This window comes from Leifsonia sp. 10L418 (assembly GCF_056395445.1).
Genome location: NZ_JBFTJN010000004.1, coordinates 226,281 through 283,720, shown reverse-complemented (window position 1 = coordinate 283,720; position 57,440 = coordinate 226,281). Strand labels below are relative to the sequence as shown.

The 57,440-nt window shown below is 65.3% G+C and carries 49 protein-coding genes and 1 pseudogene (2 of these 50 cut by a window edge); 12 read left to right on the top strand and 38 right to left on the bottom strand.

The window, feature by feature from the left end:
• The 3 genes from hisB to AC1DCF_RS11525 all read right to left on the bottom strand — a co-directional run.
• Positions 1-472: the 5' portion of an imidazoleglycerol-phosphate dehydratase HisB gene (hisB, locus tag AC1DCF_RS11535; RefSeq protein ID WP_441789952.1), read on the bottom strand. It extends 152 nt beyond the left edge of the window; the window shows 472 of its 624 coding nt (coding positions 1-472); its start codon is at positions 470-472; the stop codon falls past the left edge of the window.
• A 9-nt stretch (positions 473-481) separates the two neighbouring features.
• On the bottom strand, positions 482-1,576 hold the full coding sequence (locus tag AC1DCF_RS11530; protein WP_477211139.1) for a histidinol-phosphate transaminase: 1,095 nt from the start codon (positions 1,574-1,576) through the stop codon (positions 482-484).
• Positions 1,577-1,682: 106 nt separating this feature from the next.
• Positions 1,683-2,036, bottom strand: a complete 354-nt coding sequence (locus tag AC1DCF_RS11525) for a LysM peptidoglycan-binding domain-containing protein (RefSeq protein WP_477211138.1) — start codon at positions 2,034-2,036, stop codon at positions 1,683-1,685.
• 313 nt (positions 2,037-2,349) lie between these two features.
• On the opposite strand from AC1DCF_RS11525, the gene lexA reads away from it, so the two are divergent.
• Positions 2,350-3,054, top strand: a complete 705-nt coding sequence (lexA, locus tag AC1DCF_RS11520) for a transcriptional repressor LexA (protein WP_441789955.1) — start codon at positions 2,350-2,352, stop codon at positions 3,052-3,054.
• Between the two features lie 83 nt (positions 3,055-3,137).
• On the opposite strand, the gene metE is transcribed toward lexA, so the two are convergent.
• The 3 genes from metE to hflX form a co-directional block, all read right to left on the bottom strand.
• Positions 3,138-5,468, bottom strand: a complete 2,331-nt coding sequence (metE, locus tag AC1DCF_RS11515; RefSeq protein WP_477211137.1) for a 5-methyltetrahydropteroyltriglutamate--homocysteine S-methyltransferase — start codon at positions 5,466-5,468, stop codon at positions 3,138-3,140.
• Positions 5,465-6,475, bottom strand: coding sequence for a methylenetetrahydrofolate reductase (locus AC1DCF_RS11510; protein WP_477211136.1), 1,011 nt, complete (start codon positions 6,473-6,475; stop codon positions 5,465-5,467). The genes metE and AC1DCF_RS11510 overlap by 4 nt, the downstream gene beginning before the upstream one ends.
• 445 nt (positions 6,476-6,920) lie before the next feature.
• A complete protein-coding gene (gene hflX / locus AC1DCF_RS11505) occupies positions 6,921-8,447 on the bottom strand; it encodes a GTPase HflX (RefSeq protein WP_441789958.1) in 1,527 nt (508 codons plus the stop codon).
• A 41-nt stretch (positions 8,448-8,488) separates the two neighbouring features.
• On the opposite strand from hflX, the gene AC1DCF_RS11500 reads away from it, so the two are divergent.
• Positions 8,489-9,100, top strand: a complete 612-nt coding sequence (locus AC1DCF_RS11500; protein ID WP_477211135.1) for a class I SAM-dependent methyltransferase — start codon at positions 8,489-8,491, stop codon at positions 9,098-9,100.
• 221 nt (positions 9,101-9,321) lie between these two features.
• A complete protein-coding gene (locus tag AC1DCF_RS11495) occupies positions 9,322-9,456 on the top strand; it encodes a hypothetical protein (RefSeq protein ID WP_477211134.1) in 135 nt (44 codons plus the stop codon).
• A gap of 209 nt (positions 9,457-9,665) precedes the next feature.
• Here the strand turns inward: AC1DCF_RS11495 and dapF are convergent, their stop codons facing one another.
• The 15 genes from dapF to dapA form a co-directional block, all read right to left on the bottom strand.
• Positions 9,666-10,547 carry a diaminopimelate epimerase gene (dapF, locus tag AC1DCF_RS11490; RefSeq protein ID WP_441789961.1) on the bottom strand — a complete coding sequence of 294 codons (882 nt, stop codon included), beginning with the start codon at positions 10,545-10,547 and terminating at the stop codon, positions 9,666-9,668.
• A 9-nt stretch (positions 10,548-10,556) separates the two neighbouring features.
• Positions 10,557-11,507: a tRNA (adenosine(37)-N6)-dimethylallyltransferase MiaA gene (gene miaA, locus AC1DCF_RS11485; protein ID WP_477211133.1), complete on the bottom strand. Its 951-nt coding sequence runs from the start codon at positions 11,505-11,507 to the stop codon at positions 10,557-10,559.
• 1 nt (position 11,508) lies between these two features.
• Positions 11,509-13,113 carry a tRNA (N6-isopentenyl adenosine(37)-C2)-methylthiotransferase MiaB gene (gene miaB / locus AC1DCF_RS11480; RefSeq protein WP_477211132.1) on the bottom strand — a complete coding sequence of 535 codons (1,605 nt, stop codon included), beginning with the start codon at positions 13,111-13,113 and terminating at the stop codon, positions 11,509-11,511.
• A gap of 22 nt (positions 13,114-13,135) precedes the next feature.
• Positions 13,136-13,900: a regulatory protein RecX gene (locus AC1DCF_RS11475; RefSeq protein ID WP_477211131.1), complete on the bottom strand. Its 765-nt coding sequence runs from the start codon at positions 13,898-13,900 to the stop codon at positions 13,136-13,138.
• A gap of 51 nt (positions 13,901-13,951) precedes the next feature.
• The gene (gene recA / locus AC1DCF_RS11470) at positions 13,952-15,067 is read right to left on the bottom strand and encodes a recombinase RecA (protein ID WP_345069140.1); all 1,116 of its coding nucleotides are present in this window, start codon (positions 15,065-15,067) and stop codon (positions 13,952-13,954) included.
• A 336-nt stretch (positions 15,068-15,403) separates the two neighbouring features.
• Entirely contained in the window at positions 15,404-15,628 is a 225-nt protein-coding gene (locus AC1DCF_RS11465; protein ID WP_441789964.1) for a DUF3046 domain-containing protein, read from the bottom strand.
• A gap of 15 nt (positions 15,629-15,643) precedes the next feature.
• Positions 15,644-15,952, bottom strand: a complete 309-nt coding sequence (locus AC1DCF_RS11460; RefSeq protein WP_345069144.1) for a helix-turn-helix domain-containing protein — start codon at positions 15,950-15,952, stop codon at positions 15,644-15,646.
• A 146-nt stretch (positions 15,953-16,098) separates the two neighbouring features.
• Complete coding sequence (locus tag AC1DCF_RS11455; protein WP_477211130.1) at positions 16,099-16,701, bottom strand: CinA family protein; 603 nt, start codon at positions 16,699-16,701, stop codon at positions 16,099-16,101.
• Complete coding sequence (gene pgsA, locus AC1DCF_RS11450) at positions 16,694-17,290, bottom strand: CDP-diacylglycerol--glycerol-3-phosphate 3-phosphatidyltransferase (RefSeq protein WP_441789966.1); 597 nt, start codon at positions 17,288-17,290, stop codon at positions 16,694-16,696. Before pgsA ends, AC1DCF_RS11455 begins: the two co-directional genes overlap by 8 nt.
• A 5-nt stretch (positions 17,291-17,295) precedes the next feature.
• Positions 17,296-20,163, bottom strand: coding sequence for an FtsK/SpoIIIE family DNA translocase (locus AC1DCF_RS11445; RefSeq protein WP_477211129.1), 2,868 nt, complete (start codon positions 20,161-20,163; stop codon positions 17,296-17,298).
• 302 nt (positions 20,164-20,465) lie between these two features.
• Entirely contained in the window at positions 20,466-21,746 is a 1,281-nt protein-coding gene (locus AC1DCF_RS11440; protein WP_477211128.1) for an ABC transporter permease, read from the bottom strand.
• Positions 21,743-22,462, bottom strand: a complete 720-nt coding sequence (locus tag AC1DCF_RS11435) for an ABC transporter ATP-binding protein (protein ID WP_477211127.1) — start codon at positions 22,460-22,462, stop codon at positions 21,743-21,745. The genes AC1DCF_RS11440 and AC1DCF_RS11435 overlap by 4 nt, the downstream gene beginning before the upstream one ends.
• Positions 22,459-23,526, bottom strand: a complete 1,068-nt coding sequence (locus tag AC1DCF_RS11430; RefSeq protein WP_477211126.1) for an efflux RND transporter periplasmic adaptor subunit — start codon at positions 23,524-23,526, stop codon at positions 22,459-22,461. The genes AC1DCF_RS11435 and AC1DCF_RS11430 overlap by 4 nt, the downstream gene beginning before the upstream one ends.
• Positions 23,527-23,703: 177 nt before the next feature.
• A complete protein-coding gene (locus tag AC1DCF_RS11425) occupies positions 23,704-25,380 on the bottom strand; it encodes a ribonuclease J (RefSeq protein ID WP_441789971.1) in 1,677 nt (558 codons plus the stop codon).
• A 29-nt stretch (positions 25,381-25,409) separates the two neighbouring features.
• Complete coding sequence (dapA, locus tag AC1DCF_RS11420) at positions 25,410-26,387, bottom strand: 4-hydroxy-tetrahydrodipicolinate synthase (RefSeq protein WP_441789972.1); 978 nt, start codon at positions 26,385-26,387, stop codon at positions 25,410-25,412.
• 142 nt (positions 26,388-26,529) lie between these two features.
• On the opposite strand from dapA, the gene AC1DCF_RS11415 reads away from it, so the two are divergent.
• A complete protein-coding gene (locus AC1DCF_RS11415; protein ID WP_441789973.1) occupies positions 26,530-26,946 on the top strand; it encodes a four-helix bundle copper-binding protein in 417 nt (138 codons plus the stop codon).
• 68 nt (positions 26,947-27,014) lie between these two features.
• Here the strand turns inward: AC1DCF_RS11415 and AC1DCF_RS11410 are convergent, their stop codons facing one another.
• Positions 27,015-27,368, bottom strand: coding sequence for a hypothetical protein (locus tag AC1DCF_RS11410; protein ID WP_477211125.1), 354 nt, complete (start codon positions 27,366-27,368; stop codon positions 27,015-27,017).
• A 230-nt stretch (positions 27,369-27,598) separates the two neighbouring features.
• Between AC1DCF_RS11410 and AC1DCF_RS11405 the strand changes: the two genes are divergently transcribed.
• Entirely contained in the window at positions 27,599-29,818 is a 2,220-nt protein-coding gene (locus tag AC1DCF_RS11405; RefSeq protein ID WP_477211124.1) for a S9 family peptidase, read from the top strand.
• Between the two features lie 503 nt (positions 29,819-30,321).
• Here AC1DCF_RS11405 and AC1DCF_RS11400 read toward each other — a convergent pair.
• Genes AC1DCF_RS11400 through AC1DCF_RS11370 form a run of 7 tightly spaced genes read right to left on the bottom strand, consistent with a single transcriptional unit; the run spans position 30,322 to position 37,212 of the window.
• Entirely contained in the window at positions 30,322-31,503 is a 1,182-nt protein-coding gene (locus AC1DCF_RS11400) for a M20 metallopeptidase family protein (RefSeq protein WP_477211123.1), read from the bottom strand.
• Between the two features lie 35 nt (positions 31,504-31,538).
• A complete protein-coding gene (locus tag AC1DCF_RS11395; RefSeq protein ID WP_477211122.1) occupies positions 31,539-32,885 on the bottom strand; it encodes a glutamine synthetase family protein in 1,347 nt (448 codons plus the stop codon).
• 15 nt (positions 32,886-32,900) lie between these two features.
• Complete coding sequence (locus tag AC1DCF_RS11390) at positions 32,901-33,797, bottom strand: MurR/RpiR family transcriptional regulator (protein WP_477211121.1); 897 nt, start codon at positions 33,795-33,797, stop codon at positions 32,901-32,903.
• Positions 33,794-34,831 (bottom strand): branched-chain amino acid ABC transporter permease, encoded by a 1,038-nt coding sequence (locus tag AC1DCF_RS11385; protein WP_477211120.1) that lies wholly within the window; start codon positions 34,829-34,831, stop codon positions 33,794-33,796. Before AC1DCF_RS11385 ends, AC1DCF_RS11390 begins: the two co-directional genes overlap by 4 nt.
• Positions 34,828-35,703, bottom strand: a complete 876-nt coding sequence (locus AC1DCF_RS11380; RefSeq protein ID WP_477211119.1) for a branched-chain amino acid ABC transporter permease — start codon at positions 35,701-35,703, stop codon at positions 34,828-34,830. The genes AC1DCF_RS11385 and AC1DCF_RS11380 overlap by 4 nt, the downstream gene beginning before the upstream one ends.
• Entirely contained in the window at positions 35,700-36,452 is a 753-nt protein-coding gene (locus AC1DCF_RS11375) for an ABC transporter ATP-binding protein (protein WP_477211118.1), read from the bottom strand. The genes AC1DCF_RS11380 and AC1DCF_RS11375 overlap by 4 nt, the downstream gene beginning before the upstream one ends.
• Before the next feature lies 1 nt (position 36,453).
• Complete coding sequence (locus tag AC1DCF_RS11370) at positions 36,454-37,212, bottom strand: ABC transporter ATP-binding protein (protein WP_477211117.1); 759 nt, start codon at positions 37,210-37,212, stop codon at positions 36,454-36,456.
• Positions 37,213-37,588: 376 nt separating this feature from the next.
• Between AC1DCF_RS11370 and AC1DCF_RS11365 the strand changes: the two genes are divergently transcribed.
• Complete coding sequence (locus AC1DCF_RS11365; protein ID WP_477211116.1) at positions 37,589-38,746, top strand: amidohydrolase family protein; 1,158 nt, start codon at positions 37,589-37,591, stop codon at positions 38,744-38,746.
• Between the two features lie 4 nt (positions 38,747-38,750).
• Here the strand turns inward: AC1DCF_RS11365 and AC1DCF_RS11360 are convergent, their stop codons facing one another.
• Positions 38,751-39,053, bottom strand: a complete 303-nt coding sequence (locus AC1DCF_RS11360) for a helix-turn-helix domain-containing protein (protein WP_477211115.1) — start codon at positions 39,051-39,053, stop codon at positions 38,751-38,753.
• A gap of 66 nt (positions 39,054-39,119) precedes the next feature.
• Here AC1DCF_RS11360 and map point away from each other — a divergent pair, with 66 nt between their 5' ends.
• Entirely contained in the window at positions 39,120-39,890 is a 771-nt protein-coding gene (gene map, locus AC1DCF_RS11355) for a type I methionyl aminopeptidase (RefSeq protein WP_477211114.1), read from the top strand.
• A gap of 72 nt (positions 39,891-39,962) precedes the next feature.
• On the opposite strand, the gene AC1DCF_RS11350 is transcribed toward map, so the two are convergent.
• The 5 genes from AC1DCF_RS11350 to AC1DCF_RS11330 all read right to left on the bottom strand — a co-directional run bounded on the left by AC1DCF_RS11350 (position 39,963) and on the right by AC1DCF_RS11330 (position 46,565).
• A complete protein-coding gene (locus AC1DCF_RS11350) occupies positions 39,963-41,228 on the bottom strand; it encodes an ABC transporter substrate-binding protein (protein ID WP_477211113.1) in 1,266 nt (421 codons plus the stop codon).
• Between the two features lie 61 nt (positions 41,229-41,289).
• On the bottom strand, positions 41,290-42,600 hold the full coding sequence (locus AC1DCF_RS11345; protein ID WP_477211112.1) for an aspartate aminotransferase family protein: 1,311 nt from the start codon (positions 42,598-42,600) through the stop codon (positions 41,290-41,292).
• A 63-nt stretch (positions 42,601-42,663) separates the two neighbouring features.
• Positions 42,664-44,166: a GMC family oxidoreductase gene (locus AC1DCF_RS11340; RefSeq protein WP_477211111.1), complete on the bottom strand. Its 1,503-nt coding sequence runs from the start codon at positions 44,164-44,166 to the stop codon at positions 42,664-42,666.
• A 235-nt stretch (positions 44,167-44,401) separates the two neighbouring features.
• A complete protein-coding gene (gene mftD / locus AC1DCF_RS11335) occupies positions 44,402-45,583 on the bottom strand; it encodes a pre-mycofactocin synthase MftD (protein WP_477211110.1) in 1,182 nt (393 codons plus the stop codon).
• Positions 45,584-45,833: 250 nt separating this feature from the next.
• Positions 45,834-46,565 (bottom strand): TetR/AcrR family transcriptional regulator, encoded by a 732-nt coding sequence (locus tag AC1DCF_RS11330; RefSeq protein WP_477211109.1) that lies wholly within the window; start codon positions 46,563-46,565, stop codon positions 45,834-45,836.
• A gap of 175 nt (positions 46,566-46,740) precedes the next feature.
• On the opposite strand from AC1DCF_RS11330, the gene AC1DCF_RS11325 reads away from it, so the two are divergent.
• Positions 46,741-47,538 carry a carbon-nitrogen hydrolase family protein gene (locus AC1DCF_RS11325; protein ID WP_477211108.1) on the top strand — a complete coding sequence of 266 codons (798 nt, stop codon included), beginning with the start codon at positions 46,741-46,743 and terminating at the stop codon, positions 47,536-47,538.
• A 35-nt stretch (positions 47,539-47,573) separates the two neighbouring features.
• Positions 47,574-48,797, top strand: a pseudogene (locus AC1DCF_RS11320) (APC family permease); the annotation flags it as partial.
• Positions 48,798-48,845: 48 nt separating this feature from the next.
• Here the strand turns inward: AC1DCF_RS11320 and mgrA are convergent.
• Positions 48,846-49,874 (bottom strand): L-glyceraldehyde 3-phosphate reductase, encoded by a 1,029-nt coding sequence (mgrA, locus tag AC1DCF_RS11315; protein WP_477211160.1) that lies wholly within the window; start codon positions 49,872-49,874, stop codon positions 48,846-48,848.
• A 123-nt stretch (positions 49,875-49,997) separates the two neighbouring features.
• Here mgrA and AC1DCF_RS11310 point away from each other — a divergent pair, with 123 nt between their 5' ends.
• The 3 genes from AC1DCF_RS11310 (at position 49,998) to AC1DCF_RS11300 (ending at position 55,119) form a co-directional block, all read left to right on the top strand.
• Entirely contained in the window at positions 49,998-53,189 is a 3,192-nt protein-coding gene (locus tag AC1DCF_RS11310) for a DEAD/DEAH box helicase (protein WP_477211107.1), read from the top strand.
• A 118-nt stretch (positions 53,190-53,307) separates the two neighbouring features.
• Positions 53,308-54,444, top strand: a complete 1,137-nt coding sequence (locus AC1DCF_RS11305; protein WP_477211106.1) for a baeRF11 domain-containing protein — start codon at positions 53,308-53,310, stop codon at positions 54,442-54,444.
• A gap of 84 nt (positions 54,445-54,528) precedes the next feature.
• Positions 54,529-55,119, top strand: coding sequence for an NADPH-dependent FMN reductase (locus AC1DCF_RS11300; protein WP_477211105.1), 591 nt, complete (start codon positions 54,529-54,531; stop codon positions 55,117-55,119).
• Between the two features lie 156 nt (positions 55,120-55,275).
• Here AC1DCF_RS11300 and AC1DCF_RS11295 read toward each other — a convergent pair whose 3' ends face one another.
• On the bottom strand, positions 55,276-56,082 hold the full coding sequence (locus AC1DCF_RS11295) for a DUF4433 domain-containing protein (RefSeq protein WP_477211104.1): 807 nt from the start codon (positions 56,080-56,082) through the stop codon (positions 55,276-55,278).
• A gap of 389 nt (positions 56,083-56,471) precedes the next feature.
• Positions 56,472-57,440, bottom strand: partial view of a TM0106 family RecB-like putative nuclease gene (locus AC1DCF_RS11290; protein ID WP_477211103.1) — the final stretch only. 2,637 nt of this gene lie beyond the right edge of the window; the window shows 969 of its 3,606 coding nt (coding positions 2,638-3,606); its start codon lies beyond the right edge, outside the window; its stop codon occupies positions 56,472-56,474.

Genomic DNA, 57,440 nt, shown 5'->3' with positions numbered 1-57,440 from the left:
CGTTGTAGCTGATGGCCTCGAAGACGTGGCGCACCATCGAACCGGTGAAGTGGCCGCCGATGAGGTGGAATTCGAACCCGGCCGGCTCCCCCGTGTGCACGAGGTAGGGGCGACCGGAGATGTCGACGACGGCCTGCACGAGCGCCTCGTCGAGCGGAACGAGGGCGTCGCCGTATCGTGAGATGCCCGACTTGTCGCCGAGCGCCTGCTTGATCGCCTGACCGAGCGCGATGCCGATGTCTTCGACGGTGTGGTGCACGTCGATCTCGACGTCACCGGTGGCCCGCACGGTGAGGTCGGTCAACGAGTGCTTGGCGAACGCCGTGAGCAGGTGGTCGTAGAACGGAACCGACGTCTGAATGTCGCTGACCCCCGTGCCGTCGAGGTTGATGCTGAGCTCGATGCTCGACTCGCTCGTCGCGCGGGTGATCTGCGCGACGCGGGGGGCGGTGGACACGGCGGAAGAAGTCATACCGCTAGCCTATTCGGCTGCGCCGGGCGCGACACGCAGGCCCGCCAGCGCGCTCAGGAAGGCTGTCGTCTCCGCTTCGGTTCCCGCACTCACGCGCAGGTGGTTCGGGATGCCGATGTCGCGGATCAGCACGCCCTGGTCGAGGAGCGCCTGGAACGTGGCTTTCGGGTCGTCGACCCCACCGAACAGCACGAAGTTGCTGCCGCTGCGGTGCGGTGAGTAACCGAGGTTCCGAAGCTCAGTCACGATGCGATCCCGCTGCACCCGGATGTCGTCGACCATCGAAAGCATCTCCGGCGTGTGCGCGAGCGCCGCGTTCGCCGCGGCCTGCGTCAGCGCCGACAGGTGGTACGGCAGTCGAACCAGGCGCATCGCATCCGTCACCGCCGGGTCGGCCGCCAGGTAGCCGACGCGGGCGCCGGCGAAAGCGAAAGCCTTGCTCATGGTCCGCGAGACAAGCAGGCGCGGGCGCCCCTCGAGCAGTGTCAGAGCGGATGCCTCCCCGTCGGCCGCGAACTCGGCATAGGCCTCGTCGACGAGAACGATGCCGTCGGTGGCGTCGTAGACGGCGGCAATGGTCTCCAGCGAGAGCGGCGTGCCGGTGGGGTTATTCGGTGAGCACAGGAAGACCAGCGAGGGGTTGGTCTTCGTGACCCACTCGACGGCGGTCTCCGGGGACAGCTCGTAGTCGGCATCCCGCTCTCCGGCAATCCAGTCGGTGCCGGTGCCGGAGGCAAGAATCTGGTACATCGAATAGGTCGGCGAGAATCCCAGCACGCTGCGGCCGGGGCCGCCGAACGCCTGCAGTACCTGCTGGATCACTTCGTTCGAGCCGTTCGCCGCCCAGATGTTCTCGGGGGTGAGGCCGTGACCGAGGTAGACGGCGAGGTTCTCGCGGAGCTCGGTGAATTCGCGGTCGGGGTACCGGTTGACGGTCAGGATCGCGCGAGCGAGAGAGGCGACGATGTCGTGAGCAACAGCCTCGGGAATCAGATGCGTGTTCTCGTTCACGTTGAGGGCCACCGGAACGTGAAGTTGCGGGGCACCATAGGGAACGAGTCCGCGCAGATTGTCGCGCAGGGGAAGGTCATTGAGGCTGGTCACCCGAGCAATATTACCGGGCCGCCGTGGGCGTCAAAGGCGAGATGCCGACACCAGAACACGGGGCAGGGGCCGGGCGGGTCCGGCAGCGCAGCCGGGGTGGTGCTGACTAGTCGGTGGCCGGAAGAGCGAGGCGCTGGCCGGGCTCGACGGAGGCTGAGTCAAGCTGGTTGAGGGCGACGATGTCAGCGATGACATCGCGCGGGTCCGCTTCGGGGGCGATGGTCTCGGCGAGCTGCCAGAGGGACTGACCGGCCGAGACGGTGACGTAGTCGAACGTGGCCGTACCGCCGGTGCCGTTGGAAGCGATTGCCGCTCCCCCGTTGATGGTGACGACGAAGGCGCCGACAACGAGCGGGAGTGCCGCCATCGTGCTGAAAACAATACGACCACGTCGGGTCAGACGCAGACGGGTGGTGCCAATGGAGCCGTGCGGAGCTGCCGTGCTGACTGCTGTGCTCATGTTGAACCTCCTGGTAAGTACGGGTCCGGCTCCCGGGGAAGGGAGTCGCATCCGAATCTATGTTCCGAATATATATTCGATTGTTCGAAGAATCAAGCCTCTTTACGGTTGTTCTTCGAAACAATCGGGCAACACACTCGAAGAAGTGTTTGTTTTCCCGGGGTGCGGGGATACAGTTTTTCTTGACGGATCGAACACAACCAGACACCTCTGACATTCGAACGGAACGGCCGTCGCTGCCGCAGGAGTAGCGGCGCGGTCTGAGCAGTGGCGCAGTTTGAGACGCACAACATCGGCACGAGGAGCGAGTGACATGACGAAAGAGACAAGCGGCCCCCGCGAACGCGGCGGCACCCGTCGCCGAAAGAGCCTGAGCGAGAAGCAACTGGCAATTCTCGACGTGATCTCGCGTTCGGTCAGCAGCCGCGGTTATCCGCCGAGCATGCGCGAGATCGGCGATGCCGTCGGGCTCGCCTCGCTCTCGAGCGTGACTCACCAGCTCAACCAATTGGAGTTGAGCGGCTACCTGCGTCGCGACCCCAACCGTCCGCGTGCACTCGAAATCCTCATCGAGCTGCCGCAGTCCACCGACGACAACTCGGTCGGCGATGCCGATTCGTCGGCGTCGAACGCGCAGATCGGTGACGCAGCGATGGTTCCGCTTGTCGGTCGCATCGCCGCCGGCATCCCGATCACCGCGGACCAGCAGATCGATGAGATCTTCCCGCTTCCTCGCCAGCTCGTGGGCAAGGGCGACCTCTTCATGCTCAAGGTCGTCGGTGAGTCAATGATTGACGCCGCCATCTGCGATGGCGACTGGGTGGTCGTACGACAGCAGAAGACGGCGGAGAACGGCGAGATCGTCGCGGCCATGCTCGACAACGAAGCGACAGTCAAGGTGTTCCGTCAGCGTGACGGCCACACCTGGTTGCTCCCCCGCAACACCAACTTCGAGCCCATCATGGGCGATCACGCCGAAATCCTCGGCAAAATTGTGGCGGTACTCCGCTCGGTCTAGCCCTGCCATCCCCGCGAAACAGCAATTGTCGGAGCCTCAACTCGTACCAGGCTCCGACAATTGCAGTTTCGCGAGAGAACTAGCTAGCGAACAGGGGCCTCCACGCGCGCCCGCACGATCTGCGTGGCCTCCACGATATTGGCCAGGGATTCGATCGTCTCGTCGTACCCACGGGTCTTGAGACCGCAGTCCGGGTTGATCCAGACCTGACGCCCCGGAATCGACTCCAGGGCCCGCTCGATCAACTCGGTCACCTCGGTGACGCTCGGCACACGCGGCGAGTGGATGTCGTAGACGCCCGGGCCGATTCCGTGATCGAAGCCGCTGGACTGGATGTCGCTGACGACCTCCATGCGCGAGCGGGCCGCTTCGATGCTCGTCACGTCGGCATCGAGATTGCGAATCGCCTCGATCACAACGCCGAACTCCGAGTAGCAGAGGTGGGTGTGGATCTGGGTGACCTCCGCGACGCCGGCGGTGGCCAGCTTGAACGACCCGACCGACCAGTCCAGGTAGTCGGCCTGATCCTTCTTCTTGAGCGGAAGCAGCTCGCGCAGCGCCGGCTCATCGACCTGAACGATCGTGATGCCCGCCGACTCCAGGTCGCCGATCTCGTCGCGCAGGGCCAGCGCCACCTGGCGAGCTGTCTCACCGAGCGGCTGGTCGTCACGCACGAAGGACCAGGCCAGGATCGTGACCGGACCGGTCAACATCCCCTTGACGGGCTTCTCGGTCAGCGACTGCGTGTAGACCGACCAATCGACGGTGATCGGCTTCGGTCGGGACACGTCTCCCCAGAGGATCGACGGGCGCGTGCACCGGCTGCCGTAGGACTGCACCCATCCGTTCTCGGTGACGGCGAAGCCGTCGAGGTTCTCGGCGAAGTACTGCACCATGTCGTTGCGCTCTGGCTCGCCGTGAACGAGGACGTCGAGTCCGAGTTCGTGCTGCAGGTCGACGACGCGAGCGATCTCGGCGCGCATCAGCGCGGTGTACTCGTCGGCCGTCAGCTCGCCCTTGCCCAGCTGGGCGCGGGCGCGTCGGATCTCACCGGTCTGCGGGAACGAACCGATGGTCGTCGTCGGCAAGAACGGCAGGCCCAGTGCCTCCTCCTGGGCGGCCGCGCGAGCGGCGTAGTCACCCCGGTTGAAGTCGGCCTCGGTCAGACCGGCAGTGCGGGCGCGTACGGCGCCGTCGCGAACACCCGGTGCAGCCAGCCGGGCGGCCAGTGCAGCGGATGCCGCCTCGAGTTCGGCCTGGATGGCCGATTTGCCTTCGGTCAGGCCGTGGGCCAGGGTTGCCACCTGATTCACCTTCTGGTCAGCGAAGGCGAGCCAGCTGGTCAGATCGTCGCCGAGTGAGGATTCGTCCTGCACGTCGTGGGGCACGTGCAGCAGCGACGTCGACGTCGACACGGCCACGCGCGGGCTGAGCTTCGCCACGGCGCCGACGGTGTCGAAGGCCGCGGCGAGGTCGCCACGCCAGATGTTGTGACCGTCGATCACGCCGGCGACGAGCACCTTGTCGGCCAGGCCGGGAACGGCATTCGGCACTGATCCGCGCACGAGGTCGAGGCCGATGGCTTCGACGGGCGACGCGGCCAGCACCGGCAGAGCGTCGTCGAGGCTGCCATAGGGCGCGGCGAGGAAGATCGCGGGGCGCGGCTCGAGCGTTCCGAGAACGGCATAGGCACGCTCGGCGGCGGCGAGAAGCTCGGCGCGCGGCACCTCGATGCTCTCGCTGACGAGGGCAGGCTCGTCGAGCTGCACCCATTCGGCGCCGGCCTCGGCGAGACGCTGCAGCAGGGTGGCGTAGACCGGCAGCACGTCGTCGAGGCGTGACAGCGGCACGAAGCCCGCCGGCGCCTCATCGCTGGGCTTGCTGAGTGCGAGGAGCGTGACCGGGCCGACGATGACGGGCCTCGTGAGGTAGCCGGCGGCCTTGGCCTCCGTGAATTCCCGCACGATTCGGTCGCTGGCGAGAACGAAGTTCGTCTCCGGCCCGATTTCCGGCACGAGGTAGTGGTAGTTCGAGTCGAACCACTTCGTCATTTCGAGCGGCAGGTTGTCGCCCTCGCCGCGCGCCAGCGTGAAGTAGCCGGCCAGGTCGATCCGGCCGTCTGAGTCGACGAGCGCGGAAAACCGGGAGGGGACGGCGCCAACGGTGACCGCGGCATCCAGCACCTGGTCGTAGTACGAGAACGACTCGGGGATCGACGAGTCGGCCTGGCCGAGACCCAAAGCGACGAGGCGCGCGCGGGTGGCGTCGCGGAGCCCGGCGGAGGTGGCCTCCAGCTCAGCCTCATCGATGCGCCCGGCCCAGAAGGCTTCGACGGCCTTCTTCAGCTCGCGGCGACGACCGATACGTGGGTAACCGAGGATGGTGCCGGTCGGGAATGCGGGAGTGGTTGTCATGCTCGTTCCTTGACTGTGAGGGCAGATACTGCGGTGGATTGGCTGTCGAATGGTTGGTAGTCGGCGGGGAGTGCCCCGGCCCGGTCGAGCACCGAGAGCACGGTGCGGTGCTGGTTGAACGCATAGAGGTGCAGGCCCGGGGCCCCGCCGGCCAGGAGCTCCTGGGCCAGATTGGCCGCATGGCTGATGCCGATCTCGCGCTGGCCTTGCTCGGTCGGCTCGATCTCAAGCTGGATCGAGAGCTCGGAGGGCAGCTCTTCGCCGGACAGCTGCAGGATACGGGTGAGGCGTGCGGGGCTGGTGACCGGCATGATGCCGGGCAGAATCGGGAACTCGACGCCCGCCTGCTTGGCCCGCTGGATGAAACTCAAGTAGTGGTCGGCGTGGAAGAACAGCTGAGTGATCGCGAGGTTCGCTCCGGCAGCCTGCTTGGCCAGGAGTGTGTCGATGTCCTGAGAGGTCGAGCGGGAGCGGGGATGGCCGTTGGGGAACGCGGCGACGGCGACGCGCACCTTGTCGCGCTCCGAACTGACGGACCGCGCGCCGGGCAGGCCGGGGATGACGCCCTCGCGATACGGCACGCGCTCGGCCTGCACGCGGTGGATGAGCTGCACGAGCTCCCCCGCGCTCTTCAAATCGCCGAGGAACACTTCCCCCTCCGGTGTGCCCTCCGGAGCGTCCCCGCGCAGCGCCAGAAAGCTGCGCACACCGGCATCCAGAAACTCACGGATGAGGTAGTTGGCTTCGGCATGCGAGGAACCGACACAGGTGAGGTGTGCCATCGGCTCGACGCCAGTGGCCTGCAGGATGTAACTCAGCACGTCGAGGGAGGAGGTGCGAGACGATCCGTTTGCCCCGTAGGTCACCGAGATGAATTCGGGCCGGGCCGCAGCCAGCCTGTCGATGGTGCTGTGCAGTGCTGTCGCTGCGGCATCCGTTCGAGGCGGATACAGCTCAAACGACACCGGAACGCGGCGAGGACAGTCTGGGTCCTTCGTCGTAGTCATGAAACCTCATTTGGCATAGGTGCTGCCGCAGCCGGGCAGCCGCGGACCGCCAACACAGGGCTGGCGATTTGTCGCGGGCGGGTGCCGGGCTCGGCTGTCGCTCCATGCCGATCAGAGTGGTCTGGTCGGCAACGATTGCAGCGACTCTAACAACCGAAAAGCCGATCCAAATGAGTGTGACCGAATGTTTCACGCGGTCGTCGAATGGAGGTCAGAAACGCAGCGCCGAGCGCTGCGACTGTGACCGAATATTTCACGCGGTCGCCACAATTCGTGTTGTCGCCGCCGTCGCGGGTCGGCGGCGACTCAGCCCCTCGCAGTGGCCGCATCGGTCGGGTCGACGGTGCTCAGGTACGCGCGCTCAGGTGCACGCTCGGGTGCACGCTCGGGTGCACGCTCGGCTGACGTAACGGCCCGTCGAGGCCGCCACGTCAGCCCGTGAAAGTTACGCGGTGACGGCGGGAACGACCCGGAATTCCGCAAACTGCGGCGCAATGTCGGGGTTCACCATCGCCTTGACCTCGGTTCCAGTCTCGGCGTATGCGGTCGAGAGAACCCGCCCGTGCTGGTGCAGGGCGGAGATCAGGTCACCACGCTCGTAGGGGATCAGCAGGTCGAGTTCGACCTGCGGGGTGGGGATGAGGTCGGCGATCGCCGCGAGCACCTCGTCGATGCCTTCGCCGCTGCGGGCCGACACGAAGATCGCCCGCGGTTCGAGGCCGCGCAGCAGCAGCCGGTCGTCTTCGCTGACCAGGTCGCTCTTGTTGAACACCACGATCTCAGGGATCTCGCGGGCCCCCACCTCGCCGATGACGTCGCGCACGGTGGCGAGCTGGCTGGCGGGGTCGGGGTGCGAGCCGTCGACGACGTGCACGATGACGTCGGAGTCGGCAACTTCTTCGAGCGTCGAGCGGAAGGCCTCGACCAGCTGGTGGGGCAGGTTGCGCACAAATCCGACGGTGTCGGTGAGCGTGTACAGGCGGCCGTCAGCCGTCGTCGATTTGCGCACCGTCGCATCCAGTGTCGCGAACAGTGAATTCTCGACCAGCACTCCGGCATTGGTGATGCGGTTGAGCAGGCTCGATTTGCCGGCGTTGGTGTAGCCGACGATGGCAACGGATGGCACGGCGTTGCGCTTGCGGTTGGCCCGCTTGGCCTCACGGGCCGGCTTCATCTCGACCATCTGCTTGCGCAGCTTCGACATGCGCGTGTGGATGCGACGACGGTCCAGCTCGATCTTCGTCTCACCGGGGCCACGGGAACCCATACCGGCTCCGGTGCCACCCACCTGGCCACCGGCCTGGCGGGACATCGAGTCGCCCCAGCCGCGGAGGCGTGGCATCAGATACTGGAGCTGGGCGAGTTCGACCTGCGCCTTGCCCTCCCGGCTCTTCGCGTGCTGGCTGAAAATATCGAGGATGACGGCGGTGCGGTCGATGACCTTCACCTTGACCGCGTCTTCGAGCGCGCGTCGCTGGCTCGGCGCCAGCTCGGTGTCGGCGATCACGGTGTCGGCGCCCATCGCCTGCACAATCGCGGCGAGCTCCTGCACCTTTCCCTTACCGAAATAGGTGCTGGGATCGGGCTTCGCCCGGCGCTGCATCAGGCCGTCGAGCACTGTCGCTCCGGCCGTCTCCGCAAGGGCGGCGAGCTCGCGCATGGAGTTCTCGGCGTCGTCGATCGTGCCCTGCGTGTAGACACCGATCAGAATGACGTTCTCGAGACGCAGCTGGCGATACTCGACCTCTGTGACGTCTTCAAGTTCGGTGGAGAGTCCCGGAACCCGCCGCAACGCATTGCGGTCGGCGCGCTCCAGCTGCTCGCCGTCGTATCCGCCGTCGGCAGAGTCGGCCTGCAGAGCCTGCGCGGTTCCGCTGGTGAAAAGCGAGTAGCCGGAAGCCCGGGAGTCAGCGCTGGCCAACACCCGCGCAACTACGTCGTCGTCGTCGTGTGGGGCAGTGGATTCAGTCATCGCTTTAACCCTAGTTCCTCGAACTCCGATAGTTTCCTACTATGGCACCAGAGCACTATTTCTCGTCTGCATCCGATAGCGAACTCAAATTGCGGCAGATCTCTGTGCAACTCGCCGGCCGTGAGTACACGGTGACGACGGCCAACGCTGTTTTCAGCCCGGAACACATCGATACTGGCACACAGGTTCTGCTGAACAACGCTCCCCCGCCCCCGAGCGACGGCGATTTTCTTGACATCGGATGCGGGTGGGGGCCGATCAGCCTGCACCTCGCGTTGACCTCCCCCGACGCCCGCATCTGGGCTGTCGACGTCAACGAGCGCGCCCTCGACCTCGTGCGGCGCAACGCCGCAGCACTCGGACTCACCAACGTGACCGCGGTTCTGCCGAAGGAAGTTCCGGCCGACCTCACTTTTCGCACGATCTGGTCGAACCCACCGATTCGGGTCGGCAAGAACGAGTTGCACAACCTGATGACGACCTGGCTGCCGCGGCTGCAGCCCGGATCGGATGCCTGGCTCGTCGTGCAGAAAAACCTCGGCTCCGACTCGCTGCACCGGTGGCTCGACGAGGAGCTGAGCGACGAGTACACCGTGTCGCGGGCGACCACGAGCAAGGGTTTCCGTGTGCTGAGGGTGAACCGGGGCGCGTAGCACTTAGCACTTAGCGCTCCCCGTTCCACTTCGCCCCGTTCTCGACCTGAGGGCCCCTGATCAATCCGGACGAGCCTCGGGTACCGAATTCAGGAGCGGAGGTGTGTCGCGGCCCTTTTGGGCCGGTTTTTCACGCGACACGCCTCTCCGTTCCTGAATTGGGTACCGGGCAGCAGCCCAGGTATCCGGTGGCCGAGGTGGCTCCCACCTAGACCGCGACCATGGACGACGACGCTCCCGGCTCGCCCATCGCCACGCTTGTGTCTCGCATCCGTGACCTTTTCGCTCAGTTTCCTGAACGCTTCACGGGGGCTGCGCAAGCCACGCTCGAGATCATGTTCTTCTGGCGCCACTGACCAGCGCGCACAGCCTGTGAGCCGACGCAGCCCCGCGGGTCGAACCCGTTGAGCCCCGGTACCAAAATTAGGAGCGGAGGTGTGTCGCGGCCCTTTTGGGCCTGTTTTTCGCGCGACACGCCTCTCCGCTCCTAATTTTGGCAAGGTTACGTAGCGCCAACCTTGTCGGAGGACACGGTCTCGACAGGCTCGACCGCCGAGGCCGAGGGCTAGCCCAGGCCGAGCACCCCGTCGAAGACGAGCTCCGCCGGACCAGAGAGCGAGACGTGCTCGCCATCCTCGGTCGGGAACATCCGCACGCCGAGCACCCCACCGGGCACCTCGACGCGCCACTGGTTCGGGGCTCCTGCACCGGCCCAGTGCCGGGTGGCCAATGCTGCCGCGGCCGCGCCGGTGCCGCACGACAGGGTTTCGCCGCTGCCGCGCTCGTGCACTCGCATGCGGATGTGACCGACACCGTCGATGACGAGCGGGTCGCCCGGGACCACGAATTCGACGTTCGCGCCGGCGACGGGTTCGGGATCGAGCTGAGGAATGTAGCTGAGGTCTGCCGCGTCGAGTTCGGCGTCGTCGGCGAGGGCGACGACCACGTGCGGGTTTCCGACATTAATGCCGAGACCCGGCCGCGCGACCGAGAGATTGCGGGCACGTACGAGCGGTTCGCCGCCGTCGAGTGTCCAGCGCCCGAGGTCGACCTGGAAGCCCGTGCGGTTGCGCTGCACGTCACGCACACCGGCGCGGGTGCCGACGGCGAGGGTGTCGCCCGGTTCCAGGGCGACGAGACCCTGGTCGATCAGGAAGCGAGCGTAGACACGGATGCCGTTGCCGCACATCTCGGAAATGGTTCCGTCGGCGTTCCAGTAGTCCATGAACCACTCGGCGGCGCTGTCTTCAGCCAGTGCGGCCGCTCCGGCGTCGAGCCGGTTCGACTTCACGGCACGGATCAGACCATCGCCACCCACACCGAACTTGCGGTCGCAAACGGCACGAATCTGTTCGGGGCTGAGCTCGTTCTCACCTTCCGGATCGGCGAACAGCACGAAGTCGTTGCCGGTTCCTTGGCCTTTGGTGAAGTGCAGATCAGTACCCATTGATCCAGTTTAGGTGGCTGCTCTGCCTGAGATGGCGGCTCTGACCCGGCTCTGGTCGACGAGCTGTAGCGCCTGCTCAACGCGGTCGGTGGCCGTCGACGCGATCCATCGGGTGTCGACACCGCGTTTGAACCAGCTCACCTGGCGGCGTGCATAGCGGCGGGTGAGCTGTTGGGTCTGCTCAATCGCTTCCGCTTCGGTCAGCGTGCCGTGCAGCTGACCAAGCGCCTGGGCGTAGCCGATCGCACGGCTGGCCGTGACACCGCGTTCCAGGCCGGCGGGGATCAACTGCTCAACCTCCGCGAGAAGCCCGCTCTCCCACATCCCGAGCACCCGCTTGTCGAGACGCGGCGTCAGTTCGGCCCGCTCGGCCGTGAGCCCGAGCGTGCAGGTCGGACGCCAATAGATGGGTTCGTCGGGCAACGCCGCCGCGTGCGGCTCGCCGGTAATCGCAATCACCTCAAGTGCACGCACCAGACGGCGCCCGTTGCTGGAACCGATCCGGGAGGCGGCGACCGGGTCGATCTCCTTGAGCCGGGCGTAGAGCAGGCCAGGGCCGTCGGTCAGCAGCTCGGCCTCCAGCCGCGCGCGCAGTTCGGGGTCGGTGCCCGGAAACTTGAAGTCGAAGACGACCGAAGACACGTAGAGACCGGAACCGCCGACAAGAATCGGCACGGCGCCGCGCGCGAGGATCTCATCGATCGCACCCCGGGCATCCCGCTGGTAGTTGGCAACGGTCGCCTCATCGGTGACCTCGAGCACGTCGAGAAGGTGATGCGGGATGCCACGGCGTTCGTCAACCGAGAGCTTCGCCGTGCCGACATCCATGCCCCGATAGAGCTGCATGGCGTCGGCGTTGACGATCTCGGCCGGCTGACCACGATCGATCAGCCGTTCGGCGAGGTCGAGCGACAGTTCGGACTTGCCGGTTCCCGTGGGACCGACGATCGCGACAATCAACTCAGCGTTCGGAATCGTCGACAGTGTAAATCGGGATGGTCGTGGCGCCGCCCTGCAGGCGCAGCGACGGGAACCCGAGCGACACCGGGCCGGCAGCGCGCGGAGCACCGGAGGCATCGGCGGTCGTCGGCACGCCACAAGACTCGGCCTGCATGCGGTCCCAGGCATCGCCGGAGATGGTGCGGCGCACCCGCAGCGGGGCGCCGTCGGTCGAATCGGCGATGAGGTGGAACGGGGCCGCCTCGGTGACGACAACGGTCACCATGTCGCCCGGGCGCGGAACCTCGGAGCCCGCCGGAACATCGAAGTGCACCAAACGACTGTCAGGGGCGCGACCACTCATGCGGTGTGTGTCGGCGTCTTTGCGGCCCTCGCCGTTGGCGACGAGCAGCTCGACCTCACGGCCGATCACCGCCTGGTTCTCTTCCCAAGCAATGCGGTTCGTCAGCTCAGCGAGACGTTCGTAGCGCTCCTGCACGACCTCTTTCGGAATCTGGTCGGGCATCGTTGCGGCCGGTGTGCCCGGGCGAATCGAGTACTGGAACGTGAACGCCGTGGCGAAGCGGGCTTCTTCGACGACGCGCAGAGTCGCTTGGAAGTCTTCTTCGGTTTCGCCGGGGAAGCCCACGATGATGTCCGTGCTGATCGCGGCGTGAGGAATCTGGGCGCGCACCCGTTCGAGAATGCCGAGGAATTTCGTTGATCGGTAGGAGCGACGCATCGACTTGAGAATGGCATCGGAGCCCGACTGCAGCGGCATGTGCAGCTGCGGCATCACGGCCGGCGTCTCGGCCATCGCGTCAATCACGTCATCGGTGAAGGCGGCGGGGTGCGGGCTGGTGAAACGGATGCGTTCGAGGCCGGGAATCTTTCCGGCCGCCCGCAGCAGCTTGCCGAACGCCAGGCGGTCGCCGAACTCGACACCGTAGGAGTTGACGTTCTGACCGAGCAGCGTGACCTCGATCGCGCCGTCGTCGACGAGTGCCTGGATTTCGGCCAGAACCTCGCCCGGGCGACGGTCTTTCTCCTTGCCGCGGAGAGCAGGCACGATGCAGAAGGTGCAGGTGTTGTTGCAGCCGACCGAGATGGAGACCCATCCGCTGTAGCTCGAGTCGCGCTTGGTCGGCAGCGTCGACGGGAAGGTTTCGAGAGAGTCGAGAATCTCCAGCTGAGCTTCACCGTTGTGACGGGCACGCTCCAGCAAGCTCGGGAGCGAGCCCATGTTGTGGGTACCGAAGACGACGTCGACCCACGGGGCCTTCTCGAGGATGACGTTCTTGTCTTTCTGGGCGAGGCAACCGCCGACGGCGATCTGCATCCCCTCGTGGCGGCGCTTGACCGAGGCGAGGTAGCCGAGGTTGCCGTAGAGCTTGTTGTCGGCGTTCTCACGCACGGCGCAGGTGTTGATCACGACGACGTCGGCTTCTTCGCCGTTAGCCGAAACGTAGCCGGCGGCCTCGAGAGACCCGGTTAGCCGCTCGGAGTCGTGCACGTTCATCTGGCAGCCGAAGGTGCGCACCTCGTAGGTGCGGGCCTTGCCGTCTGCGTCAACCGCCGCGCTCGAAGGGGCGATCAGGGTGGGGCGTGCCAAAGTCTCACTGCTCATAGTGTGATCTAGTTTACGTTCACTACCTGAACCGAACGCCCGAGGTCTTACCGCTGCCACTTCGCGAGGCCATCGCCGCTTTCACGGCGGCGCGAACCGCCGCCGAGCTGTAGCCCTTGCGCAGCAGAAAACCGGTCAGCCGACGGTCAATTGTCTGATCGTCGAGGCGATCAAGTTGCCGGATGCGTTTGATCGCGAGTTCGCCGGCGCGCTCTGCTTCGTCGTCGGGAAGCTCCTCCAGCTTGGTGAGGATCAGCATCGGATCGATCCCGCGGCGACGCATCTCGGCTTCGACGCCGGATCGGCCGAGGCCTTTGCGCTCATGGTGGCTGTGCACGATCTGGTCGGCGAGCCGGTCTTCATCGATGTAGTGCAGCTCACGGAACCGGTCGATGATCTCCTCGGACTCCCCCGCGTCGATGTCGGTGCCGGCCAAAACAGCGCCGGCTTCCTTCACCGAGAGGGAGCGGCTGCGCAGTTTGCGAAGCAGGAGGTGCTCCGCCTGTTCGCGCACTTCAGCCGGGTCAATCTCCTCGACGGCAGCTTCGTCGTCGAACAGATCACCGTCGGCCTCGTCGGCACCGTCATCAGAGGAGTCGTCGAAAGCCGGCTCGGCATCTCTGCCATCCGCATCGTTCGCGGCGGCCGAGCCCGGCTCAACGTGCCAACCCGGTGTCGCGCGCGGGGTGCGTACCGGAGCCTCACCGGGAAACACGCCGGGGAGGTAGGTCACGGGCGCCAGAGTGGTTTTCTTTGCCGTGTCATCTGCGGGTTCGAAATGAACCATGCCCGTGACCTTCCTTCTCGGTACTGCGTTGTTGCGCGGTTGCGACGCGCGCTACGCGCTCTTGCGCGCCGGGGCCTTGGCGGGTGCGGCCTCGGGAGCACCGGCAGCCTTGGCCGCTGCTGCAGCGGCGGCTGCTTCCTTAGCCGCAGCAGCCTTCGCTGCAATGCCTTCCGGGCCGATGCCGAGCTTGGTCAAGATCTTGGTCTCGATCTCGTTGGCGATGTCCGGGTTCTTGAGCAGGAAGTTGCGGGAGTTCTCTTTACCCTGACCCAGCTGGTCGCCCTCGTAGGTGTACCAGGCGCCCGACTTCTTGACGATCAGGTGCTCGACGCCGAAGTCGATCAGGCTGCCCTCGCGGGAGATCCCGATGCCGTAGATGATGTCGAACTCGGCCTGCTTGAAGGGCGGTGCCATCTTGTTCTTGACAACCTTGACTCGGGTACGGTTACCGACTGCTTCGGTGCCGTCTTTCAGCGTTTCGATGCGACGGATGTCGAGGCGCACCGAGGCGTAGAACTTGAGTGCCTTGCCGCCGGCGGTGGTCTCGGGGCTTCCGAAGAACACACCGATCTTCTCGCGCAGCTGGTTGATGAAGATCATCGTGGTGTTGGTCTGGCTCAGGCCACCGGTCAGCTTGCGGAGTGCCTGTGACATCAGTCGGGCCTGGAGGCCGACGTGGGTGTCACCCATCTCGCCTTCGATTTCAGCGCGCGGCACGAGGGCGGCGACGGAGTCGATCACGATCAGGTCGATCGAGCCGCTTCGCACGAGCATGTCGGCGATCTCAAGCGCCTGCTCACCGGTGTCGGGCTGGGAGACGAGAAGCGCGTCGATGTCGACGCCGAGCTTCTTGGCGTATTCGGGGTCGAGCGCGTGCTCGGCGTCGATGAAGGCGGCGATGCCGCCGTTCTTCTGTGCGTTGGCAATGGCGTGCAGGGTGAGCGTGGTCTTACCCGACGACTCCGGGCCGTAGATCTCGACGATGCGCCCACGCGGCAGCCCGCCAATACCGAGCGCGACATCCAATGCGATCGACCCGGTTGAGATCGTCTCAACGGGCGCACGCTCATCGCTGCCGAGGCGCATGACTGAGCCCTTGCCGAACTGGCGGTCGATCTGGGCGAGTGCAGTTTCAAGTGCTTTTTCGCGGTCTGCTGCTGAGGGCATGTCGGGCTCCTTATTGTCGTGCGTCGGTCGCCTATAGGCTGTCGGATCTGTGAGCGGGGAGGGCCCCACAGCACTGTCTCGACAAGGCAAGTGCAGTCTGTCGTTGACAAAATCGACAGTACGCCGAGCCTCTGACATTGGTCAGAAAGCCCCGCACACCGTGGACGGTTCGTCACCGATAGCTGCTGTTGAGGAGCCTATCAAAACCCGAACACGTATTCGAGAGCAGCCCGGCGTGTCGAAGTGGAAAACTGGACACGCTCGAATCCCTGCCCGTGGGGCAGGCCGACGAACGCGACCACTGCGCGTCTATTTCACGACGACTATTTGGCGCGACTATTTCGCGACGACCGGACGCCCGACGCCGTACCAACGGCTCTCGGGGACATCCGTTTCGGCGCAGAGCGCCAACCACACGTCGCGTGCGGGAACCCCTCCGGAGAGGGCTTGCTCGGCCGTACGCCCGCCGAGCGGGGTCAAGACCAGATCATTCGTGACTACACGGCCGTAGCCGTCACCGAATTCATCGCTGACGGCACGGCGAAATTCGCTCAAACGCATTGTGCGGGCGGGTGCCTAGCGCACCATCATGCCGGCATCGAAGTGAGCAACCAACTCGTCGGGCACGGTGTCGGGAAACCTGTCGATTCCCTCGATTACGGCCAGACGGTCGCCAACCTCACGCATGATGACCGAGATGGGGGTGTCGAGCGCATCTGCAACAGAGGCCAGAATCTCCGAAGAGGCTTCTTTCTGACCGCGTTCGACCTCGCTCAAGTAGCCAAGGGCCACACTTGCTTTACTCGCGACCTGACGCAGGGTACGACCTTTTTGCAGGCGGAAGTCCCTGAGCACATCGCCGATTTCCTGACGAACAAGAATCATCGGAACCTCCTTCTCTTGCCACTCAAACACGGAGGTTCATGTGGCGGATGTTCAACATTACTACGTACATCCGACACTATGACACTACTCACGATGACTGGGCTTTGTTTGTGAATGTGCTGTCTGTAACCGGGACATTACGGGAACTATTCCAGCCCTTCTGGGGCTATCAGCTGACGCACAGCTTCGATTGCCGCGGTCACTGTTTCTGCTCGAATCGTAGTCCTGTCCCCGGCAAGTTGCACCGGGATAGCGAGCGATCCGTTATCTGAGGAGACACCGATGAACACGGTTCCCGGAGCCTGCCCGTCTTGGGGGTCGGGCCCGGCGACGCCGGTGGTGGACACGCCGATATTGGCGCGGACTCCGCCGATGGCGACCGCGGTGCGCACGCCGACCGCCATCTGAATGGCGACATCCGCATGCACCGCTCCGTGCACGGCGAGCAAGCCGCCGTCGACACCGAGCAGGGTGCGTTTGAGTTCGGTGTTGTAGGCCACGATTCCGCCGTTGACCACGACGGATGCGCCAGGGATGCGGATGAGTTCGGCCGTCAGGAGTCCGCCGGTCAGGGACTCGGCGACACCGATGGTGAGGTGTCGGGCGGTGAGGCTTGCAATCAGCTCCGCCGTCTCGTCAAGGGCAGTCGCGTTAGCCGCAGTGGCGCCAGCCGCCGTCGCACCTCCCGACGTCGCACCGAGGCCACGCGGCGCAGCGGGGCCCGCGCTCCCCCCTGAGTGCTTAGGCATCGCGTCGTGACCGGTTCTCGCGTCGGGCGGCCAGCAGGTAGTCGATGCCGGTGACAACGGTGACGACCAGGGCAGCAGCCATCACGACGGCGTTGAGGTAGTGCACCCACTCGCCGAACACGAGCCAGAGCGGCAGGAGGTAGAGCGAGATGGCGACCGCTTGCAGGAGGGTCTTGAGCTTGCCGCCGCGGGAGGCCGGGATGACCCGGTCGCGGAGCATGACGAAGCGGAACACGGTGATGCCGACTTCGCGCACCAGGATGACGATGGTGACCCACCACCACAGCTCGCCGAGGATGGAGAGGCACACTAATGCTCCGCCCGTGAGCACCTTGTCGGCGATCGGGTCAAGCAGCTTGCCGAGATCGGTGACCAGTCCCTGGCGCCGGGCGATGGCACCGTCGATGCCGTCAGTGGCGATCGCCACGATGAAGAGGCCGGCCGCCCACCAGCGCAGCGGGCCGTCTTCTCCGTTGTCGGCCAGCAGCATCCACATGAACAATGGGGCGAGCAGAATGCGAACAACCGTGATGAGGTTGGGGAGGTTCCAGTTGCTGGGAACCGCAGCCGGGACGTTGGGTGAAGCCATCGAAATCAGTCCCTGTCGGTCAAGTTCCAGGCATCCTCGTCGTCGGAGACCTCTACTTCAGGATAGCCCTCCGACATGCGGGAGACCGGGTCTTCGGCGTACCGGGGATCCGGCGCCTCGGGCGGTGCAGCGGCCGGGGTGGCCAGGGCGTGCTGCTCGGCGTCGGACCCGCGCAGACGCGCCAGCACGGCGGGCAACTGCTCGGCGTTGACGAGCACGTCGCGAGCCTTCGAGCCCTCGGACGGGCCAACGATTTCGCGGGATTCGAGCAGGTCCATCAGGCGGCCCGCCTTGGCGAATCCGACGCGCAACTTGCGCTGCAGCATCGAGGTCGAGCCGAACTGGGTCGACACGATGAGCTCCGCCGCCGCGAGCAACAGCTCGAGGTCGTCGCCGATGTCGGAGTCGATCTCCTTCTTCGCGGCGCTCACCGCGACATCCGCCCGGTACTCGGGCCGGGCCTGACGGGTGACGTGAGCGACGACCTTCTCGATCTCGGCCTCGTTGACCCAGGCACCCTGCACGCGCACGGCCTTCGACGCACCCATCGGCAGGAAGAGGGCGTCGCCCTGCCCGATCAGCTTGTCGGCGCCCGGCTGGTCGAGGATGACCCGGGAGTCCGTGACGCTGGTCACGGCGAAGGCGAGACGCGACGGAACGTTGGCCTTGATCAGACCGGTGACGACGTCGACGCTGGGGCGCTGGGTGGCGAGCACCAAGTGAATTCCGGATGCGCGGGCCAGCTGGGTGATGCGCACGATCGAGTCTTCGACGTCGCGCGGGGCGACCATCATGAGGTCGGCGAGCTCGTCGACGACGACGAGAAGGTAGGGGTAGGGCTTGAGCGTGCGCTCGCTCCCCTGCGGCAACACGATCTCGTTGCCGACGACGGCCTTGTTGAAGTCGTCGATGTGGCGGAAGCCGAAGCTGGCCAGGTCGTCGTACCGCATGTCCATCTCTTTGACCACCCAGGCGAGCGCTTCGGCCGCCTTCTTCGGGTTGGTGATGATAGGCGTGATGAGGTGCGGGACGCCGGCATAGGGCGCGAGCTCGACCCGCTTGGGGTCGATCAGCACCATGCGCACCTCGCTCGGCTGAGCGCGCATCAGCAGGCTCGTGATCATCGAGTTCACGAAGCTGGACTTACCCGAACCAGTGGAACCGGCCACCAGGAGGTGGGGCATTTTTGCGAGGTTGGCGACCACATAACCGCCGCCGACGTCTTTGCCGACACCGATGGTCATCGGGTGCGAGCTGTTCGTGGCGGCACCGGAGCGCAGCACATCGCCGAGGGTGACGATCTCACGGTCGGTGTTCGGAATCTCGATGCCGATGGCGCTCTTGCCGGGGATCGGCGAGAGGATGCGCACCTCGTTCGAGGCGACCGCGTAGGAGAGGTTCTTGCTGAGCGCGGTGACGCGTTCGACCTTGACGCCCGGGCCGAGCTCGATCTCGTACTGGGTGACGGTCGGACCGCGGGAGAATCCGGTGACCTTGGCGTCGACGTTGAACTGGCGCAGCACCTCGGTGATCGACTTGACGATGTCGTCGTTCGCCTCTGACCTGGCCTTGGCCGGGGGGCCGGCCACGAGGGTGGCAGCGTTCGGCAGTTGGTAGGGGGCCATCGGTTGCGATGACGACACCAGCTGGCGCATCCCCTCGCCGTCGGGGTCGTCGAGAGACTCGAAACCAGGAAGCTCGTCGGTGAGTTCTGACTCGTCGTCGGAGTGCAGGCCGATCGCCGGGTTATGCACCGCGGTGTCGGGAACGAGGCTCTTGACTGCGGCCTCTGCCTTGGTCAGGTCGCCCAGAACGTTGAGCACCTCGGTGCCGGCGTAGTCCGGTTCGACCGGGTGCGGGGTGTGCGGAACCCGCGGGGTCTCGGGTTCAAGCGCGCTGTCGAAGCCGCCGCGGGAGTCTCCGGCGCCGCCGCCGAGCAGAACGCTCATCGGGTCGGCGTCGTGACCGCCGGCATCCGGATCGGTCACCATGGCACCCCCGAAATCGGGGTCTTCTTCGCGCTTGCTCGTGTTGCGGCGCCACCACGGCAGGGCGTTCGGGTCTTCGTCGCCGTCGCCATCGATGCCGTCGAGTTCGATCTGAGCGGTCTTCTCGAGTTTGGCCGCCTTCGCCGCCTGACGCTCGTCGGCGTCGGGCAGTTGGGCGCCAAACAGCCACGCATAGAGTTCGCGGGCGCGTTCACCGATCTTGTTCGGCGGGGTCTTGGTGATGATGAAGAGGCTGAGCACCAGCAACAGGATGACGATGGCCGTTGCACCGATCGAGGTGGTGAGCAGAATCAGCGGGGCAGCAACCATCCAGCCGATGACGCCGCCGGCCGCCGCGAGCATATTCATGCCGTCGCTGGGTTCCGGCTGGCCGCCGAAGATGTGGCAGAGCCCGGAGACAGAGACAAGCAGCAGGGAGAGACCGATGCCGATGCGCCCGTTGTCGTGCACCGAACTGGGTTTGCGGAACAGCCAGATCGCGAAGATCAGCATGATCACGGGCAGGGCGAAGGCGACCCGGCCGAAGAGTCCGCCGAAGGTGTAGGCGTCGAGGTTCTGGGCGACCTCGTTGTTGATGAGGAACCATTCGATCACAGCGCCGAAGATCGACAGGAGCACGAGGAAGAAGGGCAGGCCGTCGCGGCGCTCGTCTTTCTGCAGCTTCTCGGGTCCGAGGGCGCGCGCAGCGCCGCCGGCGAGGTGTGCCAGCGCCATCCAGATGCGCACCAACAGGGCCGGTTTCGGCTCTGCAGCCGGAAACTTCACGGTCTTCGCGGTTGCTGTTTTGTTCGCCGGCTTGCGCGCGGTGCCGCCTGACGCAGGCGTGCTGCGCGCACGACCGGTCGACTTAGTGCTCGTAGCCATGGAATCAACGGTACCGCCGCCCGCCGACATTGGCAGTTTCCCACGCCCGCGATCCGTGTCTGCGGGGGCGTGGCGCGGCGTGTCGGCATCCGTCGTGCGCACCATGTGCCGCGCGTGCGCTTGAATCGTCGCCCCCAGATGCCCGAGGCGACGATTCAAGCGCACGCGTCGAGGCTGTCCGGTATCCGTCACCCGCAAGTGCGGGCACATGGTCGATATCCAGAGCCGGATAGCGACCATGTGAACGCACTAGCGAGAAGGAAACGACGATTCAGCGCGAAATGAGAGCGACGAGGCGTCGGCTAGTAGCGGATGGCGTCGATCACCTTCACGCGCACCGCCACGAGCGCAGGCAACAAGCCGGCGAGGGCTCCGACCACTGTCGCGCAGACGAGTCCGAGAATTGCCGCCTCGATGGGGAATGGCGGGAAGTCAGTCACCATGCCCTGGCCGATGAAGTTCTCGACCAAGGGGTTCTTGACGATCAACACGGCTGCGATCACACCGAACACGCCGGCGACGAATGTCGCGACCACGCTCTCCATCATCACCGAGAAGAACACCCGACCTGCGGTCGCCCCGAAGCTTCGCCGGATCCCGATCTCCCGAATCCGCTGCTTGAGCGAGACGAGGGCGATATTGACCAGGCCGAGCGCCCCGAGGAGCAACACCAGACCCGCCACTCCCCCGACCATGAGCTTCATCGGGAGGAAGGGATCCATGCCGTCGTTATAGGCGGCGTAGTCCTGCCGATTCACGCTCACCGACGCGCCGGCCCCGAGCGCTCCTTGGATATCCCGTTGCAGAGCGGTGGTGAGTTCGACCGCCGACTCGGGCGGAACCCAGGCTTCGTACGTGGGAGGCTGAGTGCCGAACGAGTTCATCATGCCGCCGTCGATTGCCATGCCACCGCCGCCGCCGGGCGCCGCAGTGGTGGCGGGCACGAGCGCTTGCATCGCGTCGGCCAGCAGGTAGAGCGCCGGTTCGGTCTCCCACGACATCGACGGATAGACGCCGATGACGACGGCCGTCGTGTTCTGCTGTCCTACCAGGGTGGTGGTCGGATGCGTCGCCAAATCGGGCCGACCGATGCGGTCGTAGTACACCGAGTTCACGACGACCGCCGGAGCGAGCCGCTGGGCGTCGTCGGCACTGAACCAGGATCCTTCGCTGAGGCGCACCCGATGCATCTCGCGGTACGACGGGTCGACGCCCTTAGCCTGGGCATTCACCGCGCCATCGGCGAACTGAATGAGCTGGGTCCCGGAGATCATGCGACTCGAATAGGTGATGTCGTAGCGTTCCAACGCCGACGTCCAGGCCGCGTTCATCGTCTCGGGACTCGGCGTGCTGCCGTCACCCATCGACGCGTTCACGCTCAGGTTGGCCGGGCGCCCGCCATACGTTTCGTTCTGCTCCTGCATGGACTGCCCGGCGACGGCACCGAGGCCGACCACCGTGGTGATTGCGCACACGGCCACGGCCACCCCGATCAGGGAGAGCATGACGCGCGTTTTGTGGATGCGCACTTCCTGCCAGGCCTCGGCGAAGGCGCCAACAGTCCCGCTCAGAAAGCGCTTCATGCCATCACCGCCGGGGCAAGTGCCGGCACATACGACTCGACCGAAGTCAGCACGCCGTGATCGAGCCGAAAGTGAGTCTGCGAGAGAGCGGCGATCGCCGGGTCGTGCGTGATCGTCACGAGAGCGGCGCCCGAGGCCGTCGCGACCTCATCGAGCAGTTCCATCACCGTTGCACCGGTCTCCAGGTCGAGCGCTCCGGTCGGCTCATCGGCCAAGATCAGCCGCGGGCCACGCACCAACGAACGCGCGATGGCAACACGCTGTTGCTCGCCACCCGATAGCTTGTCCGGCATCGCGCTCGCGCGATTGCCAAGACCGACACGCTCCAGCATCTCGCCCGCTATCTTCGCGCGCTTCCAGAACTGGCGTCCTTCGGCGTAGAGCAGTGGGGTCATCACGTTCTCGAGCGCCGTACGCCCCTGCAAGAGGTTGAACTGCTGGAAGATGAAGCCGACATCGCGCCCTCTGGCCCGGTCTCTGGCATTCGCCGAGAGTGATTTCACTGGCTTCTCATCAAAGAACATCTCGCCCGTCGTCGGGTTGTCGAGGAGGCCGAGAAGGTTCAACAAGGTGGACTTGCCCGATCCGGAGCGGCCCACGATCGAGACTCGGTCGCCGACCGACACCTCCAGGTTGACTCCGCTCAGGATCGTCAAGGGCGGAGCATCAATCAGCTGGACCGTGCGGGTCACTTCTTCCAGACGCAGCAGGCTCAACCCGACACCGCCATGTTGCCGGGGCAGGTCAAGCTTCCGTCAGGACCCGTGATGCAGCCGTTCGCATCCGGTGCGACGGCGCCCGGCACGAATTGGTTGATCAGGTCGCCCTCGGCGAGTCCCTCGACGACCTGCACGTTGGTGCCGTCGCTCATCCCCAGCGTCACCGGCTTCTCCTCGGCCGCGCCCTTGGCATTCACCAGCCAGACCACACCGGTTTCGGCGGAGCCCTTGACCGCGGTCGTCGGCACGACGAGCACGTTCTCAGCCTTGCCGCCGGCGATGGTGATCTGTGCGGCGAGTCCGGGGAACACAGTGATGTCGCTCGGAATCGCACAGCGCACGGTCGTTGCCGATCCGCCGCCGCTTCCGCCGCCGGTTGGCGCTCCCGGGGCGCCGGGCGTGGTTCCGCTGTCGGCGCCGGCGAGCGGTGTTGTGATGGTGAGGCCGGTGCAGGTGAAGGGGGCCGGGCCGTTGGTGATGGCAATGGATGCCTCGGTCGGCTGAGTGAGCAGGCGGTACTGCTGGTCGGGGCTGAGCGAACCGCTCACCGAGAAGGTGGGCGGGGCGATCTGACCGCCGGTCTCCCCCACGGCGACGGCCTGACCCGACAGGACGGTGAGCGAGCTGAGCACGCCGGTGATGGGTGCGTAGACCTTGGCGAAGGTGACCGTGGGACGCGGCTGCGTCATCCCGGTGACGTTGCCCGCGGCATCCTTCGTCTCGACCGGCTCGTTGATCTTCTCGACCTTGATGTCGTAAAGCTTGTCACCGGCGTTGACCTGCTGGCCGGCCTGGGCGAAGACCTCGTCGACGGTGCCGGCGCCGGTCGCCCGAACGGCAACGGCGGGGTCAGCCTGCACGGTGCCCGGCAGGGTGACGTCGTTGACGATGCTGCCGAGCGCCACGGGAATCTGCGGTTCGACGATCTGGCCCGTCGGCACGGCGGGGTCACTGGCCTCCGCGCTGTCGGGGAAGAATGCCACCTTCACCAGTGCGATGGCGATGGCCGCCACCAAAACCAACCGAATGATCGGAAAAACCCATTTACGCGCGACGCTCAAACCGTGCCCCCAAAGTAGTGATTGGGTCGATCCTATGGGCCGGGCGCGCCGAAACTCGGCCATTCGCGCGGATATCAGCCTTGAGGATGACCCCGTCGAAGCGGAGGGATGACGTCGTTAACGAAAGCTGCCGACCCCGGTCGAAACCGGGGTCGGCAGCAGTTCAGTGAGTGAGGGTTACGCCTCGATCACCAGGGGGACGATCATCGGGCGACGACGGAACGTCACGTTCACCCAACGGCCGGCAACGCGGCGCACCGACTGTGCGAGAGCGTGCGTGTCGCGCACACCGTTGCCGGCGGCCTCGGCCAGCGCAGCCTCGATCTTCGGCTTGAGGGCATCGAAGACTGAGTCGTCCTCGGCGAAGCCCTTGGCGTGAATTTCGGGACCGGTGATGACCTTGCCGTTGGCCTTGTCCACCACGACGATGATCGAGATGAAGCCTTCTTCGGCGAGGATGCGGCGATCCTTGAGGTCGGCATCCGTGATCTCACCGACGGTGGAACCGTCGACGTAGACGAAGCCGAGGTCAAGCTGACCGACGACCTTGGCGACACCGTCGTGCAGGTCGATGACGGTGCCGTCTTCAGCGAGGAACGTGTTCTCGCGGGGCACGCCGCTCTCCACTGCGATGTTCGCGTTGGCGACCAGGTGACGGTATTCGCCGTGCACCGGAAGAACGTTCTTCGGCTTCAGGATGTTGTACACGTAGAGCAGTTCGCCGGCGGCAGCATGTCCGGAGACGTGCACCTTGGCGTTGCCCTTGTGCACCACGTTGGCGCCGAGCTTGATCAGGCCGTCGATGATGCGGTAGACCGCGTTCTCGTTGCCGGGGATCAGGCTGGAGGCGAGGATGACGGTGTCGCCCTGGCCCACCTCGATCTGGTGGTCGCGGTTGACCATGCGGGCCAGAACGGCCATCGGCTCGCCCTGGGAACCGGTGGACATGTAGACGATCTTGTTGTCCGGAATGTTCCCGGCCTTCTTGAAGTCGACCAGCACGCCTTCTGGCACCTTGAGGTAGCCCAGGTCGGCGGCGATGGTCATGTTGCGCACCATCGAGCGACCGAGCAGTGCGACGCGGCGACCGTTGGCGTGTGCGGCGTCAAGAACCTGCTGCACGCGGTGCACGTGGCTGGAGAAGCTGGCCACGATGACCCGGCGCGGGGCGCGGGCGATGACGTCTTCGAGAACCGGACCGATCGAGCGTTCGGTCGGCGTGAAGCCGGGAACGTCGGCATTGGTCGAGTCGGAGAGGAAGATGTCGATTCCCTCTTCGCCGAGACGCGCGAAGTCGCGCAGGTCGGTGAGGCGGCCGTCGAGCGGCAGCTGGTCCATCTTGAAGTCACCGGTGTGCAGCACGGAGCCGCCGTCAGTGAAGATGGCCACGGCCAGCGCGTCGGGGATCGAGTGGTTGACCGCGACGAACTCGAGATCGAACGGGCCGATCTTCTCTTCCTGGCCGCCGGTGACCTGCAGGGTGTACGGCTTGATGCGGTGCTCTTTGAGCTTCGCTTCGATGAAGGCGAGGGTGAGCGCGGAACCGATCAGCGGAATGTCGGCGCGCAGCTTCAGCAGGTAGGGAACCGCGCCGATGTGGTCTTCGTGACCGTGCGTGAGCACGATGCCGAGGATGTCTTTCAGACGGTGCTTGATCGGCGTGAAGTCGGGCAGGATCAGGTCAACACCGGGCTGGTGTTCTTCGGGGAACAGCACGCCGCAGTCGACGATCAAGATTTTGCCGTTGATCTCGAAGGTCGTCATGTTGCGACCGATCTCGCCGAGACCACCGATCGGGATGATGCGAAGTGTGTCCGGTGCAAGTACCGGCGGGTCGTATACGTCGTTGGGCATATGCCCTCCTCAGGTGTTTATGTGCGCGTTCAGCGTGTAGTGCCGGCCACCTTCGGCAACGCGCCACCAGCGGCGGCGTTGCGGTCGGGCCGGAAGTTGGAAAAGTCGACGCCGGGAATGTTCTTCACGAGGTCGATCTCGTCTTCGATCTGTGCGGCTTCCCATTCTTCGGGGCCGACCAGCGGAAGACGAACGCGCGGGCTCTGGATGCGTCCGAGTCCGTGCAGGATGTACTTGGCCGCGACGGTGCCGGGCACGTGAGTCATCACGGCGCGCACGAGCGGTTCGAGCTGCTTGTGGGCAGCGGTGGCCGCCTTGAGGTCGCCGGCGTTGACCGCGTCGACCATCTGGCGGTAGGGGGTGGCTGCGATGTTCGCGGTGACACCGATCAGGCCGGTGGCACCGATCGAGAGGTGCGGCAGCACGTTGGGGTCGTCGCCGGAGAAGTACATCAGGTCGGTCTGGTTCAGCACGCGGCTGACCTGTGCCAGATCGCCCTTGGCGTCTTTGACCGCGAGGATGTTCGGGTGCTTCGCCGCACGCAGAATCGTCTCGTAGTTGATCGGGATGCCGGTGCGGCCCGGGATGTCATAAAGGATGACCGGGAGGTCGGTCGCGTCGGCGATCATGCGGAAGTGGGTGAGCACACCCGCCTGGGTCGGCTTGTTGTAGTACGGCGTGACGATCATGTTGCCGTCGGCGCCGGCCTTCTCGCTCTGCTTGGCGAGGTGGATGGCGTGGGCGGTTTCGTTGGAACCGCCACCGGTGATGATTTTTGCGCGGCCGGCGGCGACATCCTTGCCCACCTCGACCAGACGGATCTTCTCCGGGTCGGTCAGCGTCGACGTCTCCCCTGTCGTACCGGTGACGACGATGCCATCGGCACCGGCGTTGATGACGTCGTCGATGTGCTTTTCGACGTCAGACCAGTTCACCTCACCATCGGCGGTGAATGGAGTCACCAGAGCAACGAGCACCTGACCAAAGGGATTAGAAGAAGTAGACACAATTTACAGGGTATCGGTTCACAGGCCCTCTCGTGACTGCTGACTTTGTCAGGTGCCCGGCGTAGCATCCGAAGTAGGTAGAAACGCACGACAGAGTGTCGGCAACCGTCGGTGCTCTCGGTCAACAGTGGGAGACACCGATATGAATATGGCAATGCAAATGATGGAGATGCACGCCGCCGAAATGCCGGCGACGGGCATGGACATGGCGATGATGCAGGAGTGCATCGAAGCCTGTGCGGCCTGCGAACAGGCCTGCACGATGTGCGCCAGCTCGCTCATGGGCGACGAGATGATGAAATGCAGAAGCATGTGCATGAACTCGGCGGACATGGCGAACATGATGATGCGGATGATGATGCGTCCGGCCGGCATGCACGCCCCGAGCATGATGACGGCGCTGCAGGCGACGATGTCAATGAGCAACGCCTGCGCCGACGAGTGCATGATGCACGCGGAGACGAGCGATGACGCCAAGATGTGCGCCGACGTGAACCGCGAGCTCGCCGCATGCTGCCAGAAGATGATGGACGCTATGGGGATGATGCCGACGAGCTAGCCAGACTGAGCAGACCGATGTCGCTCGCTAGTCGAGCAACAGTCACGTGCACAGACGGATGTCGCTCGTTAGTCGAGCGACGTCACCAGAACATTGAACCGCTCCTGACCCACGGCGAGCGCGTGGTAGAGCGCGTGCACGGCGACGGGTTCGCCGATCGACAGTGCGGAGCCGAGGTCGCGGTGGTTCCAGAGCCAGAGCGTTTCAACGTTCTGGTTTTCAGCGCCGAGCAACTCCACCCCGATCCAGCCATCGGTACCGAGGTGGCTGACGAATCCGTCGCGCCATTTGCTCGGGGTCGCAGCGGTCACCCGGTTCTGCAGGTCGTTTCCCGCGTGTCCGGCACCGTGGCTGAGGCAGGATTCGCCAGCGCTGCTGTCGCACTGCATAACCTGTCGTACTCCTGGTGTGAGATTGGTCATCCTGACCTCCTGTCCGGTGTCTGCTCCGGCGATAGTTCGCCCGAGACGGTGTTGACGATGTGATGAAGCTGAACTGTGAACCATTGATTGTGTGAAAACCAATATCGACGAGTGTAGGTTTTCGAAGCTGAACATTCACTCGGTGATGTCACACAACGAAACATAAACGAGCGTCGCTCAGTTCTCACGAGGCGGCCCACACGGGGCGGCTGCGAAGTACGCTGATTCACATGATCATTCCTCCGGTCGCAGCGAAGAAGCCCGTGGAACGGGTTCACCACAATGACGTCTACGTCGACAACTATGAGTGGTTGCGTGACAAGGAGAGTCCTGAGGTCATCGCTCATCTCGAGGCCGAGAATGAGTACACCGATGTGCGGACCGAGCACCTCACTCTCCTGCAGGAGCAGATCTTCGAGGAGATCACCGACCGCACCCAGGAGACCGATCTCAGCGTTCCCGTACGACGCGGAGAGTGGTGGTACTACACCCGCACAGTCGAAGGGCTGGAATACGGCATTCACTGCCGGGCGCCGATCAGCGGGCCAGAAGACTGGGATCCCCCCGTGGTCTCCCCCGCCACCGCCGCGACGGTGCACGGCCAGACCGACGGCATGCCGGCGGTTCCCGGCGAGCAGGTGCTGCTCGATGACAATGCCGAAGCGGCCGCACACGACTTCTATTCGCTCGGCAGCTTTGACCTGAGCTCCGACGGCGGCCTCCTGCTCTACGGCGTCGACACGGAGGGTGACGAGCGGTACACGCTGCGCATCCGGGACATCGACCCCACCCGCATCCGTCGCCCCGACAGCGTGGGCGACGACGACACCGACACCGTCGATCTGTCGGCCGACAATCTGACCGATGAGATCCCGGGCACCGCGGCCGGGGCCATGTTCGACCGCAGCGGCCGCTACGTCTTCTACACGACGGTCGACGAGGCTTGGCGGCCCGACACCGTGTGGCGCCACGAGATCGGCACGCCCCGCGAGACGGATGTCTCGGTCTTCCATGAGCCCGACGAACGGTTCTGGGTCGGCGTCGGCCGCACCCGCAGCCGCGCCTACCTCGTGATCGAAGCCGGCTCGAGCGTGACGAGTGAGACGCGCCTGCTCGCATCCGATGACCCGACCGGCGAGTTCGCGGTGGTCTGGCCGCGCCGCGAGGGCGTGGAGTACGACGTCGAGCATGCGGTGATCGGCGGCGAAGACCGCTTGCTGATCGTGCACAATCACAACGCGGTGAACTTCGAACTGGTCAGCGTTGCTGCCGCCGACCCGCAGGGCACCGCGCTCACGATGCTGCCGCACAACCCGGCGGTGAGGCTGGAAAGCGTCGACGCTTTTCGTGATTTCGTGGTGGTCGAGTACCGCTCGGAGGGTCTCACCCGGGTGGCGATCGCCCGACGCGACGACAAGAAGAAGATCGGCCTCACCGAGCTCAAGTTCACCGAGGCGCTGTATTCGGTCGGCGCCATGGGCAATCCCGAATGGGAGCAGCCGACGATCCGGCTCAACTACACGAGCTTCGTCACCCCGTCGACGGTCTACGACGTGGTCGTGGCCACCGGCGAGCGCCGACTGCGCAAGCAGCAACCGGTGCTCGGCGGGTACGACCCCACGTTGTTCGAGCAGCGTCGTGAGTGGGCGACCGCGACCGATGGCACACGCATCCCGATCTCGCTGGTCTACCGGCGCGATCTCGTCACCCCCGGTGTGCCCGCCCCGACCCTGCTCTACGGCTACGGCGCCTATGAGCACAGTGTCGACCCGGGCTTCGGGATTTCGCGGCTCAGCCTGCTCGACCGGGGCATGATCTTCGCTGTGGCCCATGTGCGCGGCGGCGGAGAGATGGGCCGGCTCTGGTACGAGAGCGGCAAGAAGCTGCACAAGCGCAACTCGTTCACCGACTTCGCCGACTGTGCCGAGCACCTCATCGACGCGGGCTACACCGAGGCCGACCGGCTGGTGGCCGATGGCGGCAGCGCGGGCGGACTGCTGGTCGGCGCCGTCGCGAACATGACCCCGCATCTGTTCTCGGGGATCCTGGCCGGAGTGCCGTTCGTCGACCCGCTCACGTCGATCCTCGACCCCGCACTGCCGTTGACCGTGATCGAGTGGGACGAGTGGGGCGATCCCCTGCACGACCCCGAGGTCTACTCGTACATGAAGTCCTACTCGCCGCTTGAGAATGTGCGGGAGACTCACTATCCGCGCATCCTCGCCACGACGAGCCTCAACGACACGCGCGTGCTCTACGTGGAGCCCGCGAAGTGGGTGGCCAAGCTGCGCGAGGTGAACGCGGATGTACTGCTGAAGACCGAGATGTCCGCCGGGCACGGCGGGGTCTCTGGCCGGTACAACGCGTGGCGGGAGCGGGCGTTCGAGTACGCCTGGGTCATCGACGCGGCGGGTGCGCATCCGACGGGCGAGGAGCGCACCTTCTCGTAGGCGAGGCTCGTCGCACCCGTCACGCCGGTCGCGTCCGTCGCACCTGTCACGCCGCGAGCCATTCTTGTCTCCTGTGTGCGCGCAAATCGTCGCCCGACGACACCGGGAGGCGACGATTTGAGCGCACGCACGGGATGTCGGCCAACGATTGCGCGACCCGCGCAGCCGCATCCGTCGTATGCCACCCATCGTCAGTCGCGAGTCAGACCACCTTTGTTCCGCGAGTGCGTTCAAATGGCCGCTCTGACCAATCGCATAGCGACCGTGTGAACGCACTCGCGAACAGAGGCGCGCCACTCGCGTCATTTACGCCACTCGCGTCACTCGCGTCACTCGCGTACCGGCCGACACACACGACACACACCTACCGACGGAACGGCTTCTTCCCGCTCCGCGGTTGAACCATTCGACGGAGATTTTGCCGAGTTCGCCCGCAATACGGCCGAAACTCGGCGATTTCGTGAAAATCTCCGTCGAATGGGAGAGGTCGCTGGGCAGACCGGCTAGCGCGCCACCAGCTCCGCAGTTGCCGCATACGCCGCCGCAAAGACCCGGGCGACGGATGCCACGGCCTCGTCGTCGGGGCAGAAGTCGGCGCTGTGCAGCGAGAGCCCCTCGCGATGCGACTCGGTGCCGAGGAACATCATCAGGCTCGGGTACAGGTCGCTGTAGAACGAGAAGTCGTCGGACCCGCAGGAGCGCATCGGATCGATCACTTCGAATCCCTCGGCACGCAGCAAGGGGTCGACTACGGCGACCAGGCCAGGGTCGTTGCGAAGCACCGGCTCCCCCGAGGTCAGCTCGAGCCGGGCGGTGCAGTGGTGAGCCTCCGCGACATGCGAGACGAGCGCGGCCAGCTCGCGGGCGATCAGGTCGCGGTCCTCATAGTTCGTGGTGCGGATCGAGCCCGTCGCAGACGCGGTCGTCGGGATGACGTTCGCCGCGTTGCCCGACAGCACGCTGCCGAAACTCAGCACCGCCGGGTGCATCGGGTCGATGCGACGGCTGACGATAGTCTGCGCCGCGGTGATGATGCTTGCGAGGGCAACGATGGGGTCGGCCGTCTTGTGCGGGTAGGCCGCGTGCCCGCCGCTGCCCTCGACCACGATCTTGAACTCGTCGGACGCCGCGTTGACGACTCCCGCCCCGGTCGTGACCGATCCGCGCGGCACATTCGGGTGCACATGCACGCCGATGACCGAGCGCACATCGTGCGCCTCGAGCAGCCCGCTGGCCACGATGTCCTTCGCCCCCGACGGGTACGACTCCTCGCGCGGCTGGAAGATGAAGAGCAACGCGACCGGCAGGTCGACCTGCATCGCCGCCTTGGCCAGCGCAACGGCGCCGGCGATGTGGACGTCGTGGCCGCAGGCGTGCATCGCCCCGGTCGTCGATGCGAAGGCCGCACCGCTCTGCTCGCGCACCGGCAGGGCGTCGAGCTCGGCTCGGATGCCGATGGCCGGGCCGGTGGCCGGGCCGATTCGCACGAGCCGACCCGTCTCGGCGACAGTCTGCTCCCCCACGACGCCGAGCGCCGCGATCACGGCGTCGGCGGTCGGTCCCTCGTGGCCCGACAGCTGCGGGTCGCGGTGGATCTCGTGCCGGAGGGCGACGGCGGCCGGGATCTGATCGTCGATCAGGGAAAGGAGAAGCGTCAGGTCAAGCTGGGAGGTGGTGCTTGTCATCGGTAGCCTTTGGTTCGATTCACTCACACGACGGCCTAGTAGGCGGCGGTGTAGGCCCGGTAGCGGTCGGTGGTGGAGAGCGACTCGATGTATTCGATCTCTGCACGTTTGACGGCCTGGAATGTTTCGTAGAAGCGCGGCGAGAACCAGCCGGTCACGACAGCGTCGCGGTCGAGCTGATCCAGCGCGTCACCCAGCGACGTGGGCAGGGTTCCGACGTCATACTCGTCGAGCTCGGCAGCCGTGAGCGCATAGAAGTCGCCGGAGATCACGTGCGGAGCCGGCAGCTGGGCGCGGATGCCCTCCAGTCCGGCACGGATCAGCGCACCGAGCACGATCCACGGGTTGGTGGTGGCGTCGGCGGCGCGGAACTCCAGGTTGTACTGCTTCTCCGGCTTGCTGCCCGGCCGTTCGAACAGCGGGCAGATGCGCAGCAGCGCCTCCCGGTTGTTCTCGCCGAGAAAAGCACCGCCGACGCTCCAGCGCCCCGGAGCGAGACGCTCGTAGGAGACGACGCCCGACGCGGCCAGCGCGATGACGGCGTTGGCGTGACGCAGGATGCCGGCGGCGAAGGAGCCGGCCACCGAGGAGAGGCCGCCCTCCCGCGTGGGGTCGTAGGTGACGGGCGTGCCGTCGGCATCGAGCAGGCTGACATGCACGTGCACCCCGCTGCCGCCGCCGTTCTCTTCGACGACCGGGCTGAAGCTCGCGCGGTGGCCCAGCTGGTGCGCGGTGTTGCGCACGATCTCACGCAGCAGGATGGCGCGGTCCGCGGCGGTGAGCGCGTCGGCCGGGCTCACCGTCACCTCCCACTGCTTGGCCGAATACTCGGGCAGCCACATCTCGGGCTCCAGCCCGGCGTCGTGCAGGGCGGCGAGGATGCTGGATCCGAGCGGCTCCTTCTCGAGCAGATTCTTCAGTGAGAACGCGATGTTGGTGCTGACGCCATCGTCATCCGCCTCATCGTCTTCGAGCAGCATGAACTCGTGCTCGAATGAGGAGAGCACTGACAGACCGGTCTCAGCTTTGAGGTCGGCGATCGCGTCACGGAGGAAGGTGCGCGGGCAGCAATCCCAGGGGGTGCCGTCTTGGTTCACGATGTCGGAGAGCACGAGCGTGGTCGGCTCCGCGCCGGCCGTGGAGATCTGCGAGAGGCTCGCCGGGTCGGGGCGAAGGCGCAGGTCGCCGACCGAGCCGAACGGGTTCGGCTCCACGATCGCCCCGAACGGGTTCAGGGCGAGGTTGGCCGGAACCCAACCGCATCCGTTCGAGAGATACTTCTCGAAATCAGCCTGACGAACCGAGCGTCCGCGGCACTGGCCGGACAGGTCAGACGTCAGGATGACGGCCAAAGGATCTTTGCGCATCTGTTGCTCACTCACTGTTTCACTGGATTGTCAGTTGTCGTCGAGGGGAACGCCTGAGGAACGCACGGTGCGATCCTGCAGGGCGTCGAAGGCTTCAATACGTTTGCGGGGCGACTCGCCGAGCTCGTCGACCACTCCGGCGATCACCGTCTCCACCAGCGCGAACGCCGAGGTGAGGGAGTCGAACGGGGAGGCCGCGGTGACGGAGCACGACAACAGGTGGTCGGCATGCTTGGCCGCCGGCGACAGCCACGGGTCGGTGAACAGCACCGTGGTCGCTTTGGCGTGCTTCGCGTTCTTCAAGAATTCGACCGTGCTGTCTTGGTAGCGGCGGTAGTCGAAGGCGATGAGCAGGTCGCGCGGGCCGAAGTCCATCAGGGCGAAGGTGCGGTCGGCCTCGGTCGAGTTCACGTGCTGCACGTCTTTGCGCAGCAGCTTGAGGTGCATGTTGAGGTATTGGGCGAGCAGGTTGCTGAACCGGCCACCGACCGTCCAGATCCGCAGGCGCGGATTGGCCAACAGCCGGGTGATCTCCAGGATCTCGCTCTCCGGGATCGAGCTGAACGTGGCGTCGAGCCCCTCCGTCAGCACCCGGCGCGAGTCGGCGACGAAACCGAGACTGCTCTCGGGACCGGTCTCGCTCGCGGCCGTGCGCTCGCCATACATCTCAAGCGGCGACGACGTGCGGGCCGAGATCTCCCCGCGCAGCAGCTTCTGCATCTGCGGGTACGACCCGATGCCGAGCTTTGAGATCAGCCGCAGCACGGTCGGGGCGCTGACGTTGGCGCGTTCGGCGAGCCGGTGCACCGGCTCCAGCCCGGCGACCGGATAGTCGGCGATGAGAACGCGGGAGACGCGTTTCTCCGCCGGACTCATCGAGTCGTGCGCCATTTTCAGCTGTTCTGCGAGCGTCGTTGTTCCAGTCATGACCGAGTACCTTCCACGGGACGAATGGCGAGGCGAAGTTCTCTCGTGCCCATCAGGCCGAGAGGCGCTTTCACCAGCACCAGGAGCAGGACCGCCGCAAGGAGCAGGTCGGCAACGCCGGCCGGTAGTGAGTTCCCCGCAGTAAACGCCCCATCCTGAAACCTTCGCAGAACTTCTTGCAACACGGTTACCCCAATTGCGCCGAGTACGGCCCCCGAGAGCGAGAGGTAGCCGCCCAAGACGACCATCATGATGAACGAGAAGGTCAGGGTGAGAAAGAAGGTCTTCGAGTTGAAGGTGGTCATGTACCCGGCGTAGAGGGCACCGGCCATGCCGGCGGCGAGGGCGCTGAGCACCCAGGCGATCGCACGGTGGCGTCCGACGGCGATGCCGGCGGCCGTGGCGGCCAGGTAGTCCTCGCGGGAGGCCTGCAGTTGCAGCCCGCTGCGGGATTTCTTGTAGGCCCAGGCGATAGCGATGGCGACGATGGCGACACCGAGCGCCCACCAGACCGTGGTGGACTTCGGCAGCCCGATCATGCTCGACGAGCCCCGGGTCACGTCGGTCCAGCTGTTCAGCACGGTGAAGACCATCACCAGAAGCGCGAGGGTGGCAATGCCGGCTTGCAGCCCGCCGAGCCGGGCGACTGCCGGTGAAACGATCAGGGCAAGCAGCATGGCGGCCAGGCCACTGATCAGGATGGCGACGGGAAAGCTGGTGTGCACGGTGGCCAAGAACCCGAGACTCTCGGGCAGTTCGGAGAACATCGATTTCTTCAGCCCGACCGGAATGGTCAGGTACGCGGTGACGTAGGCCCCGATCGCCATGAACGCGACGTGCCCGAATGACATCACCCCGGAGTTGCCGGAGAAGAGCGAGAGCCCGGTCACAAAGACCACGGCGATCAGCGCTTGCACGGCGACCCGGGAGATCGTGGCGTCGGCGAACAGCCCGATGGTCGCAACCAGTACGGCGATCAGAATCAGCAGAATCGGGGTTTCGAACGCCCGACGGAATGACGATGAGGTTGTCATGATGTGCGTACCTTCGTTCCAGACAGGAGACCCTGCGGACGGATGACCAGGATGCCGATCACTGCGGCGTAGAGGAACGCGTCACGGAACGCGATCAAGTCGGTGGGCAGCAACGCTTCCAGCGCGGCGGTGCCCATGCCGAGCAGGAATCCGCCGAGCGCGGCGCCCTTGAGGTTGCTCATTCCGCCGACGACCGCGCCGACGACGCCGATCAGCAGCGGGCTCAACCCCATCTCCGCCGACACGGCGCCCTGCCGGGCGACGAGGATCACGCCGGAGATGGCGGCCAGCACACCGGTGATGGCGAAGGCGCTCATGATCACGAAGCTGCCTTTGACGCCGAGCGTCTTGGCGATGGTGAAGTTCTCGGCGGCGGCCCGCAGCTGGATGCCGAGCGGCGTCTTCTTCATGAGCAGCGCGAGGCCGATCAGCATCACGCCGCAGAGCACGATTGTGACGATCTGCAGCATGGTGATGCGCGTGCCGAAGAGGCTGAACGACTGGGTGAGGAATGGCTGCGGCGGCACCCCTTGCGTGCGCGGGAGCACCGTCATCCGCACCACGCTTTGCAGGGCGAGACTCACGGCGAACGAGGCGATCATCAGGGTGACCGGGTCGGCGTTCCGCAGCGGCCGGAAGGCGAGGCGTTCGGTGAGCACCGAGACGACCACCGCGAAGATGACCGCGCCGATCACGCCGACGATCCACGGGAGATCTTTGAACAGCAGCATCGAGAACGCACCGATCATGATGATCTCGCCGTAGGCGAAGTTCATCAGACCGAGGATGCCGAACAACAGGGCGATGCCGATGGTGAGCAGGGCGTAGGTGGCGCCGAGCCCGACCATGTCGACGAGGGTTTGCAGAATCACAGCACGTCTCCAGCCAGGGGGTCGCCGATCACGGCGACGGGTGAGAAGCCGAGGTAGTCGCAGACCGCGGCGTTGTCGGCGAGTTCGGCGGCGGTGCCGCTGCCGAGAACCTTGCCGGGCGCCTGCATCACATAGGAACGGTCGGACACCTCGAGCGAGCGCACCGCGTTCTGTTCGACGAGCAGAATGGTGACGCCCTCGGCGCGCAACTGCTCGATCACGTCAAAGATCAGGTCGACGATGATGGGCGCGAGGCCGAGGGTCGGCTCGTCGAGCAGCAGCAGTTTGGGGCGGAGCAGCAGGGCCCGTGCAATGGCGAGCTGTTGCTGTTCACCGCCGGAGAGCAGGCTGGCCCCGCGACTCCAGTACTTCTTCAGAATGGGAAAGCGCAGCAGCTCACGCTCGATATCGGCTTCGATACCGGCCTTGTCTGTGCGGGACACGGCGCCGATCTTCATGTTCTCGCCCACGGTCAGGCTGGCGAAAATGCCGCGCTCCTCCGGAACGTAGGCGATCTTGTTCTTGATGATCGAGAACTTCTTCTCGGCCACCGACTGTCCCTGGTAGGTGATCGTTCCGGAATGGATTGGCGCGAGGCCGATGATCGCCTTGAGCAGGGTTGACTTGCCGGCGCCGTTCTGGCCGATCAGGGAGACGAGCTCCCCTTCGGCCACGTGCAGCGACGAGCCCTGCAGCGCCATGACCGACTTGCCGTAGCGCACGTACAGGTCGTTGATTTCTAGAAGCATGTCAGTGTCGCTTTCCGAAGTAGATCTCGACAACCTGCGGGTTGCTCCGGATGTCGTGCGGCAGGCCTTCGATGACGGTCTTGCCGCTGTCGAGCACGTGCAATCTGTCGCAGGTGCCCATCACGACTGACATATCGTGTTCGACGAGCAGAACCCCGCAGCCGCGCTGCTGGGAAATGTGACGGATGGCCTCGATCAGTTCGACGGCCTCCGATTCGTTCTGGCCGGCCGCCGGTTCGTCGAGCAGCAGGAACTTCGGCTGGGAGGCGAGCGCCCGAGCGATGCCGATGCGGCGGATGAGTCCGGCCGGCGAGGCGTCGGTGCGGGTGTCCGCGACCGGCTCCAGCTGCAGCTCGGCCAGGATCTCGGCGGTCAGCGCGCGAGCGTTCTTGCGGCTCAGTCCCCCGCCGAGAGCCGCGGCCTCGATGTTCTCCGACACCGTCAACCGGCCGAACACCCGCACGCTCTGGAAGGTGCGCACGATGCCCAGCCGGGCCCGCTTGCGCATGGGCACCGCCGAGACATCCTTGCCGTTGAGGGTGATCGTGCCGGACGTGGGCTTCAGCATTCCGCTGATCAGGTTGAGTGTGGTGGTCTTGCCGGAACCGTTCGGGCCGATCAGCCCGACGACTTCGCCGCTCGCGATCGAGAGCGAGACTCCATCGACGGCCTTGACACCGGCGAAGTGCACCGCCCCGGCTTCGAGGGTCAGGGTGTCGGTGCGACGCGCGACCCGGGGCGCGGCGAGTGTTGCAGTCATCTCAGCACCCGGCCGACGCCGGCGCCGAGGCCAGAAGTGCTGGGGCCCGAAGTGCTGGGACCTTCAGTGCGGAGGCCTGTAGATCGTTCGCAGCGAACACTGGACGGGCGGCGGTGCGGTGAGGGCCACATTCCATGATTGTTCGACTCCATTTCTCGTATCACGTCGTTGGGTACTTCTGAATGGGCGGACAACATCGATAGGTTTGGCACGCCTTCTGCCAATCGCAACCGGAGAGAATATCCGTAGATCGCGATGTTACTATCATTAGGATTCAAGCGTCAACCATTCGGAATGTAATTTTCGTTACCAACTCAGTTGCAGTGTTGCATCGGCTTCGATGCGGCAGTGGCAGCATCAGACGGGGAGCCGCATCGTGACCATCAATCCAGAGATTCGCGACTTTCTCGATGCCTTGGAACTTGTGGACCATCACGTGCACAGCACGCTGATTCCGCGGCTGACGCGCGCGGAATTCGAGCTCAACATGACGGAGGCCTCTGCCCCCATCCCGAGTTGGATGACCCAGTTCGACTCCCAGGTCGGCTTCGCGATCCGCCGGTACTGCGCCCCGCGCCTTGGCCTGGACCCGCATGCCGACGCCGACACGTACTGGGCGGCACGCAGCGCCGTGAGCGCCGAAGAGGCCACCCGGGCGTTGGTCGGGTCGTCAGGGATCGCCACCTCCCTGATCGACACCGGGTATGTGCCGACCGGAACAACCGGCCCGCTCCTGTTCGATCTGGACGAGTTCGCCGCCCTCTCCGGCCAGCAAGTCTTCGAGATCGTGCGACTGGAGACACTGCTCGAGCAGCTCGCGTCCGCCGGCGTTCCCGCGGCCGAGCTCGAGCGAGAGTTCGATGCCGCGTTGCAGACGGCAACGCAGACGGCCGTCGGATTCAAGAGCATCATCGCCTATCGCTTCGGTTTCGATTTCGACCCCAGAGAACCGACGAGCGCCGATTTCTTGGCGGCCGCCGAGGCCTGGCTCTCGGCCCCGCAGACTCACCGCCGGGTCAGCGATCCGGTGCTACTGCGCGCCCTGCTCTGGAAGGGCGCGCGCACCGGGCTGCCCGTGCAGATCCACGCTGGATACGGCGACCCGAGCCTGGACCTGGATCGGTGCAACCCGTTGCTGTTGACGCCCTGGCTGCGGCTGCTTCCCGCCGACGCCTCCGACGTCGTCCTGCTGCACTGCTACCCGTATCACCGCGAGGCCGGCTACCTCGCGCAGGTGTTCCCCCGCGTCTACTTCGACGTGGGCCTGGCCATCAACTACGCCGGGGCGCAGTCGGAGCAGATCATCGCCGAGAGTCTCGAGCTGGCCCCATTCGCTAAGATCTTATTCTCGACCGACGCCTGGGGGCTGCCGGAGTTGCACCACATCGGTGCAGCACTCTGGCGCCGGGGCATGGCGCGCATCCTGTCGAAGTGGGTGGCCGACGACGAGTGGTCACTGGCGGATGCTGTGCGCGTGGCCGACATGATCGGCCGCGGCAACGCGCGGCGCTTGTACAAACTCGCCGACCACTAGGGCCCTACGAGGCCAACCACTCACCGGCGTCGTAGCCGGTGCCACCCGGTTCGCGACCGCGGTCGGATTGATTGATCTCGTCCCACACGGCGTCGAGAGAGAGTCCGAGGACATCAGCGATCGCCGCGATGGTCGGGAAGGCCGGAGTCGCTACGCGGCCCGTCTCGATTTTGCGGAGGGTCTCCGGTGAGACACGCGCGGCCAGCGCGGTCTCGAGCATCGAGCGCTCTCCCCTGGCACGACGCAACAGCGCGCCGAGACGCTGCCCGCGCTCGACCTCTGCGGGTGTAAGTGGCAACCTGACCATGGCTCCAATACTAGTACCGGGATAATATGGCCGGTATAGTTATTGGATCACTCAGAAAGGCGCCGCATGATCGAGATCCTGACCCCGACCGAACTGGACCGAGCACGAGAGACCGGCGCCGTCGTCGCTCACATCCTGCAGACCCTGAAGAGCCGCAGCACGGTCGGCACGAACCTCCTGGACATCGACGCGTGGGCCCAGGCCATGATCGCCGAAGCCGGAGCGCTGTCCTGCTACGTCGACTACGCGCCATCGTTCGGACGCGGACCGTTCGGCCACTACATCTGCACCGCCGTCAACGACGCCGTGCTCCACGGATTGCCGAACGACTACGCGCTTGCCGACGGCGACCTCCTCACACTCGACCTCGCCGTCTCGACCGGTGGAATCGCCGCAGATTCGGCCATCAGCTTCATCGTGGGCGACTCTCGGCCGCCGGAGAGCATCGCCCTGATCAGCGCAACCGAACGCGCATTGAGCGCCGGCATTGCGGCCGCCGGGCCCGGAGCTCGCATCGGCGACATTTCCTTCGCCATCGGCTCGGTACTCAGCGAGGCGGGGTATCCGATCAACGTGGAATTCGGGGGCCATGGCATCGGATCAACCATGCACCAGGACCCGCACGTCTCAAACACCGGGCGACCCGGTCGTGGATACACACTGCGCCCTGGGCTGCTGCTCGCGCTGGAACCGTGGGTCATGACGGACACCGCGGAACTCATCACCGACGCCGACGGCTGGACGCTCCGCAGCGCGACGGGCTGCCGGACAGCTCACAGCGAGCACACGATCGCCATCACCGACGACGGAGCCGAAATTCTCACCCTGCCGAAGTAGGGGCGATCACAAGCGAGCGCCCGCATCCGCTGGCGGGGGGGGGGGGCAGCGGATGCGGGCGCGGTCACCTCGCTACGACGCGGCGCAGGCGTTGCCGTCGTCGAGGTTCGGGATGCTCTTCAGCGTGTGCTGCTCGACGTAGGTGACGGCGCCGCCGCTGACCTTGACCACGCTGAGCGGCATGTCGATGATCTTGTGGCAGGTCGGCGAGAAGTACGTCATCGAACCGATGGGCGTTTCGACCGGTCCGGCGTCTTGCAGGGAGTCCCGCAGGGCCGCGCCATCGAGTGATGGAGCCTTCTCGATGCCGTTGGCCAGGGCGATCATCATGTTGTATCCGAGCAGCGCGTAGCTGGTCGACGGCGGGGCGTCGTACTTCGCGGTGTAGTTCGTGACGAACTCGTCGAGGGTCGCGGAGTCCTGGCCGCTGCAGTAGACGTAGCAGGCGAACGGCGTGTAGTAGATCTCGTCGGCGTTTCCGACGATGTCGAGCAGCAGCTGTCCGTCGAGGGCGGCCGGGCCGACGATCGGGCTTTCGATTCCTGCCTCACGGATCTGGCGGATGGCCGTGGCCCCACCCGGGTTCCAGCTAGCGACGTAGATGAAGTCGGGTGCCGTCGGCAGCGCCTTCAGACGAGAGATCTGGCTGCTGACGTCGACGTTGTCACCGCCGGGAAAGCTGTCGTTGCCGGCGATGGTGCCGCCCAGTTCCTTGAACTCGGCTTCGAAGTAGCGCCCGGCCGACTTCGTGTACTCGATGCTCTCGTCTTGCAGCAGGTAGGCCGACTTCCAGCCCTTCGACGACGCCCAGGATGCGCCGGTGGCGCCTTCGACGTCGCTGCCGGCGTTGGCAGTGAAGACAAAGTCGCCGAGGGTGGTGGCGTCGGCCATCTTGGGGTCACCGGCGCAGATGGAGACGGCGGGGATGCCGGCGGTCTGCGCGTTGATGGCGCCCTGTGCACTGAGGTCGAAGTCGCACGGGGTGACGAGCAGGTTGATGCCCTGGTCGATGAGCTCGGTGGCGACGGTGCCGACGGTAGCCTGGTCGCTGCGCACGTCCTTGACGATGGCTTTGATCTTCTTGCCGTTGATGCCGCCGGCCTTGTTGATCTCGTCGATCTTCAGGAGTGCCGCGTTGCCGGGCTCCACATCGAACGGCGCCATGTTGCCACTCTGCGAGAGGGCGAAGCCGATCAGAATCTCGTCGCTGCCGCCGCCGTCGCCGCTGCCGCTGTCACCGCCGGCCGTGGCCGAACATCCGCTCAACACGAGGGCGGCTGCGATGCCGGCGGTCACGAGGATGCGTGACCGTGTCACACGCTTCATTGCTGTGCTCATTGTCTCTTCCTATCTCTGTCAGTCAATTGGTGCAGGGATGGTGCGGGTGGAACTGGTGGAACTATTCAGCGGCCGCCCGGAGGGCGACGCGGTTCGCTTCGATCGTGCGATCGATGTCTTCGAAGGTGGTCGACGCGTTCAGGCGGCGGTCACCGGTCGGGAAGGCGGGCTCGAGGATTCCCTGCGAGAGCAAAGAGGCGTGATAGGTGGCGTAGCGGGTCGCATCCGATTCCATCGCCTGGCGAAAGTTCGTCGGCAGCTCCTTGCGGAAGTACACGGTCCATTCGGAGCCGAGGCCGGAAACGCAGGCGTCGATGCCTACCTCGGTGATGGCGGCGGCGATGCCGGTACGCAGCCGCTCCCCCAGTTCGTAGAGGCGCGGGATGACGTTCTCGGTCTCCATGAGCTCGAGCGTCTTGCTCGCGGCGGCCATCGCGTAGGGGTTGGCGTTGTACGTGCCGTCGATGGTCGCCTCCTTTTTGGAGTACGCCCCGAGGTGGCCCATCCACTCGTTCGAGCCGGCCAGTCCGGCCAGCGAGTAGCCGTTGGCGACGGCTTTGCCGAACGCGGTGAGGTCGGGGGTGACGCCGCAGATCGACTGAAAGCCGCCGATGGCCGCGCGGAACCCGGTCTTGACCTCGTCGAAGACGAGGGCCGTGCCGTTCTTCGTGCAGAGTTCACGCAGCTGCTCGAGAAAGCCGGGAGCGGCCGGAACGCAGCCGAAGCTGTGCACGTAGCCCTCGGTGAAGGCGGCGGCGAGGTCGTCACCGTATTCGTCGAAGGCGGCGCGCACCCCCTCGAAGTCGTTCCATTCGACGACCACGACGTCGGCGACGGATGCGGGGTGGAGACCGGCACCGTTCGGGGTGTTCAGCGGGGAGCCTGGCGTGAGGTCGGCGCGGGAGCTGCCGACCGCGACCTGGTCATTCCAGCCGTGGTACGAGCCGTGGAACTTGAGGATCTTCATGCGGCCGGTGGCAGCCCGGGCGATGTGCACGGCGTGCATCGTCGCATCCGTGCCGGAGGTGCAGAAGGCGACCTTGTCGGCCGACGGCATGACCTCGCAGATCTTCTCGGCGAGGGCGACCTCACCGAACTGCGGGCCGACGCCGGTGAGGTCGCAGGTGTTCGCCGCGGCGAAGACCGCCTCGTTGACCCGGCGGTCGCAGTGACCGAGCACGATCGGGCCCCAGGAGTTGATGTAGTCGATGTACTGGTTGCCCTGGTCATCCCAGATGTTGGCGCCGGAGGCCTTGACGAAAACCTGCTCCCAGCCGACCCGGTGCCCCGACGAGACCCCGCGCGGAACGACGCGGCGGGCGCGCTCCCAGGTGTCGGAGGCGGTGTTCAGAGTGCGTGTGTCTGTTGACAACTGTCGTTGTCCTTTCTCTCGGGTGGGGTGTGTCTGTTGGTGGGATCTAGCCGGCGGTGGGATCTAGCCGGCGCGAAGCGCGGAGTAGATCGGGGTGGACCGTTGTTCCGCGATGCGCAGCGCGGCTTGCGCGGCGAGCATGCCTGCGGTGATGCGTTCGGCGATCATCGCGGTGGGCAGGTGGGTGTTGGCGCTTGGCACCTCGGGCATGATCGAGGCATCGATGATGCGCACCCGGTGAAGCCCGTGGATGCGCCCCTCCTCGTCGACGACGGCGTTCGGGTCGTTCTTCGTGCCCATCCGGGCGGTGCCGCAGGCGTGAAAATAGTCGCCGACGTAGTTCGCCAGCCAGGCGTCGAAGACCGTCTCGTCTTGCAACGCGGACACGCTGGTGCCGAACTCGTCGATGAACGCCTGCTCGACGATCTGCTGAAAGCTCGGCGCTTCGATGACCTTTTCGAGCGCCGTGATGGCGTCGCGCATCGCGGCCCGGTCGTCGGGGGTCGACAGCATCCGTTCGCGTACGGTCGGCGGGGCGAGCGGGTTCTCGGAGTTCAGCGCCAGGCTGCCGACCGAGGTCACCTTCATCACGGCTGCCATGATCAGGCCGTGGTCGGGTTGGGCGCCGTTCAGCAGGGAGCCGTGCAGAGGAAGCAGGTGGATGTCGCCGGTTCCGGCGGTCGAGGAGAGCCGCATGACGGCTCCGATGCATGGCCCGGTGGAGGTCTCCCGGTACTCGGGCTTGAGCGTGAAGTAGACGCTGGCAGCCGGGTGGTCCTGCAAATTGGCGCCGATGCCGGGGTGGGTCAAGCCCGAGCGCAGCAGGATCGCCGGGGTTTCGAAGGTGCCGGCACAGAGGATGACCTCGTCGGCGGGGAGTTCGGTGCCGTCGGCGAGACGCACACCGGTGACGGTGGGCGTGTCTTCGGTGTCGTCGGTGATGAGCAGCCGCTCAACCTGGCTCCCGGCCTGGATCGTGAGATTCGACCGGCCCCGTGCCGGGTCGAGGTAACGCTCGAGGCTCGAGAAGCGGCCCTCGGCGTTGGCGTTACGCCAGAGTCGGCCACTGCCGTCGTCGGGCGTGTAGGTGTCGACCTCACTCGGCAGCCCGAGGGCGTCGGCCGCGTCGAGCAGCGCCCGGTCGACCGGGGTGAGTTCGTCGTCAGTCGAGACGACGAGGTCGGCCTTCAGCTGTTCGAACCAGGGAGCGACGTCGCGCCACGACCAGGTGTGCAGACCATAGACATCCGCCCACCGGTCGTAATCGGTCGGTAGCCCGGGCAAGGCGAGCATCGCGTTGACCGCTCCCGACCCGCCGACGCCCGTGCCGCGCTGATAGAGCTTCGGCTCGCTGCCCTCGAGCTTCGCGGCGAACAGATCGGGGTAGAAGGCCGATCGCTCGCCGAGTGCATCGATCCAGTTGAGCGAGCTCAGGCCGGCCGGGGCATCTGCGCGGCGGTCGGGGCCCGATTCGAGAAGCCGCACGCTGGCATCCGGATCTTCGGAGAGGCGCGCGGCGACGATGCACCCGGCGGTGCCCGCCCCGACGACGATGATTCTGCGCATCTGAGTAACTCCTGGTCTGCAGAGCGATCGACGGCGACCGGGGGTGCCGGGATCGTCGCGGATCGAGTTCTGGTGGGTGGGATCACGAGGCAAGTCCCGTGACGTTTCAAGCAGGGTGTTGACGTGCAGGCAGTGCGGGGCTGCCGGCCGCTGGGTGCGACCGACCGACCCGACCGGGATGACCCGGCCGGTTGGTGGTGCTGCGAGGTGGTTCTGCGAAGTGGCGACCTGCGCGTCAGCAGGCCGGTTTGACCAAGAAGTCCCGGTTCAAGATGAGCAGGTCGTCGATGGAGAGTTCGTCGAGTGAGCTCTTGCCGATTCCGAACATCGTCTCTTCGATGCCGTTCTTCAGAATCTCGAGCACCTTGTAGACGCCATCTTCGCCCGAGACGGCGAGCCCGTAGAGGTAGGCCCGTCCGATGAAGACGGCCTTGGCGCCGAGCGCGATGGCCTTGACGACGTCGGAGCCGCGGCGAATTCCGCCGTCGACCATGACGTCGATGTCGCTGCCGACGGCGTCGACGATCGAGGGCAGGAAGCGGATCGGGGCGGGGGTTCCGTCGATGTTGTTGCCGCCGTGGTTCGAGACGGAGATGGCATCGGCACCGAGGTCGACGGCACGCTTCGCATCCTTGATGCTCGAGATCCCCTTGACCATGAACGGACCGCCCCACAGCTCGCGCAGCCACTTGACGTCTTCCCAGGTGGGGGTGGGGGTGTCGACGAACTCGGCCCATGCCTCGCCGAACGTTGGAACCTGGTCCTTGGTGATGAAGAGGTTCGGAACCTTGAGTTCAGGGATGCGCCCCTTGACCAGGTAGCGCGCGAGCCAGGCGGGCCGTGACAACGCGGCCGGGGCGAGGCTGGCCATCGTCGGGATGTCGAGCTTCATCGGCGGGGCCGGCGGAACTCCCCAGTCGCGGCGCGGGGTGAACGACCAGTCGAGGGTGACGATGAGCGCCTTCGCGCCTGAGCGCCGGGCCTCTTCGACGCGAGCTTCGATGCGGTCGCGGGTGCCGACCCAGTAGAGCTGGAAGAACGATTTGTCGTTGGCGGCGGTCACCTCGCTGATCGAGTTGGACGCGTAGGAGCTCAGTCCGATCGCGGTGCCCATGCGGGCGGCGGCCCGAGCGGCGGCAACCTCGCCGCCGGGGTGGATGGCCTGGGCGCCGACCGGAGAGACGATGACCGGAAAATCGATGTCAACGCCGAGGATGCTGGTGCGGGTGTCCTGGCGCACGGGCCGGTCGAAGATGGTCGGCGAGAAACCAAGGTCGTTGTACGCGCGAATGTTCTCGTCGAGCGTCCAGCCCTGCTCGTTGCCGGCCTTGATCGCCAGCCAGACCGCACGCGGGAGACGCTTCTTGGCCAGCATCTCGGCTTCGGCAAGGTTGTTGAAAGGAACGTTCTTCCCCATATGTGTGGCCTAAATTCTTGGTAGTTATTGTCGACGCTGAATCAATATCTGTTCAATCAACATCCGTTGCCAGGGGTGATCTCTCGCCATCCGGACTATTAACGTTTGTTAGATTTAGGCTCGACCGTAACACTATGTTGCAAGAATTTCAATGATTTTGATTCGTCGCCTGGGTACCACGACGTCGTTGAAGGGCCGTGGGCGGGCTCTAGATCGCACTCAGTTCGGGCGCAGAATGCGCGGGTTGAGGTCAGTTTCGACCGAGCGCTTCGGAATGCGTGAACTCGCGAGCGCGATCGAGCAGGCGCCGCTCGATGCGCTCCGGCGCCATCGTCCCGGTCAATGCATGCGCCCCGTAACCGTCTTCGAGGGCAACGAGACTCTCACCGATCACCTCGGGTGACTCCGTCGGCTTGAAGTCACCGGTCTCGATCCCCTCACGCACGATCTGGGCGTACAAGGCCGCCTGCCGCTCGAAGAATTCACGGTGCCACACCGCTGCATCCGAATTCTGCAACACCAGTGGCTGGAGCTCATAGAGGATGCGGGCGGCATCGGCCCGCGCGCCAGGGTACGGAACGCCCCACGAGATGCAGACTTCGAGGCGCCGAACTGGCGTCACTTCGCGAGCCACAACGACTTCGCGGTGCTCGCAGAACTCGATGGTTCCGTGCTGGAACGTGGACTGCAACAGTTCGTCAGCGTTCTTGTAGTAGTAGAGGATGAGCGCCGAGGAGAGACCCGCCTCGGTGGCGACTTTGCGCAGACTCACGTTGACAGCGCCGTATCGACGCACCGCCCGAACTGCGGCGTCGAGGATCTCGGAACGCCGAGCATCCTGATCCTTGACGCGTGCCATCATTCCCCTTCGCCCGTTGCCCGGGCGACGTGAGCGCCCGGCTCCCATCTTCTCAGGCCAATCGAAGTCGCCGGTATTCAGCACGCGCGCTTCCGTCGGCGCCCGGCTGCACAGAGTAGACATTCGCACCCTCGACTGTTACCGTCATCCAATCATCTTTTTAACAGTGTTAAAAGTATTCCTCCATCCCCTCAACGGCCTCGTCGGACCGTCGCAATGAAATGAGCCACCCCTGAGCACCGTTCTTCCGTTCTGCCTCGTGCAGGCGACATCTGTCTCATCTCTCGATGAATTCGCTGTGCAACTCGCTCGCACCGTGGCCGACTTTCCCGAGTCACGGCTCTTCGTGTTCCCCGAGATGCACCTCTGCGACGGGGATCCGAATGCCTCGGCGGAAGCAATCACCGCTTTTGCCCAACCGCTCCGCGGCGAGCGCCATGCCGCCCTCTCGGCGCTGGCCGCGAGGCACGAAATCTGGCTCGTTCCTGGAAGCGTCTTCGAGCTCGGACCGGACGGCGAGATCTACAACACGGCGCTCGTCTACTCACCGACCGGCGAGCTTGTTGCGTCGTACCGCAAGATATTTCCCTGGCGCCCCTTCGAGGCCTGCCGGCCGGGCAGCGAGTTTGTCACTTTTGACATGCAGCCATACGGTCGAGTCGGCCTGTCGATCTGTTACGACTCCTGGTTTCCAGAGCACGGCCGGCAACTCGGCTGGCTGGGGGCCGAGATGGTGATCAATGTGGTGCGCACCGGCACGGCCGACCGTCCGCAGGAAGTGATCCTGGCCCAGGCCAATGCCATCGCAAATCAGTTCTTTGTTCTCAGCGTGAACAGTGCGGCGCCGGGCGGGGTCGGTCTGAGTGCCATCGTTGATCCGGAAGGTCGACTTCGGGGCGGAAGTTCTGACGCCACCCCTCAGGTACTCAGCGACGAGATCGATCTGGCCGAGGCCCGACGCATCCAGCAGAGCGGGACCGCCGGGCTCAATCGGATGTGGCACCAGCAGCACCCCGACGACGCCCCCATCCTTCTTCCGTTCTACGACGGTGTTCTCGCGCCCGAGCGCATCCGACCCCACTACCCCCTTCCCTGAACTCTCGCACTGCCGACACTTTGCAAAGGAGCACCATGTCTACAACGTCCCCCGCCCGCGCCGCATCATCTGCACCTCCCGCCCCGAAACTGCTCAAGCTTCCCTCTCTCGTGCTTTTCGGTGTCGCCTACATGGCCCCCGCCGTTGTGCTCGCCACATTCGGAGTGATTGCTGTGGCCAGCAACGGCACAACAACCTCGGCATACCTCCTGGCGACGGCGGCGATGCTGCTCACCGCCCTCAGCTACGGCAAGCTGTCACGCATTTTTCCCGTGACCGGATCTGCCTACACCTACGTGCGTCGCGTGCTTGATTCGCGGGTGGGATTCATGGTCGGCTGGATCCTGCTGCTCGACTACCTCTTTCTGCCGATGGTCATCTGGCTGATCGGAGCATCCTTCCTCTCGGCCGCATTCCCCGCCGTCCCGTTCTGGGCGTGGATCGTCATCCAGGCGGTCGTCGTCTCCGTGATCAATGTCTTCGGCATCCGAGTCGCCGATCGGCTGAACTACCTGCTGATGGCCTTCGTACTGCTCGTTCTCATCGCGTTCGTCGCCCTCTCTTTCGCGCATGTGGGTTCCAGTAGCGAACAGGTCGACGTGTTCGGACCGATCTGGAACAGTGCCACCACCTTCGGCGCAGTATCTGCCGGTGCGGCGATTGCGGCGTACTCGTTCCTCGGGTTCGACGCAATCACCACCCTCACGGAAGAGAGCGAGCGTCCGACTGTCAACGTGCCGCGTGCGATCATTCTGACCACACTCATCGCCGGTGTCATCTTCATGGTCGTCGGCTACGCCGCACAGCTCGTGCAACCGGGTGCAGAGTTCGCGAACATCGACTCAGCCGCCTTTGAGATCGCCCAGACCGTCGGGGGCGACCTGCTTTCGTCGTTGGTTGTCGCCGCACTGGTCATTGGCGGCGTGGCCTCCGCGATCGCGGCTCAAACCGGACTGTCCCGCCTGCTCTACGGCATGGGCCGCGACGGGGTGCTCCCCCGCCGCGTGTTCGGTTACCTGCACCCGCGGCTCAAGACGCCGGTGTGGAACATTGTGATCAGCGGCCTGGTCGGCCTGATCGCTACGCAGATGACTCTGGCGACGTCGACCTCGTTCATCAACTTCGGGGCGTTCACGGCCTTCACACTCGTCAACATCAGCGTGATCGTCTATTCGGTTCGGCAGCGACGGAGCGGCGCTCTGACATCACGGTTCACAGGCATCGTCCTGCCGGCCCTTGCCACCGCTGTGACGATCTACCTGCTGTTCAACCTGGACTCGCACGCGCGCGGTTGGAACCGCGAGGCGCTACTTCACCGCACTCGACGCCGCCCAGAGGTTGATGCCCTGGTCGATGGCGTGCTCGTCGATCGCCGCCAGCTCCTCCGGCGTGAAGGAAAGGTTGTTCAGCGCGCCCAGGTTCGTCTCCAACTGGGCGACCGACGACGCACCGACGAGGGCGGAGGTCACGACGTCATTGCGCAACACCCAAGCCAGGGCGAGCTGCGCGAGCGACTGGCCGCGGGCATCCGCGATCTCAGTCAGCGCACGGATGCTGGCCAACGTCTGGTCGGTGAGCATCCCTCTCCACGCCGATCCCTCCTGGGCGACGCGGGAGTCACCAGGCACACCCTGCAGGTAGCGGTCGGTGAGCAGTCCCTGGGCGAGCGGCGAGAACGGGATGCAGCCGACGCCAAGTTCGGTGAGGGTGTCGAGAAGGCTCTCTTCGACCCAGCGGTTGAACATCGAGTAGGAGGGCTGGTGGATCAGCAGAGGGGTGCCGAGGTCGGCCAGGATGCGGGCGGCCCGGATGGTGAGTTCCGGCGAGTACGAGGAGATGCCGGCATAGAGTGCGCGCCCACTGGTGACGGCGGTGTGCAGGGCGCCCATGGTCTCTTCGAGCGGGGTGTCGGGGTCGGCGCGGTGGGAGTAGAAGATGTCGACGTAGTCGAGGCCCATCCGTTCGAGGGACTGGTCGAGGCTGGCCAACATGTACTTGCGGGATCCGAATTCCCCGTATGGGCCTGGCCACATGTCGTAACCGGCCTTGGTGGAGATGATGAGTTCGTCGCGGTGGGCGGAGAAGTCCTCGCGCAGGATCTGACCGAAGTTGGTCTCGGCGCTGCCGAAGGGCGGGCCGTAGTTGTTGGCCAGGTCGAAGTGGGTGACACCGAGGTCGAACGCGCGGCGCAGAATCGCGCGCTGGGTGTCGAGGGGTTTGTCGTCGCCGAAGTTCTGCCAGAGCCCGAGCGAGATGGCAGGAAGTTTCAGCCCGCTCCGACCACTGCGTCGGTAGGGCATCGAGTCGTAACGGGTATCAGCGGCGATAAAGGTCATGCTTCATGGTGACAGTTCGGCCGGTACGAACGCGAGTGCAGAATCGACTTTCCCCGCTGTACCCGGCCGAGCCTCGCGCCGAAGTGTGTGTTTTACGTCGGTGGAGGGTGAGAGCATTGACGGATGCCGACCCCCGCGACCCCCACGGATTCCGGGGGCGATCGCGCGTGGAAGCGTGCCATCGGCGCGCTGACCAACCCGAGTGCGCCATCCGCCCCGTTCGGCTACACCCGAGCAAGCTCCACGGCGAGCGCGAGCGGCGACTCCCCGCCGGTGCCGATGGCCCTGCAGTTCGAGCTGCGCGAGCAGTTGCCGCGCACGCTGGAACGCTGGAGCGGACCGTCGGCACGCACCGTGACCGAGCCGGTCGCCGGTTCGTCGAGCTACCGGCTCGGCGTGCGTCCGGTGATGCGGGGCGCCTCCGGCAAGTGGGTCAAGGGCTCGCTCAGCTGGACCAATTTGTCGCACCAGGGCAACCGGCTCAATCTGCTTGCGGCGCATCACGAGTGGTTCAGCCAATTCGCCGCGCTGCACCGTGCGGTGCGGGCGCTGTACTACGGACAGGAAACGGACTGGCTCTACCTCGACGAGTTCACCAGCCCGCTGCTCTGGAATCTGTTCGCCGAAGCGCGACGCCTCGACATTGCCCTCGTCGGCACATCGAAGGATGTCGAGGTGCGAATCGGGAGCGAGGCGGAGGTCAGCCTCGACGCGATTGCGGCGGCTCCCCCGGAAACCGCTCGGCCGGGCACTACGCCGCCGGCGACGGGAGTGACCGTCAGCACGATCGTGCGCATCGATGGCCGCGCCTACCCGCCGGAGTTCACCGCACCGATCGGCGACCACGGCCTCTACGGATACGCTCCAGCCTCCCCCACGGTCTTCACCCTTGCCCCGACCGGGCCGGCCCTCACCGAAGCGCAACGCGGCCTGCTCGGGCGATCAGCCACGGTGCAGGTTCCAGCGGATGACGTCGCCGAGTTCATGCACGACGATTTTCCCGAGCTCAGCCGATTCGTGACCATCACGAGTTCGGATGCGTCCGTCGAGTTTCCGGCCGCCCTCCCGCCGGTTCTGGTGCTCACGGCCAGCTACCGCCCGCGGCACATCCTGCAACTCGACTGGGCCTGGGAGTACCGCCGCGGATCGTTGGCGACGCGGGTTCCGGTCGGCCAGCAGTCGACAGATTCGGCTGAGTCGGCCGCCGTCGAGTCAGATCCGGTCACGAGCCGCGACCTCGACACCGAGAACGTGATCCTCGCACGAACCATGGCAGCGCTCACCCCGGTTGCGGCGGTGCTGTTTCACCAGCCCCGAAGCCCTGACGATTTCGCACCGCGCCAGAGCCTCTCCGGAATCGACGCCGCCGAGTTCACCGAGCGCGCCCTCCCGGTGCTGGCCCGACTGACCGGCGTGCGCGTCGACATTGTCGGCACCCAGCCCCCGTACCTCGAGCTGACCGAGCCTCCCCAACTCACCTTCACCACTATCGAGACCGACCAGCGCGACTGGTTCGACCTCGGCGTGCTGGTCAGCGTCAACGGAAGAAGCATTCCGTTCGGTCCGCTGTACAAGGCGCTGGCGAAGGGGCAGAAGAAACTACTGCTCGTCGACAACTCGTACCTGTCGTTGCTGCAGCCGCAGTTCGAGCAGCTGCGCGAGCTGATCGAAGAAGCCAAGTCGTTGCAGGAATGGGAAACCGAACTACGGATCAGCCGCTACCAGGCCGGGCTCTGGGCCGACTTCGAGGATCTCGCCGACGAGACCGAGGAAGCGGTCACGTGGCGCGCGGCCGTGTCGGGCCTCCGCGATCTCACCGAGGTGCCGGTGACCCCGCTGCCGACCGGCGTGCACGCGACACTGCGCCCGTATCAGGCCGAGGGATTCAACTGGCTCGCCTTTCTCTGGCAGCACCAGCTCGGCGGGGTGCTCGCCGATGACATGGGACTCGGCAAGACGCTGCAGGCGCTGGCGCTGATGGAGCATGCGCGGGGCGGGACGGCGGATGCGCGGGGCGCGGATGCGGACCATGTCACGAGGTCTCGACAAGCTCGACCAACGGACGCCGCCACTGCTGCCCCATTCCTCGTCGTCGCCCCCACCTCCGTCGTCTCGAACTGGGCGTCCGAGGCCGCACGCTTCACGCCGGGCCTCGTCGTTCGTGCCATCAGCACCACCGAGGGCACGCGCGCCGAGAGCCTCGCGGATGTCGCAGCAGGCGCCGACGTGATCATCACGTCGTACACGCTGTTCCGTCTCGACGCCGAGGCCTACCAGGCACAGCCGTGGGCCGGCCTGATCCTCGACGAGGCGCAGTTCGTGAAGAATCACGCCAGCCAGGCGCATATCGCGGCACGTGATCTCGACACCCCGTTCAAACTGGCGATCACCGGCACGCCGATGGAAAACAACCTGCTCGAACTCCACGCGCTCTTCGCAATCGTCGCCCCCGGACTCTTCCCCTCGGCACGCAAATTCACCGAAGACTATGTGCGCCAAATTGAGCTGGCCACCAACCCGGTGCGACTTGCCCGACTGCGCCGACGCATCCGCCCATTTTTGATGCGTCGCACCAAAGAGCTCGTCGCGAGCGATCTACCGGCCAAGCAGGAGCAGACCCTGCAGATCGATCTGAACCCCGAGCACCGCAGGCTCTACGACACGTTCCTGCAGCGGGAACGGCAGAAGCTGCTCGGGCTGCTTGAAGACCTGGACGCCAACCGGTTCATCGTGTTCCGGTCGTTGACCCTGCTGCGGCTGCTCAGTCTCGACGCGTCCCTGGTCGACCCGGCGTATGCCGCGGTGCCGAGCAGCAAGCTCGACGCCCTGTTCGAGCAGCTGGAGGATGTCGTCGCCGAGGGCCACCGTGCTCTCATTTTCAGTCAGTTCACCTCATTCCTGAAAAAGGCCGCCGCTCGTCTCGATGCGCAGGGCACCCCGTACTGCTACCTCGACGGGTCGACTCTGCGCCGCTCCGAGGTGATCGACCGGTTCAAGACCGGCGCGGCTCCGGTGTTTCTGATCAGCCTCAAGGCCGGCGGCTTCGGCCTCAATCTCACCGAGGCCGACTACGTCTTTCTGCTCGACCCCTGGTGGAATCCGGCGAGCGAGGCGCAGGCCGTCGATCGCACGCATCGCATCGGTCAAACCAAGAACGTGATGGTCTACCGCATGGTCGCCACCGGCACCATCGAAGAGAAAGTGATGAAGCTCAAACAGAAGAAGGCCAAGCTTTTCACCGCCGTGATGGATGATGACGCCGCGTTCAGCGACGCGTTGTCGGCCGACGACATCCGCGGACTGCTCGCCGAGTAAACCGGCTCTGTTCAGCCACCCGTCGCGAACGTAGACTGGCGCCACGGTCGAGTTCGTGACGAGGTAGACCCAGCGGAAAGCCTCGCCGCTGGCTCTCATTGCGTCAAAGGAGATCCATATGCTGCACACTGATATCCCGAACCGACTCGATGTGGAAGCTCTCGCAACCACCCGGGAACCAGGGTGCGTTTCGATCTATGTCCCGGCCGGCACACTGCCGACCGAAGCCGATCAGGCCAAGATTCAGCTGAAGAATCTGCTGCGCACCGCCGTCGACCAGCTCGTCGCCGCCGACACCCCCGCCGCCCTCGTCTCGGCGATCACCGAGTCGGTCGAAGAGCTCATCGGCGACCGCGATTTCTGGCGCTACCAGTCGACGAGTCTCGCCGTCTTCGTCACGGCGACCAGCCGCACCACCTACCGGCTGCCGAGCGTTCTCGTGTCTGCGGTCGAAGTGTCTGACCGCTTCTACATCAAGCCGCTGCTGCGCGCAGTGACCTTCCCCCAGGCCGCCCTCGTGCTGGCCCTCGCCCAGAACTCGGTGCGGTTGATCGAGATTTCTGCCAACCAGCCGGCGAACCGGCTCGACATTGAAGATTTGCCCGAGGATGTCGCCGACGCGGTCGGTCTGGAATCCGTTCGAGGGCGCAACCCCGAAACCAACGATCGCGGCGGTCGGGTGCAGGGCGATGAAGGCCACAAGGTGCGGATGCGGGAGTATTCGCAGGCGATCGTCAAGGCGATCCGCCCCAAGGTGGTCACCACCAGCCGCCCGATGATTCTGGCCGGCGCCGAGCCACTCGTCAGCATCTACCGGTCGGTCTCCTCGCATCCGCGGCTCACGGAAGACGTGATCGCAGGAAACCCGGAGGAGCGCTCCGACGAGCAGCTCGCCGCAGCGGCGCGCCCGATTCTCGATGCCCTGTACGCCGCGGAGCTTGACGACATCAAGGAACGATTCGGATCCAACGCCGCGCATGGTCGCGCGGTCACCGATCTGACCGACATCGCCCGTGCGGCGATCGGCAATGCAATTGACACTCTGCTGTTCGACATCGACCACTCGATCAGTGGCTCGATCGACGAGACCACGGGGGCGATCACCTTCGATGACGAAGATGACGCCATCAACTACGGAGTCATCGACGAAATCGTGCGGCGCGCACTGCTGAGCGGCGCGAAGGTGTTCGCGGTTAGACAAGATGACGTTCCGGGCGGCAACGGTGTCGCCGCAATGGTGCGCTTTCCGTCGTAGACGTCGCGTCATCGGGCTTGTCGAGATCAGGTCACCGGGTCGCGACAAGCCCGACCACCGAGCCACACCCCTGAGGAGTGATCTATGCCCACCATTTTCGAACGCGAACCGCCCTACAGCGTCGGCTATTTCGTCGGCAGTCTGTCGGTGCATTCGATCAACCGCACGCTGTCCAAGGCGCTGATTCGACTCGCACCAGACGACCTCGAGTTCACCGAGATCGTGATCAAAGATCTACCGCTCTACAACCGTGACCTCGACGCCGACTATCCGCCCGTCGCGCGGGAGTTCAAGCGGCAACTCAACGGCGTCGACGCGTTGCTGTTCGTCACCCCGGAGTACAACCGGTCGGTGCCGGGCGCATTGAAGAACGCCCTGGACTGGGCGAGCCGGCCGTGGGGCTCGAACGCACTCACCGGCAAGCCGTGCGGCGTGATCGGGGCCTCATCGGGGGCGATCGGAACGGCGCTCGCGCAGCAGAGCCTGCGGGGCACGCTCGCCTTCAGCAACGCCCCGCAGATGACCGCGCCCGAGGCGTACATTCACATGACGCCCGGCCTGATCGCCGAGGACGGCCGCGTCACGAATGAGGGAACCGAGGAGTTTCTGCGCGCATACATGGCAGAGTTCCACGACTTCATGCTGCGGGTGCTGACGGTGTTGCCGCCGCGGTAGGCAATTTTCGTTGATCGAGGAGCGCGCGAGCGCAGCGAGCACGTGTCTCGAGATCTCGCGTGCCGACACACAGACTCAACCTGGTTCAGAGGCTGGCTCACGAGGCCTCGAGACGCGGCCGACTCCGTCGGCTGCTCCTCGACCAACGAGGAGGTTCTAGACCTCGGTCGTCTCTTCCGACGGCAAGAACCACGGCGGGTAGACCGCGACCTTGGTGCGGTAGCCCGAGGGCTTGAGGATGGCCTTGACGGCATCCCGCACGCGGTCGTTCGAGACACCGATCAGCACAATCTGCTCGAACGGGAACTCATCGCGCACGAGGAATTCAGCCTCGAGCAGCGCGCCGGCATCGGCGTTCTGGCGCACGTGGTGCAGCAGACGCAGAGCCGAGTCGCGCGTCTCACCGAAACGGGTGCGCTCCAACGCTGCGTCGGCATCCGTCACAACGATCGCCGCATCGTTCTCGGCAACGTCGGCCGGGTGCAGCTCGGTGGCATTCTTGACAGCACTGACCAGGATGACGAAGTCGGTCGCCGTAGCGTCGGTCGCCTTCTTGGTGAGGCGCGGGTCGATCGAGTGCGAACGGATGCTCTCCCAGACACTCGCATCAGGCGAGAGGAAGAAGGGCACATAGCTGGCAATGCTCTCGGTGTCGTCACCGGCGACGCGGGTGGTGCGGCGCCACTCCCGGTTGCCCTCCGACGACATGTCGAAGGCGGGGCGGGACTCGTCCCAGGCCTCGCTCGCGTCGGCGTACAGGGTGCCGCTTTCGAGGATGCTGGCCAGGTTCTTGATGTGGGTGAGGTGGTAGATCCGCTGGTCGCCGACCTTCACCGGGGCGGAACGCAGCGAAACGGTGGGCTTCAGCGCGCCACCCTTGGGAGCAACCGGTGCGGAGCGCAGGGTCGTCGGCGCCACCTTCTCGCGTGCCTTGCTGGCGCGCTGCGAAGGGTTCGAAACCACACGGGCTACATCAGGTACAGCTTGGGGAAAACAACTGGCACACAGTCCGTCGTCAAAGCCATGGATACATTCGTCGCTCACGGTAGTGCCTCTCCTGGGCGTGGCTCCAGTGACCTCGAAGTCCAAGATATGAAAACCACCTGTTAACGGTACGCGGGAAATGAGGCGTCCGTTTACCGTCAGAGGATTTCGCGCTGAGAAAAACGTGCGAATTGCGTGCAAGAACACCGTTCCGGTGGTCGAGCCTGTCGAGGCTTGGTGACCAATTCCGTGCACGCGACGCACGTGTGAAGGTCGGCTCGCGGGGTCTCGAGACACGTGCTCGCTGCGCTCGCGCGCTCCTCGACCACCGAGACTGGCCCCACACCCGACTCGACCACCGAGACTGGCTACACCCCCGACTCGACCAGGGTGATGAACGCGCTCAGCTCGGCCACCCCATCGGGCGTCACCGGCAGCCCCTCGGTGAGTGCCGGAGAGAAGACCAGGTAGGCCGCCCATTTGGCTCGCGAGATGGCCACGTTGAGCCGGTTCTTCATGATCAGGAAGCCGAGACCGCGCGGCACGTCGTCGGCCGAGGATGCCGCCAGGCTCACGATCGCAATCGCCGCTTCCTGCCCCTGGAATTTGTCGACGGTTCCCACCCGCACCGCGGCAAACCCGGCCGCGGCCAGGGCATCCCGCACCGTGTTCAGCTGGGCGTTGTACGGAGTGACCACGATCATGTCGGCCTCGGTGAGCGGGTCGGCCTCGCGGTGTTCGTGCGGGTCGGTCCACGGCGTGCCGAGCAGCGACTCGACGAGAGCGACCACCGCAGCAGCCTCTTCAGGTGATTCGACCGCGTTGCCGAGGTGGCGCACCGGCACGATGTGCAGGCCCGGCTCGATTCCGTCGAGGTGACGCAGCGCCGCGGCCGGGTGCGAGTGCAGCTCGCCCTCGTAGGAGAGGCGGGAGACCGGGGCGGTGACGGCGGGGTGCATCCGGCGACTCTCGGCCAGAAAGTAGCCGAGCGAGGTCGGCAGCACGTCGTGGCCGAAACTGACCCAGCCGAGCGCCGATTGGTCGATCGGCTCGGGGTGGGTGCCCTGGCTGACCTGCGGCAGCTGTTGCGGGTCACCGAGCAGCAGCAGATTGTCGGCGGCGACACTGGCCGCGATCGTCGACGCGAGCGAGAATTGGCCGGCTTCGTCGACGACGAGCAGGTCGAGGCTCTGCCGGGGCACCCGGGCCGGGTTGCTGAAATCCCACGCCGTGCCGCCGAGCACGAAGCCGGTGTCGGCGTTGTCGAGTCCGAAGAGCAGTTGGCCGTTCGGCGCGAGCACGGTGAACGGAGTCTCGTCAACATCGTCGAGGGGGTC

What these genes read in the sequence shown, in the direction of transcription:
- AC1DCF_RS11525 (WP_477211138.1), bottom strand. Translation starts at nt 2,036, where the DNA reads ATGAGCACAGCAGTCAGCACGGCAGCTCCGCACGGCTCCATTGGCACC.
- lexA (WP_441789955.1), top strand. Translation starts at nt 2,350, where the DNA reads ATGACGAAAGAGACAAGCGGCCCCCGCGAACGCGGCGGCACCCGTCGC.
- metE (WP_477211137.1), bottom strand. Translation starts at nt 5,468, where the DNA reads ATGACAACCACTCCCGCATTCCCGACCGGCACCATCCTCGGTTACCCA.
- AC1DCF_RS11510 (WP_477211136.1), bottom strand. Translation starts at nt 6,475, where the DNA reads ATGACTACGACGAAGGACCCAGACTGTCCTCGCCGCGTTCCGGTGTCG.
- hflX (WP_441789958.1), bottom strand. Translation starts at nt 8,447, where the DNA reads ATGACTGAATCCACTGCCCCACACGACGACGACGACGTAGTTGCGCGG.
- AC1DCF_RS11500 (WP_477211135.1), top strand. Translation starts at nt 8,489, where the DNA reads ATGGCACCAGAGCACTATTTCTCGTCTGCATCCGATAGCGAACTCAAA.
- AC1DCF_RS11495 (WP_477211134.1), top strand. Translation starts at nt 9,322, where the DNA reads ATGGACGACGACGCTCCCGGCTCGCCCATCGCCACGCTTGTGTCTCGC.
- dapF (WP_441789961.1), bottom strand. Translation starts at nt 10,547, where the DNA reads ATGGGTACTGATCTGCACTTCACCAAAGGCCAAGGAACCGGCAACGAC.
- miaB (WP_477211132.1), bottom strand. Translation starts at nt 13,113, where the DNA reads ATGAGCAGTGAGACTTTGGCACGCCCCACCCTGATCGCCCCTTCGAGC.
- AC1DCF_RS11475 (WP_477211131.1), bottom strand. Translation starts at nt 13,900, where the DNA reads ATGGTTCATTTCGAACCCGCAGATGACACGGCAAAGAAAACCACTCTG.
- recA (WP_345069140.1), bottom strand. Translation starts at nt 15,067, where the DNA reads ATGCCCTCAGCAGCAGACCGCGAAAAAGCACTTGAAACTGCACTCGCC.
- AC1DCF_RS11465 (WP_441789964.1), bottom strand. Translation starts at nt 15,628, where the DNA reads ATGCGTTTGAGCGAATTTCGCCGTGCCGTCAGCGATGAATTCGGTGAC.
- AC1DCF_RS11460 (WP_345069144.1), bottom strand. Translation starts at nt 15,952, where the DNA reads ATGATTCTTGTTCGTCAGGAAATCGGCGATGTGCTCAGGGACTTCCGC.
- AC1DCF_RS11455 (WP_477211130.1), bottom strand. Translation starts at nt 16,701, where the DNA reads ATGCCTAAGCACTCAGGGGGGAGCGCGGGCCCCGCTGCGCCGCGTGGC.
- pgsA (WP_441789966.1), bottom strand. Translation starts at nt 17,290, where the DNA reads ATGGCTTCACCCAACGTCCCGGCTGCGGTTCCCAGCAACTGGAACCTC.
- AC1DCF_RS11445 (WP_477211129.1), bottom strand. Translation starts at nt 20,163, where the DNA reads ATGGCTACGAGCACTAAGTCGACCGGTCGTGCGCGCAGCACGCCTGCG.
- AC1DCF_RS11440 (WP_477211128.1), bottom strand. Translation starts at nt 21,746, where the DNA reads ATGAAGCGCTTTCTGAGCGGGACTGTTGGCGCCTTCGCCGAGGCCTGG.
- AC1DCF_RS11425 (WP_441789971.1), bottom strand. Translation starts at nt 25,380, where the DNA reads ATGCCCAACGACGTATACGACCCGCCGGTACTTGCACCGGACACACTT.
- AC1DCF_RS11415 (WP_441789973.1), top strand. Translation starts at nt 26,530, where the DNA reads ATGAATATGGCAATGCAAATGATGGAGATGCACGCCGCCGAAATGCCG.
- AC1DCF_RS11410 (WP_477211125.1), bottom strand. Translation starts at nt 27,368, where the DNA reads ATGACCAATCTCACACCAGGAGTACGACAGGTTATGCAGTGCGACAGC.
- AC1DCF_RS11405 (WP_477211124.1), top strand. Translation starts at nt 27,599, where the DNA reads ATGATCATTCCTCCGGTCGCAGCGAAGAAGCCCGTGGAACGGGTTCAC.
- AC1DCF_RS11400 (WP_477211123.1), bottom strand. Translation starts at nt 31,503, where the DNA reads ATGACAAGCACCACCTCCCAGCTTGACCTGACGCTTCTCCTTTCCCTG.
- AC1DCF_RS11390 (WP_477211121.1), bottom strand. Translation starts at nt 33,797, where the DNA reads ATGACTGGAACAACGACGCTCGCAGAACAGCTGAAAATGGCGCACGAC.
- AC1DCF_RS11385 (WP_477211120.1), bottom strand. Translation starts at nt 34,831, where the DNA reads ATGACAACCTCATCGTCATTCCGTCGGGCGTTCGAAACCCCGATTCTG.
- AC1DCF_RS11375 (WP_477211118.1), bottom strand. Translation starts at nt 36,452, where the DNA reads ATGCTTCTAGAAATCAACGACCTGTACGTGCGCTACGGCAAGTCGGTC.
- AC1DCF_RS11370 (WP_477211117.1), bottom strand. Translation starts at nt 37,212, where the DNA reads ATGACTGCAACACTCGCCGCGCCCCGGGTCGCGCGTCGCACCGACACC.
- AC1DCF_RS11360 (WP_477211115.1), bottom strand. Translation starts at nt 39,053, where the DNA reads ATGGTCAGGTTGCCACTTACACCCGCAGAGGTCGAGCGCGGGCAGCGT.
- map (WP_477211114.1), top strand. Translation starts at nt 39,120, where the DNA reads ATGATCGAGATCCTGACCCCGACCGAACTGGACCGAGCACGAGAGACC.
- AC1DCF_RS11350 (WP_477211113.1), bottom strand. Translation starts at nt 41,228, where the DNA reads ATGAGCACAGCAATGAAGCGTGTGACACGGTCACGCATCCTCGTGACC.
- AC1DCF_RS11340 (WP_477211111.1), bottom strand. Translation starts at nt 44,166, where the DNA reads ATGCGCAGAATCATCGTCGTCGGGGCGGGCACCGCCGGGTGCATCGTC.
- mftD (WP_477211110.1), bottom strand. Translation starts at nt 45,583, where the DNA reads ATGGGGAAGAACGTTCCTTTCAACAACCTTGCCGAAGCCGAGATGCTG.
- AC1DCF_RS11330 (WP_477211109.1), bottom strand. Translation starts at nt 46,565, where the DNA reads ATGTCTACTCTGTGCAGCCGGGCGCCGACGGAAGCGCGCGTGCTGAAT.
- mgrA (WP_477211160.1), bottom strand. Translation starts at nt 49,874, where the DNA reads ATGACCTTTATCGCCGCTGATACCCGTTACGACTCGATGCCCTACCGA.
- AC1DCF_RS11310 (WP_477211107.1), top strand. Translation starts at nt 49,998, where the DNA reads ATGCCGACCCCCGCGACCCCCACGGATTCCGGGGGCGATCGCGCGTGG.
- AC1DCF_RS11305 (WP_477211106.1), top strand. Translation starts at nt 53,308, where the DNA reads ATGCTGCACACTGATATCCCGAACCGACTCGATGTGGAAGCTCTCGCA.
- AC1DCF_RS11300 (WP_477211105.1), top strand. Translation starts at nt 54,529, where the DNA reads ATGCCCACCATTTTCGAACGCGAACCGCCCTACAGCGTCGGCTATTTC.